This is a genomic window from Vibrio sp. 05-20-BW147 (assembly GCF_013369385.1).
Taxonomy (GTDB): Bacteria; Pseudomonadota; Gammaproteobacteria; order Enterobacterales; family Vibrionaceae; genus Vibrio; species Vibrio floridensis.
The window spans coordinates 1-57,671 of sequence record NZ_SZTO01000025.1 but is presented as its reverse complement, the minus strand read 5'-3'; the positions used below and the strand labels follow the sequence as shown (position 1 = coordinate 57,671).

General features: G+C 47.4%; 47 protein-coding genes and 4 pseudogenes. 35 read left to right on the top strand and 16 right to left on the bottom strand.

Features of this window, described 5'->3' with window-relative positions:
- Window positions 1-133 precede the first annotated feature (133 nt).
- The 8 genes from FC652_RS18135 (at window position 134) to FC652_RS18100 (ending at window position 11,111) form a co-directional block, all read left to right on the top strand.
- Complete coding sequence (locus FC652_RS18135; protein WP_017422153.1) at window positions 134-829, top strand: GntR family transcriptional regulator; 696 nt, start codon at window positions 134-136, stop codon at window positions 827-829.
- Between the two features lie 12 nt (window positions 830-841).
- On the top strand, window positions 842-1,738 hold the full coding sequence (gene prpB / locus FC652_RS18130) for a methylisocitrate lyase (RefSeq protein ID WP_176299677.1): 897 nt from the start codon (window positions 842-844) through the stop codon (window positions 1,736-1,738).
- A 170-nt stretch (window positions 1,739-1,908) separates the two neighbouring features.
- Window positions 1,909-3,051, top strand: coding sequence for a 2-methylcitrate synthase (gene prpC / locus FC652_RS18125; protein ID WP_176299676.1), 1,143 nt, complete (start codon window positions 1,909-1,911; stop codon window positions 3,049-3,051).
- Between the two features lie 68 nt (window positions 3,052-3,119).
- A complete protein-coding gene (gene acnD / locus FC652_RS18120; protein ID WP_176299675.1) occupies window positions 3,120-5,720 on the top strand; it encodes a Fe/S-dependent 2-methylisocitrate dehydratase AcnD in 2,601 nt (866 codons plus the stop codon).
- Window positions 5,721-5,722: 2 nt separating this feature from the next.
- Window positions 5,723-6,949 carry a 2-methylaconitate cis-trans isomerase PrpF gene (gene prpF / locus FC652_RS18115; RefSeq protein ID WP_176299674.1) on the top strand — a complete coding sequence of 409 codons (1,227 nt, stop codon included), beginning with the start codon at window positions 5,723-5,725 and terminating at the stop codon, window positions 6,947-6,949.
- Between the two features lie 65 nt (window positions 6,950-7,014).
- Window positions 7,015-8,892 carry a propionyl-CoA synthetase gene (locus FC652_RS18110; RefSeq protein WP_176299673.1) on the top strand — a complete coding sequence of 626 codons (1,878 nt, stop codon included), beginning with the start codon at window positions 7,015-7,017 and terminating at the stop codon, window positions 8,890-8,892.
- A gap of 105 nt (window positions 8,893-8,997) precedes the next feature.
- Window positions 8,998-9,474, top strand: coding sequence for a GNAT family N-acetyltransferase (locus FC652_RS18105; protein WP_176299672.1), 477 nt, complete (start codon window positions 8,998-9,000; stop codon window positions 9,472-9,474).
- A 203-nt stretch (window positions 9,475-9,677) separates the two neighbouring features.
- Window positions 9,678-11,111: a bifunctional NUDIX hydrolase/phosphatase PAP2 family protein gene (locus tag FC652_RS18100; protein WP_176299671.1), complete on the top strand. Its 1,434-nt coding sequence runs from the start codon at window positions 9,678-9,680 to the stop codon at window positions 11,109-11,111.
- A gap of 48 nt (window positions 11,112-11,159) precedes the next feature.
- Here FC652_RS18100 and FC652_RS18095 read toward each other — a convergent pair whose 3' ends face one another.
- Both FC652_RS18095 and FC652_RS18090 read right to left on the bottom strand, forming a co-directional pair.
- Window positions 11,160-12,797 (bottom strand): methyl-accepting chemotaxis protein, encoded by a 1,638-nt coding sequence (locus tag FC652_RS18095; RefSeq protein WP_176299670.1) that lies wholly within the window; start codon window positions 12,795-12,797, stop codon window positions 11,160-11,162.
- A gap of 155 nt (window positions 12,798-12,952) precedes the next feature.
- Window positions 12,953-13,762 (bottom strand): Cof-type HAD-IIB family hydrolase, encoded by an 810-nt coding sequence (locus tag FC652_RS18090; protein ID WP_176299669.1) that lies wholly within the window; start codon window positions 13,760-13,762, stop codon window positions 12,953-12,955.
- Between the two features lie 191 nt (window positions 13,763-13,953).
- Between FC652_RS18090 and queE the strand changes: the two genes are divergently transcribed.
- A complete protein-coding gene (gene queE, locus FC652_RS18085; RefSeq protein WP_176299668.1) occupies window positions 13,954-14,604 on the top strand; it encodes a 7-carboxy-7-deazaguanine synthase QueE in 651 nt (216 codons plus the stop codon).
- Window positions 14,605-14,616: 12 nt separating this feature from the next.
- Window positions 14,617-15,312: a 7-cyano-7-deazaguanine synthase QueC gene (gene queC, locus FC652_RS18080; protein ID WP_017422141.1), complete on the top strand. Its 696-nt coding sequence runs from the start codon at window positions 14,617-14,619 to the stop codon at window positions 15,310-15,312.
- A 109-nt stretch (window positions 15,313-15,421) separates the two neighbouring features.
- Here the strand turns inward: queC and FC652_RS18075 are convergent, their stop codons facing one another.
- The 4 genes from FC652_RS18075 to FC652_RS18060 all read right to left on the bottom strand — a co-directional run bounded on the left by FC652_RS18075 (window position 15,422) and on the right by FC652_RS18060 (window position 19,936).
- On the bottom strand, window positions 15,422-17,356 hold the full coding sequence (locus FC652_RS18075; RefSeq protein WP_176299667.1) for a diguanylate cyclase: 1,935 nt from the start codon (window positions 17,354-17,356) through the stop codon (window positions 15,422-15,424).
- A gap of 184 nt (window positions 17,357-17,540) precedes the next feature.
- Window positions 17,541-17,891, bottom strand: a complete 351-nt coding sequence (locus FC652_RS18070) for a DUF2750 domain-containing protein (protein ID WP_176299666.1) — start codon at window positions 17,889-17,891, stop codon at window positions 17,541-17,543.
- A gap of 112 nt (window positions 17,892-18,003) precedes the next feature.
- Entirely contained in the window at window positions 18,004-18,630 is a 627-nt protein-coding gene (locus FC652_RS18065; protein WP_176299665.1) for an OmpA family protein, read from the bottom strand.
- Between the two features lies 1 nt (window position 18,631).
- Entirely contained in the window at window positions 18,632-19,936 is a 1,305-nt protein-coding gene (locus tag FC652_RS18060; RefSeq protein ID WP_176299664.1) for a TolC family outer membrane protein, read from the bottom strand.
- Window positions 19,937-20,356: 420 nt separating this feature from the next.
- Between FC652_RS18060 and FC652_RS20600 the strand changes: the two are divergent.
- The 6 genes and pseudogenes from FC652_RS20600 to FC652_RS18030 form a co-directional block, all read left to right on the top strand.
- Window positions 20,357-21,019: pseudogene (locus tag FC652_RS20600) on the top strand (hypothetical protein); the annotation flags it as partial.
- 757 nt (window positions 21,020-21,776) lie between these two features.
- A complete protein-coding gene (locus FC652_RS18050; RefSeq protein ID WP_176299663.1) occupies window positions 21,777-22,205 on the top strand; it encodes a hypothetical protein in 429 nt (142 codons plus the stop codon).
- 154 nt (window positions 22,206-22,359) lie between these two features.
- Window positions 22,360-22,869, top strand: coding sequence for a hypothetical protein (locus FC652_RS18045; RefSeq protein ID WP_176299662.1), 510 nt, complete (start codon window positions 22,360-22,362; stop codon window positions 22,867-22,869).
- A gap of 240 nt (window positions 22,870-23,109) precedes the next feature.
- The gene (locus tag FC652_RS18040) at window positions 23,110-23,937 is read left to right on the top strand and encodes an ankyrin repeat domain-containing protein (RefSeq protein ID WP_176299661.1); all 828 of its coding nucleotides are present in this window, start codon (window positions 23,110-23,112) and stop codon (window positions 23,935-23,937) included.
- Between the two features lie 78 nt (window positions 23,938-24,015).
- A pseudogene (locus FC652_RS18035) lies at window positions 24,016-24,935 on the top strand (IS5 family transposase).
- Between the two features lie 132 nt (window positions 24,936-25,067).
- On the top strand, window positions 25,068-25,895 hold the full coding sequence (locus FC652_RS18030) for an ankyrin repeat domain-containing protein (protein ID WP_176299660.1): 828 nt from the start codon (window positions 25,068-25,070) through the stop codon (window positions 25,893-25,895).
- A 21-nt stretch (window positions 25,896-25,916) separates the two neighbouring features.
- Here FC652_RS18030 and FC652_RS18025 read toward each other — a convergent pair whose 3' ends face one another.
- A complete protein-coding gene (locus tag FC652_RS18025; protein WP_176299659.1) occupies window positions 25,917-26,474 on the bottom strand; it encodes a MarR family winged helix-turn-helix transcriptional regulator in 558 nt (185 codons plus the stop codon).
- Between the two features lie 119 nt (window positions 26,475-26,593).
- On the opposite strand from FC652_RS18025, the gene FC652_RS18020 reads away from it, so the two are divergent.
- Together FC652_RS18020 and FC652_RS18015 are read left to right on the top strand one after the other, a co-directional pair.
- Entirely contained in the window at window positions 26,594-27,109 is a 516-nt protein-coding gene (locus FC652_RS18020) for a hypothetical protein (RefSeq protein ID WP_255199187.1), read from the top strand.
- A gap of 297 nt (window positions 27,110-27,406) precedes the next feature.
- Entirely contained in the window at window positions 27,407-27,667 is a 261-nt protein-coding gene (locus FC652_RS18015; protein ID WP_176299658.1) for a DUF2024 family protein, read from the top strand.
- A gap of 122 nt (window positions 27,668-27,789) precedes the next feature.
- Here the strand turns inward: FC652_RS18015 and FC652_RS18010 are convergent, their stop codons facing one another.
- Together FC652_RS18010 and FC652_RS18005 are read right to left on the bottom strand one after the other, a co-directional pair.
- The gene (locus tag FC652_RS18010) at window positions 27,790-28,932 is read right to left on the bottom strand and encodes a lipase family protein (RefSeq protein WP_103199545.1); all 1,143 of its coding nucleotides are present in this window, start codon (window positions 28,930-28,932) and stop codon (window positions 27,790-27,792) included.
- Complete coding sequence (locus FC652_RS18005; RefSeq protein ID WP_038964684.1) at window positions 28,933-29,457, bottom strand: DUF6795 domain-containing protein; 525 nt, start codon at window positions 29,455-29,457, stop codon at window positions 28,933-28,935.
- A 311-nt stretch (window positions 29,458-29,768) separates the two neighbouring features.
- Here FC652_RS18005 and FC652_RS18000 point away from each other — a divergent pair, with 311 nt between their 5' ends.
- The gene (locus tag FC652_RS18000; protein WP_176299657.1) at window positions 29,769-30,887 is read left to right on the top strand and encodes a Fic family protein; all 1,119 of its coding nucleotides are present in this window, start codon (window positions 29,769-29,771) and stop codon (window positions 30,885-30,887) included.
- Window positions 30,888-30,932: 45 nt separating this feature from the next.
- Here FC652_RS18000 and FC652_RS17995 read toward each other — a convergent pair whose 3' ends face one another.
- The gene (locus FC652_RS17995; RefSeq protein WP_130247203.1) at window positions 30,933-31,850 is read right to left on the bottom strand and encodes a LysR family transcriptional regulator; all 918 of its coding nucleotides are present in this window, start codon (window positions 31,848-31,850) and stop codon (window positions 30,933-30,935) included.
- 126 nt (window positions 31,851-31,976) lie between these two features.
- On the opposite strand from FC652_RS17995, the gene FC652_RS17990 reads away from it, so the two are divergent.
- From FC652_RS17990 to FC652_RS17980, 3 genes are all read left to right on the top strand, one after another.
- Window positions 31,977-32,414 (top strand): carboxymuconolactone decarboxylase family protein, encoded by a 438-nt coding sequence (locus FC652_RS17990; RefSeq protein ID WP_080539129.1) that lies wholly within the window; start codon window positions 31,977-31,979, stop codon window positions 32,412-32,414.
- A gap of 209 nt (window positions 32,415-32,623) precedes the next feature.
- Window positions 32,624-32,884, top strand: coding sequence for a DUF5062 family protein (locus tag FC652_RS17985; protein WP_011081156.1), 261 nt, complete (start codon window positions 32,624-32,626; stop codon window positions 32,882-32,884).
- 122 nt (window positions 32,885-33,006) lie between these two features.
- Window positions 33,007-33,465, top strand: a complete 459-nt coding sequence (locus FC652_RS17980; RefSeq protein WP_176299656.1) for an exoribonuclease R — start codon at window positions 33,007-33,009, stop codon at window positions 33,463-33,465.
- Window positions 33,466-33,527: 62 nt separating this feature from the next.
- Here the strand turns inward: FC652_RS17980 and FC652_RS17975 are convergent, their stop codons facing one another.
- From FC652_RS17975 to FC652_RS17960, 4 genes are all read right to left on the bottom strand, one after another.
- Window positions 33,528-35,288, bottom strand: a complete 1,761-nt coding sequence (locus FC652_RS17975; RefSeq protein WP_176299655.1) for an ABC transporter ATP-binding protein/permease — start codon at window positions 35,286-35,288, stop codon at window positions 33,528-33,530.
- A gap of 151 nt (window positions 35,289-35,439) precedes the next feature.
- Window positions 35,440-37,053, bottom strand: coding sequence for a M48 family metallopeptidase (locus FC652_RS17970; protein ID WP_176299654.1), 1,614 nt, complete (start codon window positions 37,051-37,053; stop codon window positions 35,440-35,442).
- Complete coding sequence (locus FC652_RS17965; RefSeq protein WP_176299653.1) at window positions 37,053-37,430, bottom strand: hypothetical protein; 378 nt, start codon at window positions 37,428-37,430, stop codon at window positions 37,053-37,055. Before FC652_RS17965 ends, FC652_RS17970 begins: the two co-directional genes overlap by 1 nt.
- Before the next feature lie 23 nt (window positions 37,431-37,453).
- The gene (locus FC652_RS17960) at window positions 37,454-38,860 is read right to left on the bottom strand and encodes a CHASE2 domain-containing protein (RefSeq protein WP_176299652.1); all 1,407 of its coding nucleotides are present in this window, start codon (window positions 38,858-38,860) and stop codon (window positions 37,454-37,456) included.
- A 468-nt stretch (window positions 38,861-39,328) separates the two neighbouring features.
- On the opposite strand from FC652_RS17960, the gene FC652_RS17955 reads away from it, so the two are divergent.
- Entirely contained in the window at window positions 39,329-41,218 is a 1,890-nt protein-coding gene (locus FC652_RS17955) for a methyl-accepting chemotaxis protein (RefSeq protein WP_176299651.1), read from the top strand.
- 89 nt (window positions 41,219-41,307) lie between these two features.
- Here FC652_RS17955 and FC652_RS17950 read toward each other — a convergent pair whose 3' ends face one another.
- The gene (locus FC652_RS17950; RefSeq protein WP_011081357.1) at window positions 41,308-42,708 is read right to left on the bottom strand and encodes an alpha-amylase family protein; all 1,401 of its coding nucleotides are present in this window, start codon (window positions 42,706-42,708) and stop codon (window positions 41,308-41,310) included.
- A 368-nt stretch (window positions 42,709-43,076) separates the two neighbouring features.
- Between FC652_RS17950 and FC652_RS17945 the strand changes: the two genes are divergently transcribed.
- From FC652_RS17945 to FC652_RS17890, 12 genes and pseudogenes are all read left to right on the top strand, one after another.
- Window positions 43,077-43,547, top strand: a complete 471-nt coding sequence (locus FC652_RS17945; RefSeq protein ID WP_176299650.1) for an N-acetyltransferase — start codon at window positions 43,077-43,079, stop codon at window positions 43,545-43,547.
- A 223-nt stretch (window positions 43,548-43,770) separates the two neighbouring features.
- Window positions 43,771-46,416, top strand: coding sequence for a nitrate reductase (locus FC652_RS17940; protein ID WP_176299649.1), 2,646 nt, complete (start codon window positions 43,771-43,773; stop codon window positions 46,414-46,416).
- Between the two features lie 26 nt (window positions 46,417-46,442).
- Window positions 46,443-47,336 carry a uroporphyrinogen-III C-methyltransferase gene (cobA, locus tag FC652_RS17935; RefSeq protein WP_176299648.1) on the top strand — a complete coding sequence of 298 codons (894 nt, stop codon included), beginning with the start codon at window positions 46,443-46,445 and terminating at the stop codon, window positions 47,334-47,336.
- 64 nt (window positions 47,337-47,400) lie between these two features.
- Window positions 47,401-48,369 (top strand): annotated as a pseudogene (locus FC652_RS17930) (glycosyl transferase family protein); the annotation flags it as partial.
- A gap of 129 nt (window positions 48,370-48,498) precedes the next feature.
- Entirely contained in the window at window positions 48,499-49,407 is a 909-nt protein-coding gene (locus tag FC652_RS17925; RefSeq protein WP_176299646.1) for a dienelactone hydrolase family protein, read from the top strand.
- Window positions 49,408-49,565: 158 nt separating this feature from the next.
- Complete coding sequence (locus FC652_RS17920; protein WP_255199186.1) at window positions 49,566-50,144, top strand: ANTAR domain-containing response regulator; 579 nt, start codon at window positions 49,566-49,568, stop codon at window positions 50,142-50,144.
- A 264-nt stretch (window positions 50,145-50,408) separates the two neighbouring features.
- Window positions 50,409-51,770 (top strand): CmpA/NrtA family ABC transporter substrate-binding protein, encoded by a 1,362-nt coding sequence (locus tag FC652_RS17915; RefSeq protein ID WP_255199185.1) that lies wholly within the window; start codon window positions 50,409-50,411, stop codon window positions 51,768-51,770.
- A gap of 27 nt (window positions 51,771-51,797) precedes the next feature.
- A complete protein-coding gene (locus tag FC652_RS17910; RefSeq protein WP_011081349.1) occupies window positions 51,798-52,766 on the top strand; it encodes an ABC transporter permease in 969 nt (322 codons plus the stop codon).
- Between the two features lie 11 nt (window positions 52,767-52,777).
- A complete protein-coding gene (locus tag FC652_RS17905) occupies window positions 52,778-53,620 on the top strand; it encodes an ABC transporter ATP-binding protein (protein ID WP_011081348.1) in 843 nt (280 codons plus the stop codon).
- A 10-nt stretch (window positions 53,621-53,630) separates the two neighbouring features.
- On the top strand, window positions 53,631-56,114 hold the full coding sequence (gene nirB, locus FC652_RS17900; protein ID WP_176299644.1) for a nitrite reductase large subunit NirB: 2,484 nt from the start codon (window positions 53,631-53,633) through the stop codon (window positions 56,112-56,114).
- A gap of 3 nt (window positions 56,115-56,117) precedes the next feature.
- Window positions 56,118-56,441, top strand: coding sequence for a nitrite reductase small subunit NirD (gene nirD / locus FC652_RS17895; RefSeq protein ID WP_176299643.1), 324 nt, complete (start codon window positions 56,118-56,120; stop codon window positions 56,439-56,441).
- 430 nt (window positions 56,442-56,871) lie between these two features.
- Window positions 56,872-57,534, top strand: a complete 663-nt coding sequence (locus FC652_RS17890; RefSeq protein ID WP_176299642.1) for a zeta toxin family protein — start codon at window positions 56,872-56,874, stop codon at window positions 57,532-57,534.
- On the opposite strand, the pseudogene FC652_RS17885 reads toward FC652_RS17890, so the two are convergent.
- Window positions 57,529-57,671 (bottom strand): annotated as a pseudogene (locus tag FC652_RS17885) (ISAs1 family transposase); the annotation flags it as partial. The gene FC652_RS17890 and the pseudogene FC652_RS17885 sit on opposite strands and share 6 nt — an antisense overlap.

Here is a 57,671-nt window from a genome sequence, read left to right as displayed (position 1 = left end):
TAAGGGGGCACAAGGAAGGTATACCTTAGTCTAAATTGTCGACAATTCACTTGATTGTCGACAATTTGATCGACTATTTTATATTCAGAGACAGACATTGTTGACAGATTGCAGTCAGGAAACGTATTTGAATATGAATGTAGACACCAAAGCCATTGGCAAACTTGCGGGCAGCGACAAGGAAAATACCAAATCCGAATCGCTGACCGAATCCTTGGTTGAAGCGATTGTGAATGGGCAGATCGCACCGGGAAGCAAAATCTCGGAACCCGAGTTAGCCAAGCATTATCACGTGAGCCGAGGCCCACTGCGTGAGGCGATGATGCGACTAGAAGGGCTTGGCTTGATCGAACGTGTTCCTCATGTTGGGGCGCGTGTGATTACTCTTTCACCTGAAAAATTGGTGGAGCTGTATGCGGTGCGTGAAGCACTAGAAGGCATGGCTGCGAGGCTTGCCGCTCGCCACATCAGCCAAGAAGAGCTGTTGAGCCTTGAACTGCTATTGTCGACACATTCGAAACACATCGATGAAGTAGAAGGTTCCTCTTACTTCCATCAACACGGTGATTTCGACTTTCACTACCGCATTATCAAAGCCAGTCGCAACCGTGAATTGATCGCGCTGCTGTGTGACGAGCTGTACCACTTACTGCGCATGTATCGCTATCAATCACCGCGCGCCCAATCACGGCCCAAAGAAGCATTGGAAGAGCACAAATTCATTCTGCAAGCGATTCGCAATCGAGATGAAGAGTTGTCGGAAATGTTGATGAGAAGACACATCTCCGGCAGCCGTAAATTAATCGAACAACAGATCCTAAAGGATTAGAGGAAACGTGTTATGAGCTTAACTCCGGGGGCGAAGTTCAGACTCGCCGTACAACAAAACGATCCGCTGCAAATCGTCGGCACCATCAACCCTTATTGCGCCATGATGGCCAAATGCCTCGGCCATCAAGCCATTTACCTTTCTGGCGGCGGTATCGCTAATGCGTCTTACGGCTTGCCGGACTTAGGCATCACCACACTCAACGACGTGCTGGTGGACGTAGAGCGCATCACCAACGCTTGTGATTTGCCTTTGCTGGTGGACATTGATACCGGTTTTGGCGGCGCATTCAACATCGCGCGCACCATAAAATCGATGGAAAAAGCCGGCGCAGCCGCGGTTCACATGGAAGATCAAGTGGCGCAAAAACGTTGTGGTCACCGTCCAAATAAAGCGATTGTTTCTCAGCAAGAAATGGTCGATCGCGTCAAAGCAGCGGTGGATGCACGAGTCGATGACAACTTTGTGATCATGGCGCGTACCGATGCGCTGGCGGTGGAAGGGATTGATAGCGCAATTGAGCGTGCGATTGCCTGTGTAGAAGCGGGTGCAGACATGATTTTCCCCGAAGCAATGAACAAACTTGAGCAGTATCAGCAATTTTCCGCTGCTTTGGCGCAAGCCACGGGCAAACACGTGCCGATATTGGCCAACATCACCGAATTTGGTCAAACGCCTTTGTATGGTTGTGAAGAATTGGCCAAATCCAACGTGGATATGGTGCTGTATCCGTTGAGTGCCTTCCGCGCGATGAACAAAGCGGCGGAAATGGTCTATCGCCACTTGTTGGAAGTGGGCAATCAAGAGGCGTTAATCGACTCCATGCAGACGCGTAAAGAGCTCTATGACTATCTCAACTATCACGCGTACGAAGACAAGCTCGATCAGCTGTTTTCAGAAGGAAAATAATCCCAACGCGCTTTTTAGATGAGAGCAAAGTAGGGAAGCCCAAGATAAGAAAAACAAAAAACGGAAGTTCAAGAAGAATACCGTCGGAATTAACTTAATCCAATAACGTGAAACCGTCTGATGATAAACGTTCCGCTAGAGAGCAAAGTCAGACAGAAAAGGAGTTCAAAATGCCTAGTTCTTTAACGAAGAAAGGTGAGTTAGGTGGCGCAGGCCTACGTGGTCAAAGCGCTGGAAGCACCGCTTTATGTACTGTCGGTAAAACGGGGACAGGGTTAACCTATCGTGGCTATGACATCACTGACTTAGCCAACCATGCGCAATTTGAAGAAGTGGCGCACTTGCTGTTACGCGGTCACTTGCCAACACAGCAAGAGTTGGATGCTTACAAAACTCGCCTGATCGGCCTGCGTGGCTTACCGGCAGAGTTGAAGCAAGCGCTGGAGCTGATCCCGGCGTCTGCGCATCCCATGGACGTGATGCGTACAGGTTGCTCTGTGTTGGGAAATTTAGAACAAGAAACCGATTTTTCGCAGCAGCTTGACGCGACAGAGCGCATGTTGGCGCTGTTCCCTGCGATCATTTGTTACTGGTATCGCTTTAGCCACGATGGCGTGCGCATCGATACGCAAGACCAATCGCAAGATTGCATCGGTGGTTACTTCCTCAAAATGCTCACGGGCAAAGAGCCGAGTGAACTGCATAAGCAGGTGATGCATTGTTCGCTGATTTTGTATGCAGAGCACGAGTTTAATGCCTCTACCTTTGCCGCTCGTGTGTGCGCCTCAACGCTGTCTGATATTCATTCTTGTGTGACTGCGGCGATTGGCACTTTGCGTGGTCCTTTGCATGGTGGCGCTAATGAGGCCGCGATGGAGATGATCGAAAACTGGCAAACACCAGAAGAGGCCGAAAACAACATCCTGCGCATGTTGGCCAACAAAGAGAAAATCATGGGCTTTGGTCATGCGATTTATCGCGAAAGCGACCCACGTAATGCTCTGATCAAACGTTGGTCAAAAGCCTTGTCAGAAGCGGTGGGCGATACCCATCTTTACGCCGTCTCAGAACGTGTGGAAGCGGTGATGAAACGCGAGAAAGATCTGTTTTGTAACGCCGATTTCTTCCATGCCTCGGCCTATCACTTCATGGACATTCCCACCAAGCTGTTTACGCCGATTTTCGTCATGAGTCGCTTAACGGGCTGGACGGCGCATGTGTTTGAACAGCGAGCCAATAACCGAATCATCCGCCCAAGTGCTGACTATATTGGCCCAGATCACCAAGATTGGGTGCCGATTGAACAGCGCTAGCGCCTAGAGATTGACCTCTCTTCAATCACGAGGGGAGGTTTCCGACCTTTTGCATGGGAAGCAAGTCCATGAGCAATAAAAACAATACCTTATATCGCAAACCTCTACCGGGCAGTTCGCTGGATTACTTCGATGCGCGTGAAGCGGTCGAGGCGATATCTCCAGGCGCGTATGCGCGTTTGCCATACACTTCGCGCGTATTGGCAGAACAACTGGTGCGCCGCTGTGAACCTAGCACGCTCACCGACAGCCTGAAACAGTTGATTGAACGACGTCGCGATCTTGATTTTCCTTGGTATCCAGCACGCGTGGTTTGCCACGATATTTTGGGGCAAACCGCATTAGTCGACCTTGCTGGTCTGCGTGACGCGATCGCCGAGCAAGGTGGTAATCCAGCGAACGTCAATCCTGTGGTGGAAACCCAACTGATTGTCGATCACTCGTTGGCGGTGGAATATGGCGGTTTTGACCCAGAGGCGTTTGAGAAAAATCGCGCCATCGAAGAGCGTCGTAACGAAGACCGATTCCACTTCATCGAGTGGTGTAAAACCGCGTTTGAAAACGTCAGTGTGATTCCGGCGGGCAACGGCATCATGCACCAAATCAATTTGGAAAAAATGTCGCCAGTGGTGCAGGTAAAAGAGGGCATCGCCTTTCCTGATACTTGTGTTGGTACCGACAGCCATACGCCACATGTCGATGCCCTTGGCGTGATTGCCATTGGCGTCGGTGGTTTAGAAGCGGAAACCGTGATGCTCGGCCGCCCGTCAATGATGCGTTTGCCCGATATCGTTGGTGTGAAGCTGGTAGGTCAGCGTCAACCGGGCATTACCGCCACCGATATTGTGTTAGCCATTACTGAATTTCTGCGTCAAGAACGGGTGGTTTCCGCTTATCTTGAATTTTTTGGCGAAGGGGCGAAAGCACTAACGATTGGCGATCGCGCGACCATTTCTAACATGACGCCGGAATATGGCGCGACCGCGGGCATGTTCTACATCGACGAGCAGACAATCAACTATCTACGCTTAACAGGGCGCGAGCCAGAGCAAGTGGCTTTGGTGGAAAACTACGCTAAACACACCGGATTGTGGGCCGACGATTTGCATCAGGTCGACTATGAGCGTGTGCTGGAGTTTGATTTGTCTCAGGTCACGCGCAATCTTGCTGGGCCGTCTAACCCTCATCGCCGTTTGCCCACCTCTGAGTTGGCCAGCCGTGGCATTGCCGGGCAATATCAAGAAAAAGAAGGCCAACTGCCAGATGGCGCAGTGATCATCGCCGCCATTACCTCGTGCACCAACACCAGTAACCCTCGCAATGTTGTCGCGGCAGGGTTGTTGGCGAAGAAAGCCAACCAGTTGGGGCTCATCCGTAAACCTTGGGTGAAATCCTCCTTTGCACCCGGCTCAAAAGTGGCCAAGCTTTATCTTGAAGAAGCGGGGTTATTGCCCGAGCTCGAAAAGCTCGGATTTGGCATCGTCGCGTATGCTTGTACCACCTGTAATGGCATGAGTGGCGCGCTTGACCCTAAGATTCAGCAAGAGATCATCGACCGCGATCTCTACGCGACTGCGGTGTTGTCGGGTAACCGCAACTTTGACGGCCGTATTCACCCCTATGCCAAACAAGCGTTTCTCGCCTCTCCGCCTTTGGTGGTGGCGTATGCAATTGCTGGCACGATGCGTTTTGATATTGAGCGTGATGTTCTGGGGATGGATAGCAGCGGCAAAGCGATTTATCTGCGCGATATTTGGCCAAGCGACGAAGAGATCGACGCGGTCGTGGGCAGCTCAGTGAAGCCTGAACAGTTCCGCCAAGTCTACATTCAAATGTTCAAACTGGATGAAAGTGAACGTAGTGAATCGCCGCTTTACGATTGGCGTCCGATGAGCACTTATATTCGCCGGCCACCTTATTGGGAGGGCGCACTCGCTGGTGAGCGTACGCTTTCAGGCATGCGGCCTTTGGCCATTTTGGGGGACAACATCACCACCGATCACCTTTCGCCATCGAATGCGATTTTGGCCAGCTCTGCGGCGGGCGAATACTTGGCAAAAATGGGCGTGCCAGAGGAGGATTTTAACTCTTACGCGACCCATCGCGGCGATCACTTAACCGCGCAGCGTGCAACGTTTGCTAACCCGAAACTGTTTAATGAAATGGTGAAAGAAAAGGGCCAAGTGGTGCAAGGATCGCTCGCTCGAGTGGAGCCAGAGGGGAAAGTTACTCGCATGTGGGAAGCGATTGAAACCTACATGCAGCGCAAGCAGCCATTGATCATTGTCGCAGGGGCGGATTACGGACAAGGCTCCTCTCGCGATTGGGCGGCAAAAGGGGTTCGTCTTGCTGGGGTAGAAGCAATCGTTGCGGAAGGCTTTGAGCGCATTCACCGCACCAACCTTGTCGGCATGGGTGTGTTGCCGCTGCAATTTAAAGCGGGTGTGAATCGTAACAGCCTGCAACTGGATGGCACCGAGCTCTATGATGTGATGGGGGAAATCAAACCCGGAGCCGACCTCGCACTGGTCATCACTCGTACCAATGGGGAAAAACTTGATGTCGCGGTGACGTGTCGTCTTGATACCGAAGATGAAGTGCATGTCTATCAAGCTGGCGGCGTGTTGCAGCGATTCGCGCAAGATTTTCTCTCCCAGCAAGGAGCGTAACGATGAAATCTTCTAGACAATCCTCTACGCGTAACTCTGCACAGCGCGATACGCGGATGAGCCAAATGAAAGTGCCTGCCACGTATATACGAGGCGGCACCAGCAAGGGGGTGTTTTTCAACCTTGCGGATTTACCGCCAGAGGCACAAATTGCGGGGGAAAAACGTGACCAACTGCTTCTGCGCGTGATTGGTAGCCCAGATCCTTACGGCAAGCAGATTGACGGCATGGGCGGGGCGACATCCAGCACCAGCAAAACGGTGATTGTGAGCAAAAGTAGCCGCGCCGATCACGATGTCGATTACCTGTTTGGTCAAGTCTCTATCGACAAACCGTTTGTCGATTGGAGCGGTAACTGTGGCAACTTGTCTGCTGCGGTTGGCCCATTTGCCATCCATGCTGGCTTGATTGATGAACAACGCATCCCTCAAAACGGCGTGGTGACGGTGAAAGTGTGGCAAGCCAATATCGGCAAAACCATTGAAGTGCACGTGCCCATTCAACATGGTTTGGTGCAGGAAACGGGCGAGTTTTCTCTTGATGGCGTGACATTTCCTGCTGCAGAGATCCAAGTGGATTTCGTTGAGCCAGCCGACGGTGAAGGGAGCATGTTTCCCACTGGTAATTTGATGGATGACCTTGTCGTTCCGGGTGTTGGTACCTTTAATTCCACGCTCATTAATGCGGGCATTCCCACCATTTTCCTTGATGCTGAGGCGTTGGGGTATTCGGGCACGGAACTGCAGGAGCAGATCAATAACGATGAGCAAGCGTTAGCCAAGTTTGAAACCATTCGCGCTTATGGCGCGCTGAAAATGGGTTTGATTAGTTCGATTGAAGAAGCAGAAGGTCGCCAGCACACCCCTAAAGTGGCGTTTGTCGCGAAGCCGAAAAGTTACCAAGCCTCAAGTGGCAAAGTGGTAGAGGCAGGCGACGTTGATCTGCTGGTTCGCGCCCTTTCAATGGGCAAGTTGCACCACGCCATGATGGGAACTGCAGCGGTCGCGATTGGCGCAGCCGCTTGCGTGCCGGGCACTTTAGTGAACTTGGCTGCCGGTGGTGGTGAGAAACAAGCCGTCACCTTTGGTCACCCGTCTGGGACGCTCAAAGTCGGCGCTCAAGCAAAAGCCACTGAACAAGGTTGGGTGGTAGAAAAAGCCATTATGAGCCGCAGCGCTCGCATACTGATGGAGGGCTTTGTGCGTGTTCCCTCCGATCTCTTTGAATAAATTTTAGCTTACTTGTTCAAAGAGCAAGGTGAAAAGGACCGTTAAGACATACTGGAGGAAGCACTATGTCTGCTTATCAGAAAGAATATCAATGGGCGAAGCAGCAACCGGAAAGCTTTTGGCAAGCCCAAGCAAAGAATATCGATTGGTTTGAGTTCCCTAAAACCATTCTTGCCAATGATCCCAATGGCATTGAGCGTTGGTACCCCGATGGACTGCTCAATACTTCATGGTTGGCACTCGATTACCACTGTGAACAAGGCCGAGGCGATAAAGCGGCGCTGATCTATGATTCACCTGTAACCGACACTAAGCAGGTTTACAGCTATTTCGAAATGCGAGATCGCGTGGCTCGTATCGCTGGCATGTTGGCTGACCAAGGCGTGACGAAAGGCGATCGCGTGGTGATTTACATGCCGATGATCCCAGAAGCGGCGATGGCGATGCTTGCCTGTGCACGATTAGGGGCGATTCACTCCGTGGTGTTTGGTGGCTTTGCCCCAAATGAGCTGGCGGTGCGCATTGAAGATGCCGAGCCCAAAGTGGTGCTGACAGCGTCATGTGGTATCGAAATCAACAAAGTCATCGCCTATAAGCCTTTGGTGGATAAAGCGATCATGGATAGCCGCTGGAAACCGGAAAAAGTGGTGGTACTGCAACGTCCTCAGTGTGATGCCCAGCTCAACAGCGAACGCGATCTTGATTGGCATCAAGCGGTTGAAAACGCGCTACCACATGCTTGTGTTCCGGTATTGGCAACGGACCCTCTGTATATCCTCTACACCTCAGGCACGACGGGCAAACCGAAAGGGGTGGTGCGTGACAACGGTGGCCATGCCGTGGCCATGAAGTATTCAATGAATGCCATTTACAATATGCCGCAGGATGGCGTGTTTTGGGCCGCCTCTGACGTGGGTTGGGTTGTCGGGCACTCTTATATCGTCTATGCCCCTTTAATTCATGGTTGCACCACGATCTTGTTTGAAGGGAAGCCAGTGCGCACGCCGGATCCTGGCGCCTTTTGGCGCGTATGCGAAGAGTATGGAGTGAATGTTCTTTTCTCTGCGCCAACGGCGTTCCGAGCGATTAAAAAAGAAGATCCACAAGGCGAGCATCTAAAGAACTATGATCTTTCCAAGCTTGATACGATTTTTATGGCGGGAGAAAGGCTTGATCCGCCAACCTTGGAATGGGTTCAAAGCCAAACGGCCAAGCCCGTGATTGACCACTGGTGGCAAACAGAAACCGGCTGGGCGATTGCAGGCAACATGGTGGGTATTGAGTTAATGCCCGTCAAAGCGGGTTCGGCCACCATGCCTATTCCGGGTTATCAAGTGGACATTCTCGATGAAATGGGGTTAAGAGCTGGGCCGATGCAGCAAGGTTTTGTCGCATTGAAAAGACCTTTGCCGCCAAGCTGCTTGCCAACCGTGTGGCGCAATCATGATCGATTTGAATCGGGTTATCTGAGCCAGTTCCCAGGTTACTATGTGTCGGGTGATGGCGGTTATCTGGATGAAGAGGGTTATCTCTTTATCATGGGTCGCATTGATGATGTGATTAACGTGGCTGGGCATCGTCTCTCTACCGGAGAAATGGAAGAGATTGTTGGCGCGCATCCTGCCGTTGCGGAATGTGCGGTTGTCGGCGTGCACGATGAGCTCAAAGGGCAGTTGCCACTGGGGTTTGTGGTGCTTAAAGATGGGGTGAAAATCGACCCAACCGAGCTGGAGCAAGAACTCGTCGGCAAAGTGCGCAATGAAATAGGCGCCGTTGCCTGCTTTAAACAAGCCTTGGTGGTGGAGCGTTTACCTAAGACGCGCTCAGGTAAGATCTTGCGCCGTACCATCCGTCAAATTGCCGATGGTGAACAATACGCTGTGCCATCCACCATTGACGATCCGACCAGTCTTAATGAAATCGAAAAAGTACTGAGTCGCTAACGCTATCGCCAATCCATCATCAATAGTGATGGATTGGCAAATTCACTTGCTTTATGCACTGTCGCACCACACACTTAGGTCATTATTTCTCGTAAGTTGCTCTCTATGACCGCGTTTATTCTCTCTTCTGCACGTCCTTCAGACCTTGAAGCCCTTAACGATTTGATGTTCGATTTGCATGATGAGCATCATCTACAGTGCCCTGAATTTTTTAAAAGCGCAGAAGAGATCGAGCAAGAGAAAAGCATTGCTCGCTATCTCGATGACCCTGAATGTTTGGTGTTTGTCGCTAAAGTAGATGAGGAAGTGGTGGGGTTTGTGTCAGGGCATTTTTGCGAGCTGATTTCGACAGTGAGCCGCCCTTTACCTATGGGCAGTGTCGATGAGTTATACGTTGGTAAGCCGTTTCGCCAACAAGGGATTGCTGAGGCGCTATTAGCCAAAATCGAACAAACTTTCCGTGATTATGGTGTTGAACAAGTGTTTGTTGAAGTGTGGGATTTCAACCAAACCGCGATTGCCTTGTACGAGAAGAATGGCTTTCAGCCGCATATCCACTGGTTGAGAAAATCGTTACGTTAAATTTTGGAAGTGGCTTTAAGTCGCCATGTGGACAATAAGGCGAACAAATAGTGGCTATCGCAAACATTTACTTAATTTCAGTCGAAAAAAATCTATTTTCCTGCCATTATTGCCTCCAACTCATCGAGCACGGAGGCGGTGAAGCATATTGCTAGTTGTCACTGAGTTCGAGCAACAAATAACAAAAGTAAAGGTTGTCACCCGTGCATAAGCGATCATTTCTAATCGTATTAAGCTTCATTTTTTCACTGTTCTATTCTTCTTTTTCTGTCGCCAATAGTTCGACTGCTCTTCCTGAAGGGATCAAAGGCGCGCTTTGTTTGGTACGAGCGGACAACAAACTGGTGTTGGTCAACGAAATACTTACACATCAAATCTCTTTGCCAGGTGGCACCATCATCGAAGGGGAAGACCCAGCAATAACTGCGCAAAGAGAAACATGGGAAGAAACGGGGTTGGTTGTCACGGTTGGTCAAGCACTTGGCTTTAGTGAACAAGCGGTTTTCTACGATTGTGTTTCGGATTCTTCTATTGTTGCATTTAACTTTCACAATGCATTGGATGGTAATGAGCTGCCAGTTTGGTTTGCTCCTCACTACGGCGTTGAAGTTTCCTCTGCGATGTTGATTGCGCCAAACACCTTGCCTGCTAGCCAATATCGTTATCCTGAACAGTGGGAGATGGTGAAAGGGATGTTTGATAAAGCCAGTGAGCAGCCAGTGACCTATGTAAATGATCTTGTTAATGCTGCTCCGGCTTATCACCAAGTTGAATTGGGTTGGCTAATGCAGTTGCAAGCATGGGTTGCTTCATCGTCGTTTAATACCCTCGCAGCCCTGTTACTGGGACAGTTAGCGCTTTACTTAACATCACCTGAGTTGTTACTTGTGGTCTTACCGCTGGTCATGTGGCGCATGGGGCGTGATTTCACCTTTCAGTTGTTTTTTGCGCTCGCGACGACCTCGTTGTTGGTTTTGGTCGCACAGCAAGGCTTCTCGATGCCAAGGCCTCATGTTTATTGGCCAATGCTTGAAATGACGCAAAGTTATGGTTACGGCTTTCCAAGCTTACCAATTGCAGTTTGGGCTTGCTGTTCAGCATTGCTTTTAAGGCGCTCTGGATTATTACGAAATGGGCGCGCTTTGCGAATCGTTTCACTGGTGATTTCTTTAATAATGTTCGGCAAGTTCTATACGGGAGCCGCTTTTATTGCAGATATGTTGGTCGGTGGCATTGTTGGTGGGTTAGTCGCATGGCATATCATCCGATTGGAAGGTAAGCCAAATTTGAATGTTGCGCAGTTGCTTGCGTCGAAAAGTGTCTGGATTGCGCTTGCTGTGGCTGCGGCATTATTGACAGCGATGTGGCCTTTGCCGGTCTTTTCCGCATGGCTGGCAACACTGATTGTGGTTTCCGTTTTGGTGATGTTTTTCAAAACGACCCAAGTGGTGCTATCTCAATCGCACGCACTGATGGTGGTCGTCGCACTGCTTACGTTGAACTTGATTGTCACCTTGCTGCAAGGCGCTGTTTCTTACAGTGGCCTTTACTCATTTATCGTTGAAACCCTTCGTTATCCGATGTTAGCGCTGTCTATGGCCTTACTGATAAAACAGTTTGGTGCCCAAAACGCATAATCAAAACGCCTCGGATTGTCCGAGGCGTTTTGTTTTGCTCTTAGCAAATTAGCATTTGAATTGCGACACAAGGCGATCCAACTGGCCACATTGCTGTGATAGACGTTGGATAGCGGTCTCGGCATTTTGAACCACGCTCACGATCGCGCTGCTGTTGTCTGCAATGCGTTGAACGTTGGCGTTGACTTCTTCACTTACGCTGCTTTGCTGATTCGCTGCGGTGGCGATTTGTGTGTTCATCTCACTCATATTGGCGATAGCGCGCAGAATCTCTTGCAGAGAATGGGTTGCAGATTGCGCTGACTCAATCGTGGAGTCACTGCTGCGTTTGCTTGATTCCATTACCGATACCGCTTGGCGAGCGCCGCCTTGTAAGCGTTCAATCATGGTTTGGATTTCCCCCGTACTTTGCTGAGTGCGGCTCGCGAGTGAGCGCACTTCATCTGCGACGACGGCAAATCCACGGCCTTGCTCACCAGCACGCGCCGCTTCGATGGCTGCGTTGAGCGCCAGAAGGTTGGTTTGTTCTGCGATGCCACGAATCACGTCCAAAATAGAAGCGATGTTACTCACATCATCGTCAAGTGTGTGGATCACATGACTTGCGTTGTTGATATCGTCAGCAAGGCGGCGGATCGCGTCCACAGTGCTATCAACAATTTGGCTTGTCGTTTGAACTTCGTGATCCGCATTGTGGCTTTCAGTTGCTGCATCCGTAGCGTTATCACTCACGCTTTGACTGGTTGCTTGCATTTCATGCACGGCAGCGGCCACCACTTCACTTTCTTGCTGTTGGCGATAGGTCGAATCGGCAACAGAACGAGTGATTTCCGTTAGCTGGTTCATTTCACTACGTACATTATTGGTCGTGTTCACCACCTGCTCAATGGTCGCTTGGATTTTGCTGACAAACAGGTTAAACGCGCTAGCAAGCTGGCCGATTTCGTCTTGGCTTTCCACCTTGATGCGTTGACGCAAATCACCATCGCCAGAAGCGATTTCGTCCATGGCGGTACGAATGTGTTCGATCGGTGTGACGATGACTCTGATTAAGAACCAGCACATAACGGTGGCAAGCATAATGACAAGCAGAGTACCGAGTTCCAAAGTGCGTTCGGCTTGTGCGGAGGCATCATTAACTTGCTTTTGTAACTCTTGTTGTGATGCTTCAATCAGCTCTTTCACGACATTGAGTTGTTTACGAGTCGCTGAAAACTTCTTATCGAATGTGCCCTTGTTTTCATCGTAATACGTAAACCACTGATCCTCAGGTAGGCTGAGTAGCGTTTCGTAATCCTTTAGCCAGCTATTGGCCAGTGTGACTAACACGTCGAGCTCACGTTGCGCGCTGGAAGGCAAAAGCCCTGAATCAATTAACTTTTGCGCCGCTTTCATACGAGGAATAGCTTTGTGCGCATTATCGCTATACTCAAACTTTTCACGTTCAATTTCTTGTTTGGTATCAGAGAGAACAAGCCCCTGAATCGCAGATGTTGCTTGATACATATCACGATAAGCATCTTCTATCTTGAACAGAGTAGGTATGACTTGATCACGTAGTGTGATGGTTAATTCGGTTTGTTTTTGGGAGGCCAAAATGTTCAGCACAGAGCTGACGGCGAATAGAGAAATAATGAGAAAAACAGGGAAAATAATTTTTTGTTTTACGGATAAATTGACAAACATTTTCTGCTCACACTGTTGCTATTAAATTAATTGCACCAATGCTACCACCAGTAATGGCTATATGTACTGTAAAACAGAGCTAAAGAGGATAAAGTATTAACCCGCTCCCAGTTTGAAAGTGTTAGAGAGGGAGGAGAATCCCTCTCTAATCGTCATCAGGCTTGCAGAACAAATTTTTCAATCGCCGTTGCGACGCCATGGTCATTATTGCTGTCAGTGATGTAATCCGCGATTTGCTTGGTCTCTTCCATCGCGTTAGCCATGGCAATGCCAAGACCTGCGTATTTCAACATATGGTGATCGTTTTCTGCGTCTCCCATACAAATCACTTCTTCCGCGCGAATACCCAGATATTCCGCAATCGCAGCCACGCCAATTCCTTTATTACTGGCTGGGTTTAAAAACTCGAGGAAGAATGGTGCGCTTTGAACAATGGTGAACTCATCATGCAATGTGGCGGGTAGGGCGGCGATGGCTTTGGTGAGCTCTGAGGGCTCAGCCACAATCATGGTTTTGATGATTGGGTGGTCATCCGCTAAGGCATCAAAACTCATTTCGGTAATATTGAGACCATTGATGTTGGCTTCAATATCGGTGTAAGGATTGTTTTGCGGAGTAATCAGGCCAAATTCTTTGCTGAACGCGTGTACAAATACCCCCAGTTTATCAGCCAAACGAGCGATTTTTTTCGCCGCTTTGCCATCGATGATCTGCTCATGGATGATCTCACCCGTTGCCACGTTCTTAACCATCGAACCGTTGTAAAAAAGAACAAAGTCTTTGTCTGAATCGATCTGTAATTCTTCCAGTTTGCTTTGCATCCCCTCTAACGGGCGGCCTGAAGCAAGTACCACGGTCACGCCTGCAGCGCGAGCTTGGCGAATCGCTTCCTTATTGGGTTCAGAGATCTGTTTGTCACTATTGAGTAATGTGCCGTCCATATCCAGCGCAATCAACTTGTACATGCTTACCTACACTTAATGAAAATGAAAAAGAGAAAAGAATAATGAGGCGTATGAAACTATAAAATGAGTCAAATTAACAATGAATTTTTTCGTTGAGAAGAGATTCATTTGACCTCGGGGCGAGTCTCATTTAAGGTCTGCGCCTTGCAAAAATTTTTAGGGTTGTAGTGACGTTGTACAAAGTTAACGAGATGTTTGAAACCATTCAGGGCGAAGGTGTGTTTACTGGTGTTCCAGCGGTTTTCGTGCGCTTGCAGATTTGTCCTGTAGGGTGCTCTTGGTGTGATACCAAGCAAACGTGGGAAGCAGCAGAGCAAGATGAACAAAGCTTTGCGGAGATCATCGTTAAAACAGGGGACAGTCCGACTTGGTGTCAAGCGGATGCCGCAGCTATTGTTGAGCAGTACCAACGTCAAGGCTACAGCGCCAAGCACATCGTCATTACTGGTGGTGAACCTTGTTTTTACGATCTCACTGAGCTGACACAAGCATTTGAAGCCATTGGCTGCCAATGTCAGATAGAGACCAGTGGTACTTACGAAGTCAAAGCAAGCGAAAACACTTGGGTGACGGTATCGCCTAAAGTCGCGATGAAAGGTAAGTTGCCGATCTTAGACAGTGCATTACAACGAGCCAACGAGATCAAACATCCGGTCGGTACCCAGAAAGACATCGACCAGTTAGACGCTTTACTGCTTCGCGCTCAAGTGCCTACAACAACGGTGATCGCACTACAACCTATTAGTCAAAAAGAGAGAGCCACTCAGTTGTGTATCGACACCTGTATTAAGCGCAATTGGCGTTTGTCGATTCAAACACATAAGTATCTGAGTATCGCGTAAGAGGGATTGTTTATGAACAAAGCCGTTGTGGTTTTTAGTGGTGGTCAGGATTCGACGACCTGTTTAGTCAAAGCTCTCAATGAATTTGATGAAGTGCATGCCATCACGTTTGATTATGGCCAACGTCACCGTCTTGAAATCGAAGTGGCACAAAATCTAGCGAAAGAACTGGGTGTGGCTGCACACAAAGTGATGGATGTGACGCTGCTCAATGAGTTGGCCATCAGTTCACTGACTCGCGACGATATTCCTGTATCTCATGAACTGCAGGAGAATGGTTTACCTAACTCGTTCGTTCCCGGTCGTAACATTCTTTTTCTCACGCTGGCGGGTATTTACGCTTATCAAATTGGCGCAGAGACGATCATTACTGGGGTGTGTGAAACCGATTTTTCTGGCTATCCAGATTGTCGTGATGACTTTGTCAAAGCGATGAATAGTGCGCTTGTGAAGGGCATGGATAAGCCATTAGTGATCCAAACACCACTCATGTGGCTCAACAAAGCAGAGACGTGGGCGCTTGCGGATCAAAATAACGCTTTGCAATTGGTCAGAGAAAAAACCTTAACGTGTTACAACGGCATCATTGGTGATGGTTGTGGTGATTGTCCTTCTTGCCACTTACGTAAAGTGGGTCTCAATGACTATTTAGACAACCGTGAGGCGATCATGGCTTCTCTAGTTGAAAAGCAGCACGCCGAATCTTAATAAACGAAACAGAAGATGACGGCATTGCTGTTGAGTCGCGATAATTCTCTGGCACCTTTAGCGCACAGGAATTATCGCTTTTTCATTTTCTGTTCGGTCAAATATGGGTTTAAATCGCGGCGTTGTAGGCATCAATGATAGTGTTACGGCCGTTTTTCTTCGCCTGATAAAGAGCTTGATCCAAGATAGAGTAGAGCTCATCGAAATCTGAAAGCGCTCTAGGAGTAGCGAGAAAAGAGAAACTAGCGCTAGTAGACACCGCGGTATTTGATGGAGAAGCGACACGACACTCGCTAATCAGGTCATGTAACTTTTCAACGCGAAATTGCACATCGATATCTTCGACTTCTCGCAGCAACAAGATAAATTCCTCACCACCTAATCTGCCAAGAATATCGCCTCGTTGCAGCTCTCCAAGCAAAGTTTTGCAAATAGTGATTAACAGCTTATCTCCCGTTGGATGGCCAAACTGATCATTGACCCATTTGAAGTTATCGAGATCAAACAGAATCAAAACGTTTTTGCTGTGTGGACGCTTTGCTGAGCTGGCTTGCTTAATTGCTTTGATCGCTGAGCCACGATTCAATGCTCCCGTCATCATATCGAGCTGAGATTGCTTTCTTTTTTGCTGACTCGTGAGAAAAAATAACCCAACAACGATAAGCGCTGCCGCGATCAATAAGCTATACAGTGATTTTTTCTGTTGGTAGTTTTGTAGCTCAATCAGTTTTTTGTCGTTGTCACTTTGCAACTGTGCAATGCGCAGCTGGTACTCAAACTGCTGCTGAGCAAGATCCAACGCTTCAAGTGCACTGGTCGTGTCTTTGTCTCTTAATCGAAACTCGATCTCGGCATATCGATGGTAACACTCGTAGGCTCGGGGAAAATCAGCCAGTGCCTTATAAGTCTCAGAAAGTTGTAGTGATGCTTTTGCTTGAAGCGAAAGAAAATCCATTGAAACCGCAGATTGATATGCTTGGTCGGCATGAGAAAGTGACGCCTGAAGTTCCCCTACCTTTAAGTAGGCAAGGCTAAAGCGATAATGAATTTCCGCGCTTAAACGGTGATTTTGACCTAAGTTGGCTTCATTTAGCGCTTGATTAAGCAGTTCCTTCCCTTTAGCGAATTCCTCTTGTTCAATATACAGAGAGCCAAGTCCGGAGTAGGTCATCGCGAGACCGAAGGTATGCTGGTCTTTACGTAATAGGGCAAGTGCTTGTTGATAATAACTCTCCGCTTGCTCGTGTTTATGCCAATCAGCATAGAGTTGCGCGAGGCTGTGTAACACTTGAGCGAGCTCTGTTGGCGTGCTTGCATTTCGTCTAATTGCCAAAGCATCGAGAAGGTAGTTTTCTGATTGTTGAAATTGGCTGACTTCACGCAACTGGTTGCCAATATCATTAAAAGCGCCTGAACGATCGGCGTTATCGGGTAGGGTGCGCAGCATCTTCTGGTAGTTTGCTAGCGCAAGATGGGGCTCGCCTCGGTAGCTGAAATTGTTGGCGATGATACGATAGCTCAGGTATTTCGGCAGTAATGTACTGTCATTGTTATCTATCTGCTGTTGTAGCTTTGAACAGAAGTGTTTCGCTTTGTGGAGTTCACCTTGCTCATTCAGCGTGTAGCAAAGTTGGTAGAGAAAAAGCTCTTTTTTTTCAATGTAATTATTCGTGTTTTTGTCGCGCAGTAGCGTTGTGAACTTATCGATGGCTAAGTCATATTCACTGTTTTTTCTATTGAGAAGCGCATCGATATAAAGAGCCTCTTGCTGTGCAAATTCACTATCACTGCGTTGGCTTCCACCGTAATAAGGTTGGTTTCTTTGGGATAAGTATCCGAACAACAACCCACTGACATACAGTTTTTCACCACTCGGTGAAAGCGCAGAATAACGTTGATTCAAGAGATGCAATGCAGCTTCTTGATCAGTTTTGAGTTTTTGCTGATAAAACTCGTACCATTGATGTAAGCTACTGTTTTCTGCATATGAATCTGTCGAGAACGACAGCAATGCAATGAGTAAAAGAGACGAAATTCTTAGCATTGTGATCGTGAGAATGAGATGGTGTTCTAGCTTAACACTAGACGTTTTAGTGGTAATGTGATCAGTTCGATGATCAAGAAGGCCCGAGATGAGACAGCGTTGAATTTATATTTTTTATAAATGAGTTAGACAGTAAAAACAGACCAGCGCGCTGGTCTGTTTTATGAGAGATAGGGGCTGAAGGTTACAAATACAACTTAGCCAGTTCAGACGGTTCGATTTCTTTACCTTCAAGTTGAGCATTCCAGTTAATACCAACCAGCACACCGTCTTCATCTAAGGTGATCAACCAATCTTCGACAAAAATATCAAGGGGTATTTCCAGTACTTCAAAATCAGCCCATTCTTCAACGTTGTGGGCGAGAGCATCTTCTTTTGCAGACCAGAAAGGCATTACTTCACTGTTTTCAAACTCAGTAGAGTCACAAGCTAGCCATCCTTCTTCGTTGCGTAATCCCCAAACTAACTTAGTATTTTGAGTTTCTTCAATGAAAAGGTCTAAATTCGCTTGGATATCGGCAGTCAATTTGCTCATGATAAAATCTCGTTAAGAATAACTGGCGCCAAGAGTACCATTTAATAGGAAATTTACCAATGTGAGATTAAATGGCGACAAAAGAAAAGGGGCCAGTGGCCCCTTAAAGTGTTTATTTCTTCGCCTTGGGTAAGCGAGTGAATATATTCCACTCTTCTTTTACGTCACCTTTGTATCCGACAACGGATGCAACCACTCGGCGGTTAAGTGCATGACTAACTTCATCTGTCCCTTCATTGGCGACTGCACTGTCACCAAACCCGACGATACGGACTCGGTTTTGAGCGATACCGTACCCAATCAACATGTCACGTACATTATTTGCACGTCGCTTGGACAAATCTAAGTTGTGCTCGGCATTCCCTGTACGGCTTGCATAACCCTGGAGCTCGATCGAGGTTGATGGATAGAGCTTCAAAAACTCAGACATTTCCTTAATCTGCTTACGGAAAACAGGGTTGATTTTATCTGAGTCGTTCGCAAACAAAACTCGAATTTGCATTTGCTGAGAGGTCTTCACATAAGTACCACAACCATCATTATCGATTTCAGCAGTACTTGGCGTATCTGGGCACAAATCACGCGCATTAATCACACCATCTCGATCTTGATCTTGAAGGTCGGCGATTTGGTTAGCTCTTGGAGTCTGAATATATTCGTACTCATCTGATTTGTCAGACGCGTACGTTGCTTGAGACATGAGCATCAATAACGTTAGAGCTATCATTAACTTATTCATATTAATACTCCACCTTCTCTAACCACTCCTGTGGAATATCGACACGCAATGCAGTAAGCAGTTGACCAGTGGCGTTCATTACACGGAACTTTGCGTACTGTTCAGCATATTTTGCATCCAAATAGCCTTTGCGAGCTTCAAATAGTTCATTTTCGGTGTTCAGCAAGTCAAGTAATGTTCGCTTACCAATACGATACTGCTTTTCATACGCAATCACCGTATCTGAAGCAGAATCGACGTGATCAGATAAAAACTCTTTTTGTTGCAATGTTAAATCAAGCGCACTCCATGCTAGGCGAAGACCTTCCTCAACGCTGCGAAAAGTCCGTTCACGAAGATCTTTTGCTTTATTAAGCTGGTGTGCTGAACTTTCTGAGTTTGCTGAATCACTACCGCCGTTGTATAGGTTGTAACGCATTCTCAACATTGCTGTTAACTCATCGCTACTTCCTTCAATGCCACCTGCATCTTCACGCCATGTTTGTGCTGCTTCAAAAGAGAACGTAGGGTAGTTACGTCCTTTTGTTTGCTTGTATTGATAGCGCGCCGAATCCACATCGACTTGAGACACCTTAATTACAGGATGCTGTTCAAAAGCCTTGCTAATTGCTTCGTCGACGGTGTAGGGAATTTGTGTTTGATCTGCACGAGGAAATATCAAAGACTGGGGAGTTTGTCCGACCAAACGTGTAAACGTAGTATGAGAATCAAACAAGTTGTTTTGAGCCGCAGCGAGGTTGCCATGCGCTTTAGCAAGACGTGCTTCCACCTGAGATAAATCAGCCGTAGAACCAATCCCGGAGTTCACTCGTTTCTTAATGTCGCTGTAGATGCGCTTATGCGTGGCAAGATTACTCTCAGATAAGGTCAAAATTTCATAGGCTTTGACGGAGTCTAGATAAACTTTCGTTACTTCAAGCGCTTTGTCTTGAGCGTCTGCAAGTAGTTGATAACGCAATGACTCTGCTTCAGCGGCAGTACGGTCCATATCGTTTAAGGTTGATGAACCGTCCCAGATAAGTTGGGTAAATGTCAGAGACGCTTCTTTACGTGTGAGATCGGTCTCTTCACCAATTGCGGGGTCAATCGACTCGTATCCTATTCCAGCGTCTAGATCTATTCTGGGTAAGTAAGCACCAGAAGACGCCTCATTAGCATAACGCTTACTCACAAATTCATTAAATGCACTTTTGAGTTCAGGGTTAGTAGCTAGCGTTATTGATATCGCTTGCTCCAGCGTCTGTCCTGTAGCAGGAAGTGCCAACACTGCGCCTAAGGCGAATGTATTGATCGGTGTCCACTTCACTGTGTTTCTCCTACTAATCTGTTCGAAGTTTTGAGTCTAAGGTATAAGCCGTCTTAATTTTGAGATTGTTAAAAGAAAACGTCAATATTTTAACACTAACATCACCTTTGTGAATGGTAAGAATTCAAGAAGAGCTTGTACATTTGAGACATTGTAGTCGCTTGTTTGCCCAAATTCTAACTTATTGAAATTAAATTATATAGCAGTTTTATTTTTTTAATGACGCAAATTGCAGTGTGATTTTGGTTCAAAAATGAGACCGCGTGATCAAAGTCGCCATTAAGTGAAGTAAATGTTAGTTCATTAAGATTTGAAGGTGCTCATTCTATCGGTGTTTGGTATATTATTTGTTAGCAAAATAGAACTAGTCCGTCAGTCAAAAAATTGGCGAAAGTACTACAGTCATCTCAGAGGTTATTTATGGATTTCACAGCCTTCCTTGCCGGCGCGTCGCTTACTGCTGGACGTATCGTTGTTCTGGGTTTAGATGGTCAAATTAAAATTTTGGCGCCTGGACAAAAAATTGCGCCTGGAGAATTAGTTATTGAAACGTTGGAAGATACTGATGTCACTCAGATTCGCATCGCAACTGAAAGTGGTGAAAACAACATAACTGATGATATTCAACAAATCTTTGCTGCGTTAGAGCAAGGGCAAGATCCTACCCAACTTGGTGATGAGTTTGCAGCGGCAGCTGGTGAAGCTGGTGGTTCAAGCTTGGTCGCTGGTGTTTCGGTATCTCGCACTGGTGCAGAGTTGTTGGCAAGCACAGATTTTTCCACGCAAGGCTTGCAGGCACTGGGGTTAAGTAAAACGCAAAGTCTAACGTTGCTCGAGCTATATAAGAATCGCTTTAGCAGTACTGACGGTAGTACGGATAGTATAGAAACTCCAGATGCTAGTATCCCAGCGGTATCGAGCATCAGCAGCCCAATCGTGTCTGAAGGGGAGAGCGCTACGTTTGAGGTCAACTTGAGCAACGCCAGCACCACGGCGACCACGGTGACGTTGACCTTAGCGGGCGACAGCGCCACCGCAGGCACGGACTTCACTGACAGCGAAGTGACCGTGACCTACAAAGACGGCAGTACCCAAACGGTGGCGGTCAATGGCGATGGCACCTTCGTGGTCACTGTCCCAGCGGGTGACACCCACTTTAGCGTCTCCGTCCAAACCACCGACGATGGCGTGTACGAAGGCGACGAAACCTTCACGCTCAGCGGTTACACCGAGTCACAAACCAGCGCGAATGAAGTGACTGGCACAGCGACGATGTTGGCGGGCGACAGCGCGACGGCGGGCACGGACTTCACCAACACGAGTGTGACGATTACTTATGAAAACGGTACGACAGAGACAGTAGCGGTCAATGCCGATGGAACCTTCGAGGTGGATGTTCCAGCAGACGACACGACGTTCCGCGTCTCGGTGTCGACAACCGACGATGGCGTGTACGAAGGCGATGAAACCTTCACGCTCAGCGGTTACACCGAGTCACAAACCAGCGCTAATAACAAGGAACATAACATCGATAAGGTCGTGTTTTTGGTTGATGTCCGAGCGAGTATCTTCTACAACAGATAAGTGTTCAATAAGGTTCAAAATGACTGTGCTGCTGAGGGTTTGGCACAATTAGATCATATTTGTTAACAAAGTGCGATCCCGCCCTGGGTAAAAGTACGCAAACAATCGAAACAATGACAACGCCAGAACAGTTTTTCCAAAGAGCCGGAATTAGAGCTGGGGGAGACTTGAAAGCCGGTCAGCCGTATACTCCTTCGGGGTCAATAACAATAGATCCCGATGGAAAAATTATTATCTTACCTCCAGGAGGTTAAAAATGATTTCGCTTAAAGAAAATAAAAATAACATAGATTCTAATGCGATGACTTTTTGCCAGTTAAGCTTTGGAAAAGGGCAAGGCTTACAGACTTTATCCTACGAAATAAAAATAGTTAAAAGCGAATTATTAGAAAAATTGACCCCTTTGTACGATGACGGTGTTGAAGATCTTAAAGAAGATGACCAAATCACTGGTGAATTCGATCCTCCGTATCCTAGAGCAACAAATTATCCATCATTACTGGAGTTCATCGATATCGAGGGCTCATATCTCTATGACTATCTTTATGCTTACCATAAGTTCGATATTCTTGGTATTGTTTTTGATGAAGATAATGACGTAGCTAGTTATGTCGTCGACTCTTTAGAATCAATTGAGCAAATAGATGAGGAGATCATCATTAAAGGAACTGCTATAAAAAGGTAGATTACGTGGGTAACGGCTTGACGAAAGACCTTAACCCTAATAGTGCGAATAATTTCGGCGCAGTAGAAACGCTGAATTTCGAGCGTAAGACTATTAACTTAAAAGAATTACACGACGCTGGTGCTATTGTCATCATTAAGGATCTTAAACCGTTATGAGCTATTCCATACAAAAATACCCGGTACAAGCTGCTTTACCAACGATCACTCAGCATGATCAGTTGCCAACGGGCGCAATTGAAATAGGTCGTCTATTGGATACTACTGAGGCGGAAGACTTATATGTGCTTGTGAAACGGGATAATTATTTATCAATTTTGAAAGCGTATAGGAATTTAAAAACGGATCAATATTATTGCAAACAATTCGACTTCCCTCTCAGGGTTCTTAGCTGGTTCCCTAAAGCGCTAGAGGAGTTCCGCAAGCCGCCGGCGGCCGGCGGCTTACACGCGGGAGCGATGACCAGTGCCGATGAGAATGTCGACGGAGAAATGCTTTGTGTACAAGCGGCGACACAAGGTTATCATCTTGTTAATCGTTCACGTCAAAGTTCATTGGATGTTGGCAACTCTTATATGCCCACACGAATTTCGTTTAGTTACCATTTTCTTTATGATCTCGGTTTTTTGGACTTGTTGAAAAAACTGGGTGAGCAATATAAGTGAGATGAGCAGTAAAATTAGTTTGAGTTCGTTGCTTGAAGTAATTAACGAGCTAATGGGTGTTGGAAATACCTTCGTGCTAAGTCTGTCAAGCTAGGTTAAAAGGTTCAACTTTATTTTTCTATCCATTCAAATAATAGCTTAATGCTTATCTTTGCCTATGGTAGTTCAACAATAACACACGGGACAGCGCACATTACGACGAAGAGTGTTTGTAGCTACCTACATTTTCAAAGGCATATCATGGTTAATTGGAAACGATTATTTTCAACAATAAGCAAAGTATCTGCCGTATTAATGATTGTGCTTCTTAGCCTGTTAAGCGGCTGCAAGTTTGAAGGAAAAGATATGAAAGCGGATTTATTTTTTGATGCGAAGATGGTCATTTTATTACGTGCGATTCAACGGCATGATGCCGCAGCAGCTAAATCAATGTTAGCGCAAGGCGTTGAGCTGAACGTACGCGGAAAAGAAGGCATTACGCCATTACTGTGGCTTATCATGCAAAAAGACCTCAGTGCCGTTGAACTAGCATTGCAACTGGGGGCGGACCCTAATTTCCCCGCCATGATTGAGATCAACCGCACAGGGCCCAAGCCTGCGCAGCCGTTGGCAATTATTGCAGGTGATGGTGACAATAAGTTGTTTCGTTTGTTATTGGAGTATGGGGCTAGTCCCGATTCTCGCGATAATTCTACCGGGCATCCCGCGTTATTTCGTTGTATCGGGCATGACAATTGGCAACAGTTTAGTTGGTTACTGGAAAACGGTGTCGATATCAATGCTACGGATAATTCGAATAGGAATGCAGCGTTGTATGCCACAGGATTATTAAAATACGATTTTGTCGTTAAATTACTTGAACTTGGTATCGATTATACGAAACCAAATAATGCAGGGGTGACACTTGCTCACGCTATAGAGACTGTTTTCGCAAATAATCGCAAGAATCCTAGTTTTAGGTTGAGTGAAGATATGCATAAGGCGAAGGTCATGCTAGAAGAGAGAGGCGTTGTGTTTCCGCCACCCACTCCCCAAGAAGTACGAGAGGCGTTAAAGCAAGGGCAATAGGCTTTGTTGCGTAATTCGATGGAACTAAATCAGAAAGTTACGATCTGAACGGCTAAATCAGCTAATCCTCGTAGCCTTATGCCTAAACCTCGTTACAAAACAACCAACTGGAAACAGTACAATAAAGCCTTAATCAATCGTGGCTCACTTACCTTCTGGATTGATGAAGAAGCGATAAGAGAGTGGAAACAAAGCAAACAAAAAAGCGGGGAAGACCTCGTTTCTTTAGCAACCTGGCGATCACAACTGCGTTAATGATGAAGCGTATCTTCTCAATGCCGTTACGAACTCTGCAAGGATTCATTAACTCAGTATTTATGCTTGCTCGTGTTCCATTGCAGTGTCCACATTACACCTGTATCAGTCGCCGAGCTAAACAGGTTGAAGTATCATTCAAACCTCAAACGTCTGGTGTGATAAGACATTTGGCCATCGATGCTACTGGTCTCAAGGTTTACGGCGAAGGGGAATGGAAAGTCAAAAAGCATGACACAGACGGTAAACGCAGAGTTTGGCGAAAGCTCTATCTTGCCGTTGATACGAATACCCACGAAATTATCGCTGCGGAACTGAGTTTATCGAACGTGACTGATACTGAAGTGCTGCCAAATCTACTTAAGCAAACACGCAGAAAGATCGCTGAGATATCTGGTGACGGAGCTTATGACACCAAGGACTGCTACGAAGCTATCCGTATAAAACGAGCAGTCGCACTCATTCCTCCACGAGACGGAGCCGCATTCTGGGAGCGCGGTCACCCCCGAAATCTTAGTGTGGCCTGTCAGAAGTTGTATGGTTCAAATAAACACTGGAAACAGAAGTATGGTTACCACAAGCGTTCTCTCTCAGAAACGGCAATGTATAGAGTGAAGCAGTTACTAGGTTGAAAATTAAGCCTGAGAGACTACAACGCTCAGGTTGGTGAGACTTACGCCATGATCAAAGCGTTAAACAAGCTCACTGGGTTAGCTATGCCTAAAACTTGTCGTATTGGCTAACAATTAGCCGAAATGGGTCTAATCTACTTCGAAAATGAATTACGCAACAAAGCCGCGCTCTACGACACATACGGATGTGCGCACATTACGACGAAGTGTGTTTGTAGCTACCTACATTTTCAAAGGCATATCATGGTTAATTGGAAACAACTATTTTCAGCATCAAGCAAAGTATTGTCAGTGTTAATGATTGCGCTTCTTAGCTTGTTAAGCGGCTGCAAGTTTGAAGGAAACGATATGAAAGCGGATCTGTTTTTTGATGCGAAGATGGTCAGCCTGTTACGCGCTATACAGCGGAAGGATTCCGCAGCGGCAAAGGCAATGTTAGCACAAGGGGTTGAGCTGAACGTGCGTGGTGAAGAGGGCATTACACCATTACTGTGGCTGATTATGCAAAAAGACCTCAGTGCCGTTGAATTGGCATTGCAACTGGGGGCGAATCCTAATTTCCCTGCCATGATTGAGATTAACCGCACTGGGCCTAAACCCGCGCAGCCTTTGGCAATTATTGCGGGTGATGGAGACAATCAACTATTTAGTTTATTACTAAAATACGGCGCTAGCCCGGACTCCCGAGACGAATCTACTGGCAGACCCGCTATCTTTGGCACCATTGGACATGATAATTGGCAGCAATTCAGCCTACTTTTAGAGTACGGTGTCGATATCAATGCGAAAGATAGAAGCAACAGTAATAGCGCCCTGTATGCTGCCGATTTAGGTAAGTATGACTTTGTTTACAAACTTATTAACGAAGGTGCATTAGCAACAGAACCATCGACAACAGGCGCTTCAGTGGCATGGCGTGTACATTTAGCACTCGAAAAGAACGCTAAAAATCCAGCTTTTAGGGTGAATGAAGATACCCACAAAACGAAAGCCTTGCTCGAAGAGAGAGGCGTTGTGTTTCCGCCACCCACTCCCCAAGAAGTACGAGAGGCGTTAAAGCAAGGGCAGTAAAGAACAACCTCACCTCCACAATCATTGATACTGATGCTCCCAGCAGATCAACTCGCCGAACTTCTTATCGAGCTCCAGTTCGGTTAGGCGACAATAAAAGGTACTGCCCGGGCGATCTTCGTGGTGTCGGCAAGTACGGCAAATACCAAAGCTTTGTGTTTCATTTTTGGCCTGCATCTGAGCCAGCATTTTCTTCAAATAACCGACGCTGTCCGGAGAGGCAGCTTCCAATTCACTAAGTGGCTCCAAGTAACGCGCTGGCGGTGTCAGCTTTTCGATTAAGCGCTTTCCGACAAGCGTTAAGCCAAGATGAGACACCCGTTTGTCTACTGCATCCTTGGTTTTGGTCAGCATCCCTTTGTTCTCGAGCAAGGTAATGGATTGTGAGAGTGTGCCTTTGGTGATGCCAAGGAACTCTTTAAGTGCTGCTGGCGTATCGCTGAATTGATTGCATCTTGATAAGTAGCTCAAGATATCAAGATGGACAGGGTGCAATCCGTGTTCCGCCCCCAGTTGCCTGACTTCGGTTCTCAATAGATTGCTGATTCGATCAAGCAACTCATACACATCTTTACTCATGCGCGCTCCACATAAAGATAAAAGTTTTTAGTCGAAACTATATTGACAAAAAGAAATCCGTCTGTAAATTAATATTTAGTTTCGCATCGAAACTAAATATTAATACAATGGAGCTCAACATGAACAAACACAGACAGGTACTCACTCTAGCCACAGTGGCTTCCATTTTTGCACTGCAAGCATCTACGGTGTATGCGCATACCAAGGAGCACATACAAGCAAAACAAGACAAAAACATTCCCGCGAGTTTTGATTTGACTCATAGCAAAGTTGTTGACCAAAACGACCACTACATTTTTCAAGCACAAGTTCGTGGTCAACTTGGTGAATTAAAACCTGAGGCGAATGGCGCACTCGCTGGGGCAGAGGTCTACAGCTATGTGTGGCCAACCTCATTAGACTCTTCCGCTATTGGGTTTGACAAAGAAAAAGGCATCGTTGCGCTAGCTGTCACATCGCATCCAGATTTCGATGACACTCCGCTATACGATGAAAATAGCGATGGAAACAAAACAAACGATGGCGATCTTTGGCATGCGCACTGGGTAGTGCTCACGAAAGATGAAGCGTGTCCGGCGGGGTTAAAAGTACGTGACATTCCAGAAGGTGAAGCGCCAACCGTTCCGGTGACTTGACCAAACCTACCAATCTATATCGACAGTCCAGACTTCTCGCCTAAATTCACTAAAGAAGAGTTGCTCGTTAAAGTGCCCAAATCGGCGCTCGATACTCATGAGGGGTTCAACTTTGATGCCGTGACATCGGTACTAAAAGTGAACGCTAGCGTCCATTCGCCGCTACTTTGTGTCACCAATGTGTTTGATATTGCCTCTGGAGATCTCTCGTTACCGGGCCGAATTGGCCATAAATAGTGCGTCACGTATTGAACAAACGTATTTAAGAAATCAGATAGTAATAGTGGAGAAAGGGAAATGAGTTTACATGTTTTCGATACACATACCGTGACGCGTCAAGGTAAAAAACTGCACTTTGATGTGCTACTCAATGAACGAGATGGAGAGAAAGCGATAGCGGCGGCAAAAGCCTTCTTGGCAGAGCAGCAGATCGAAGTTGAAAGCCTGAGCTCGCAAGATTGCCGATTCTGTCATACCAGTGAACGGTTTTCTGAGTTAGACGTGCAAGTTGCAGAAAAGGGTTATGCGATCATCACCTTAGAGGGCTTTGAGCAATAAGTGGTCAGCCCAAGCATCATCCACCCTTCATTCGATAAGTGCAGGGTGGATGATATGAATGGATAACTAGGACGGTTTCATATTTAAGAGTTAAAAATGCCTATAATTTTTAATTCACTTTGCTACTTAAGAGCTTGTATTGCTGCGCGGTATAATCTTCCTACAGTTACATCGAAAACCCACTTTATGAATTTATAGGATAGGTCGGTAATTTCATGAACAGCTTTCCCTGCAAATACGAGCATATGTCCAAGTAACCCTTTGGTTTGTTTTTCCAATTTTTGCGATGACTTCGCTATTTTTTCTATTGATTTAGCTAGTAGATCATAGAAAGTTAAACCGGATACTATTAGTCCTTGTGCCGTAACTAGCGCACCATATCTTGCGTCTTTTAGAAGTGTGGCTATACCAGAAGCGATTTTGTCTGCCCAACGTTGTGTAAAAGTAACTTGATGTCTATTGTGGAAATTGAATCGTTCTGGTTTATTTAAATTGTGAATGGCAGCTCTATTTAAATGAGACCAACTATCAGAAGTTAATGTGTTTGCATAGCCTGTCTGTGAATACAGTTTGTGGCTTTCACCTTTTACTCCACTGGATGAGTCCAGTCGATATTCTGGCTTGTTTAAAGGAGCATGGATAAAAGGCCAAAGAGGGAGCATTGGTACCGGATCAGCTCCATTTGTACAACGATAGATTTTTACGTTTGCGTGAGAAGATTTTGCCGCATACGTATTCAAGCCTACTCTAGGTGCCCCAAATGTGTACAAATAGACTTGAATTTTGTAATTGGCTTTAATCCAGTCTGCACAAATTGATGCAACAGCACCCCCTAAGCTATGGCCGACACAATGAATAATCTTCGTCTTACCAACAGAGTTGCTTAGATAATTCGCTAGTTGAGTTTTTATGCTATTAAACACGTTTACAAATCCGGCATGTGCTAGCGAGCCATTAGGGCTTCCCTTTAATGCTGCATGCAAATCCGTAAGAATGTCAGCAGCAAAACCGAAATTAGTACCTCGAAAAGCTAGCACGAGGCTTCCATTATGCTTGCCATTACTTTTTCCTTCCGCAGTCAAAACGAAGTTAGAATTTCTCTTTTTTAAATGAACGCCTGTTTGACCTTGTAAAGGAGAATTCTTTCCATCGAAGTTGAAGTACTGTGTAAGTCTACTACTCGGTGTGAACATATGACTGGTAAACTCTATGTTATATGCCTCGCTTGCAAAATCTAACGCACATTTAGGTGATAATGGCTTCATTTAATATTCCCCCTTAAATTCAAGCAATTCTAGATCGCAAATAGTGTAGAGCTCTTGAGTTATAGAGTTATTCTCTCCGTGTTTTACATTGAAAGTTTTTAATGGTGCATTGACATCGCACACGAGATTTGAGAACGAATGAGTGACTTTTTCTATCGGAGATGTAGTACTTATTGGTGAGTAAAATATCTTAATGATTTGATCATTTAAGCTTGCCGATAGGTATCTAACTACACGAGTTTCTGTCAGTGGGTTGACTGGTTTTCTACTTTCATATTCGCTAGCAGCAAAGAAAAAATAGCCTTCATCGTCTGTTACCGTTGAATCCAGAAGTAGCTCTCCATAAGCTACGCCTCTTTCTAAAGTAACGCCTTGCAGTGGTGTTGCTCCGTCTAAAAGCCGACCTTTAATTTCGGGGCACAAGTGAATAAGTTTTTTTTCAAACATATTGTCAGAATCCGCTTTAGATAAACTAGATAGGAACACGCAAGCCAGTATGATTAATTTATACAATAACTTATGCATTCATATTTCTCTTTCTGAGATTAAATGCTGAATACGATAAAGGTCATTTTCTCAACAAAAAAGAGAAATTAAGACGTGGTTGATTAACCGTGGAGCGAGTTCAAAATATGGTGTAATTGATAAGTTTGTTATGTTTTTTGTTTGTTTTAGGGCAGTAAGAAATGACGAAATCATCCACCCTTCATTCGATAAGCGCAGGGTGGTTGATGTGAATGCAACACTTAATCTCATCACCATATGATTTGAAAAAAAGCACTAATCGAATCATAATGTGATTCGAATGTGTTGGATTTTCGAATCAAGGAGCCGTTATGTGGATCTGGCAACAGGCGTCATGGTCTGAATTTGAGTGGGACAGAAGTGTGATTGAGCCGCTTGTGAGAACCACTCGCCTTAATCAAGGTATCTTGTTAGGGAAAATGCTTTGTCAGCCACTTGATCAAACCCAAAATATGCTGGATACCTTGCTCGCCAACATTGTGCACTCTAGCGCGATAGAAGGGGAAAAACTCAACGCCTTTTCTGTGCGCTCTTCACTTGCCAACAAATTGGGCATCAGTGAAGAGAATCCGTTCCCAACAACGAAACAGACCGATGGTCTGGCAGAGATCATGCTCGATGCGGTCGATAACCTCGAGGTTCCACTCACTTTAGAGCGCGTCTTGCATTGGCATGCCTTGTTATTCCCCCAAGGCTACACGCTGTTCAATCCTGTTATTGGTGGGCAGTTAAGAAGCGAAACGCCCATGCAAGTGGTATCTGGACGGATAGACAAACCCGTTGTCCATTTTGAAGCACCAGGTAGAGCGTGCTTAGACGCAGAACTGAGCACGTTTATACAGTGGTTTAATGATTCAAAGACGGATACCTCACTCGATCCTCTATTAAGAGCGGCCATCACTCACCTTTGGTTTGTCACACTACACCCATTGGATGATGGCAATGGTCGCATTACTCGAGTGCTGACCGATCTCGCACTGGCACAAGCAGAGCACCAATCCGTGCGCTTTTACGCCATGTCGGTAGCGATTCTTGCTAATCGAAAAAGCTATTACGAGATCTTAGAGCAAACGCAAAAGGGGGATTTGGACATCACCGCGTGGCTACGTTGGTTTTTAGACACGCTGAATGAAACCTTTGATGTTGCATTAAAAGAGATTGAACAAACGGTAATTAAAACCAATTACTGGCGACACATCGACCAAACGCGGTTGTTGACTGAACAAACCAAAGTGCTTAATCGAATGCTCGATGGTGATTTCCCTGAGGGGATCAACACATCGCAATACCACAAGGTTGCGAAAGTGAGTAAACCCACCGCCACAAGGCATTTGGCCACGCTTGTTGAGCTTGGCTGCCTGATTAAATCTGACGCTGGTGGCCGGAGCACACGTTATCACTTGCCAAAGATTGGCGACCAAACGGCGTGATTCACGAAGAGATCGACCATAGCCGAAAAATCGTTCACACAGGGGTTAGCTTGAACTGAATGTTTCTTGCATCGGTTTAAGCTTCTCAAGCAAAAAGTCCAAAAACACACGCAGGTGAGGTTTGGGGTATTGTGTGTTTTTGTAGATAGCGAAGATCTCACCACTGCCTAACTCACCGTGTGTTGCCGTCCAGGATGGCAGCAATTCCACTAACTGCCCACTTTCCAGATAGGGTTTGAGCATCCACTTCGACAACAGAAGTACGCCAGTACCTTGCAGCGCTGCACATAAAAGAGGAGAGCCGCCTTTTGAAATCAAATTGCCAGCGACCATGACTTTTCTAGTGGTCGATTTTTGGCGGAAGTACCAATAATTCCGCTGCCGTTCGTGACTTATCAATAGACAATTGTGCTGCTGTAAATCTTCTGGTTGTGTTATGGGGGAGTGCGTATTTATATATGCAGGCGAAGCAACCAACGCGGTGTAATTGGTTAGCAAGTGCCGAGCTTTCAGTCGGCTGTCTTGTGGGGTGCCAATACGGATCGCCATATCGACATTGTCGCTGTTTAAATCCACAAGCTTATTATCCAGCTCAAGTTCAATTTGTATCTTGGGGTAGCGCTCGAGGAACTCTGGAATTAATGGAGTGAGGCATAAATTGCCGAAGCTTTCGAATACCGAGATTCTCAGTATGCCTTCAGGCACACCATGATTTCCTCTCATTTCCGCCAATAAGTTATCGCTGTCGCGCAGGATCTTGCTCGATTGCTGATAAAAATATTGCCCTTCCTCGGTCAAAATCAACTGACGCGTGCTGCGTTTAAACAGTGTCGTTTTGATTCTGTTTTCGAGGCTATCAATATTTCTTGCCACCGACGAGGGGGCCATATTTAGCGCTCTTCCTGCCTGAGAAAAACTGCCAGACTCGACCACCTGATCAAACACTTTGAGTAACTCTAGCACGTGTTTACCTTTGCGTTTTATGCATAACTGATTGAGATTTTATACTCATTCCACCGCAATATCGAATTCTGCACAATAACCCCATCGCACTAAGGCGGTATTTATCACTGAAATAAGGATGGGAAAATGGCCAAACGTATCAATCTTGCTCAAGTACAACCTCAAGCGTTAACGGCAATGTTAGGAATAGAAAACTACCTTGCGGATACCACATTATCTACTGAGCTTAAAGAGCTCATCAAAATTCGAGCGTCAATGATCAACGGGTGTGCTTACTGTATTCAGATGCACACCACCGAGGCTCTGAAAAACGGGATCGCTCAGCAAAAGCTGTTTGCATTGTCTGCATGGAAAGAGTCGCCACTGTTTGATGAGGCAGAGCGAGCAGTGCTTCACCTAACAGATGACATGACAAAAATTGCCGATGCTGGCGTATCAGATAGCGTCTATCAGACCTGCCTTGAGTTACTTGGAGAAGAGCGCTTAGCTCAAGCAATGATGCAGATCATCATGATCAACGCGTGGAATCGATTTGCGCTTGCCACCGCGATGATGCATGAATAACCCGTAAGTGCTTCATGGCCCAATGTATCAGCAACATTGGGCCGCTTTACCCTGTTACCTGCTGCTCTTATCTTGTACAAACCTACGAGCGATAAATCGAAAAACAACCTTTATTCTGTCGTGCTGCGCTCAATTTTAACGCCGAATAAAACCGTGTGTTTTCAGCGCTGATATACTCCTTGCAGGATGAAAAAGAATAGGTGAAAAGCATGTCCAAAACCGCGAAGCTGAATAACGAAGAAAAGTTAGTGAAAAAGGCCTTAGAGATAGGCGGTAAGATGGCCAAAATGCAGGGCTTCGATTTACCTCAATCACCTCAACCCGTGCGTGTAAAAGCCGTCTACCTATTCTTGGTGGATGCCAAGCAAATCGCTCCGTTACCAGACAGCAAGCTCGATGGCGCAAACATCAAGCACCGCCTAGCACTCTGGATTCACGCCGCGTTGCCGGATAACGATCCGCTGAAGTAACTCGTTACTAAAATCGCTGAGTATTGGCCATTTTTGGGGTCAATAGTAATAAACAGTGGTAATTGAAATTTGAGCACTTAGAATGCGCACACTAAAAGTGATAACTGATGTAGAGTGATTTTATGCTTCGTGATTACACCTTCGATTGTCTTGTCTCCATGCCTCGTCATGAACTGGAAGAGTTCAGCGTGCGCATGATCAGTAAAATGGTACCTGAAGACGTGATGAGCGAACTGTTTACTTTTGATCAAGAAGAAGTAGATAGTGAAGACCGCATGTTGTCGGCGCGCCTTGATGCCATGTTGCGTATGACGGCAATCGCACTGAGTGAAATTCAGCAAGCGTTTGATGATTCAGAAAACGCCAAACAAAACAGTGAGCGTATGACTCGCCTTGTGCTTTGGCATTTCTACGCCATCTCATTTCGTTTGGAAGAAGCGATCACGCTTGAAGCGCACTGCGAACAAGTGGAAAAACTGCTCGAAAACACACCCAACGATGTATTTGCTTGGGTGAAAACACTGACCGATCTGCTGCACACCTATGCGGACATCAACGCCAAAGAGAACCCAGAAGCGTAATAATGATTCGGTGTTAATTGGGTATAAAACAAAAGGCGAGCCATTGGGTTCGCCTTTTGTCTTTAATCCAGATGCTTAAACTGCAATGCGACCAAGCGCTGGTATAGCTCACAGCTTTGCATCAAGGCGTGATGATTACCGATATCGACCAACTCGCCATTGTCCAGCACGGCGATTTTATCGGCGTGTTGAATGGTGGAAAGGCGATGCGCGATGATCAACGTTGTGCGGCCTTTCATTAACGCTTCGAGTGCTTGCTGAACGTGGTGTTCACTTTCGCTGTCCAGTGCGCTGGTGGCTTCATCCAACAAGAGAATTTTGGGGTCTTTTAAAATCGCGCGAGCAATGGCAATGCGCTGTTTTTGCCCGCCAGAGAGCCTGACTCCGCGCTCACCCAAAAAGCTGCGATAACCTTCTGGCAGCTTTTCAATAAATTCGTGTGCGTGCGCTTTTTTCGCCGCCTCAATCACTTGCTCGTCAGTCGCGTCTGGGTTGCCGTAGCGAATGTTATGGAACACATCGTGGCTAAATAACGCTGGTTGCTGCGGCACGAGCGCCATTTGTTGGCGCAGCTCGTTAGGATCAAATTGGCGAATATCGATGCCACCCAACAGCACGTGCCCTTGTTGCGGGTCGTAAAAGCGTTGCAGTAGTTCAAACAACGTGGTTTTTCCCGCACCCGATGGACCGACTAAGGCCAACACTTTGCCTTGTTCCGCGGTGAGATTTAAGCCTTTGATCGCAGGCTGATTGGGGCGAGATGGGTAGTTGAAATTCACCGAATCAAAGCTTACTTCGGCAGGGATGTCTGCGGGGATAGATTGATGATGGCTAGGCGCTCGAATGTCGCTTTCCACTTGCAGAATTTCAATCAGCCTTTCGGTTGCGCCCGCCGCTCTTTGCAGCTCGCCCAGCACTTCAGAAATGGTGGCGGTGGAAGAGGCGACCATAATGGCATAAAAGACAAAAGCGCCGAGATCGCCTGCCGACATCTTTCCGTGGATCACATCACTACCACCAACCCAAAGCATGCCTGCAATGGCGCTAAAGACAATCACGATCACGCCAGAGATCAAAATCGCCCGCTGTTTTACGCGCTGTCTGCCGATTTCGTACGCCTTTTCAACTTCAACCGCGAAGGCGGCTTTTTCATGTTGTTCGGAACTAAAGCTTTGCACGGTTTTAATGTGTTCTATCGCTTCTCCGGCGTAGCTGCCCACATCGGCCATTGAATCTTGGCTTTGGCGAGAGAGGGCACGCACACGTCGGCCATAAAACAAAATAGGAACCAACACAAATGGCACGGAAGCCAGCACAATCAGCGTGAGTTTAAAGTTGGTGGCAAACAACATGATGATCGCCCCGACGCACATCAGCGCGCTACGCATCGCCATGGAAAACGACGAGCCAATGATGCTTTGCAGCAAAGTGGTGTCTGTGGTGAGCCGCGACATAATATCGCCGCTGCTGTTAGTCTCGAAGTAGCTCGGGTGCAAGGTTATCACATGGTTAAACACTGCAAGGCGAATGTCGGCGCTGACACGCTCCCCAACCGATGAGACCAAATAAAAGCGAAAGAAGGTGCCAATCGCAATGCACAGAGTCACGCCAACAATAAATTGAATCGCATTGGTGAGCTCATGCAACGATTGCTGGGCAAACCCTTGGTCGATAAGCATACGCACCCCATACCCAACAGAAAGGGTCAGGCTCGCCGTGGCCACAAGTGCCACCAAAGCGGCAGCAACCCGCCATCTATAAGGTGAAACAAAGGTACTGAGTTTAAGAAGAATGCCGAGATTTTTGTTGTTTTTGCTGCTCATGAATGACTCACAAAGCTATTGGGTACTTGGCATAGTAAGCGAGTTTGTGGAGTGAGGCTAGGGCTTAGATAGGATGAGGAGTGGCTTCATGTCTTAGATTGGAGCGATAGGAGAACACCAACAAGAGTTGAATCTTGTTGGTGTCTGAGGGTTAAAGATCCACCAAGCTGGTCAGAGAGTCAAAGTAGCTCATGATCCCATTGCTCGACCCACTATTCTGAGGAATTGGGAGACCGGCGCTATTATGGCACTGAGCAACAATATTGCTTTCCTTGACGCTTTTACATTGCGTGAGCAGCTCAGCAACTTGGGCGTCATTACCTAGAGCTTTGTGTGCGGCAATGTACTCCGGTAAGAAGGGGACTTGTGTTCCAATAACGCTTTCTCCCTTGGCTAATAATTTTAGTGAACTATTGGGTTTTTTCTGCTCTCGATAAGACTGTGCGGCTAACGTAAAGGTTTGTATCGAGGCATAGTCCCAGTTCTTAATCATTGAAAGATTTTGCAGTGCTTTCGAGTCCAAGTTTTGTGCTTTACGCACCCCATAAAAAGCTAATCTTGGGTATGCGTGGTATTGAGTAGGGCCGGAGACTGATTTTCTTGCGAGTTTTTCTGCCGTTTTGATATCACCAAACTCTAATGCTCTAAAGGCTTCGGAAGCGTACCAATAGTTTTGTTGAATTTGGTTGCCCTTGCCGTTTTTTACGATTTTTTCAAATGTGCTGGAAGAGAGCTGTCTTCCTCGCTCTTTGCGATACTCGCGTTTTATGTAAGCAGACAAATCCTTTTTACGTTCAATCGGCGAAGAATGTCGTGCAGAAAAGCTCTGTAGCAGACGGGTTCCCGCTTCATTTGCTGCTAAGTATCCCAAATTACTCAAGGTATTGTCGCTCGATAAGTGTTTGCCCGCATCGCTGGCTATGCTAACAAATTTTTGAACTTCAAGTTTTTTTTCCTTGAGCTGTTCTTCGGTGAACTTTTGACTGCTTTCTAGACGCTCCAATACGGGGGAGAAGGCTCGTGGGCTATATCCAGCCTTAACTAACAGATCCATACCAAGAAGGTCCGCCTCATCTTCGTCACTGCGGCTCATCGAAGAACTGATGACATCACGGCTTAAACGGTTGATCGTCAAACCGGTTCGATAGGAGTCTTCAATGACGTTACGCGTCGACGCCTTGTTTTGGCTCGTGACCTTATAGCCATTCGCGGTTTTTACTGTTTTCATATCAGTCAGTACGGCAGTGCTCATTGCGATGTTCGCCGTTTTACTCACTAGGGCACTTTGTTTGGCAAAGTACTCATTAGTCTCACTGTGTTTGAGCAAAATATGAGAGAGCTCATGAGCAATGATAAAGGCGAGTTCATCTTCAGATTCAGCATCTGCCAACACGCCTTGAGTAATCACAATCGTATCAGGTGTAGCGTAAGCAGAATAATTACGGTCAGATGCGACGACAATGGAAATGTTTTTCTCAGTGGAGTGAGGCCACTCCTTAAGTATTTTAGCTAAGATATTTTCAAGATACTTGTTGATGTATGGATTTGCGATCAGGTCTTTATCCGCCGCCGCACGAGTATTAATGATATTGGCAAACTCTTGGCTTGTTGAAGCATTTGTTTCAGGAGCATTCGTTTCAACCAAATTTTGGTCGATGAACTTTCCTTCGAAAGATTGATATTTGCTACCAACCAAGCTAGTGATACTGTCTATTGCACATCCGGTGATGATAAAGGGTACCGCCATCCAAAGCAGATTCTTCATTAATTGCACCCCTCACCTAGACCTAAGGTCGCATAAGTGCCGCTGTCACTCTTAGTACTGATTTTCTGAGTGCTGCACACTACACTAGCGACTGCTGTTTTATTTAACTGGACTTCAATCTGATCAAACCATTTCTCTTGACCGTCAATTTTCACCATCACCATCTGCTCTTTTGAGTCATAGTTTTCAACCACCAAAGCGCTTTTTTTGGGATCGGGAAGGGAACTACGTGGTACGTCGTTGCAGTCATTACTTTGGTCACAAACCCAAACGGTGTCGACAAGAAAATCGATAATTTTGACTTGTTCTTGTGCCATCGTCAGAGTAGAGGTACCACTCAAAACTAAGCTAAATAATAAAGTTAATGACGGTCTCATAAATGTTCCTTATTTTCTGAATGTTATGTGTTTCTTAATTTATTCTTAGAGTGTTTTACGAATAGACAGACCTTCTCCTTGTATCCCTGAAGTCTTGGTCTAACCGCTTCGAAAATGAAGAAGAAAAAGACAGGTAAGTCGATGAATATGATCAGTACTAACCCGTACCAGTTTGGGGCTCCGACGTGGAGTACAAAATGGGAAATGACGACTGAAACGAAGATCACCGCAATGATAATGACCATTGGAACAAACGCGGCCCATACCTTTTGTCTGGCATCAAATTGCTCGGACTGCCGTTGTTCGAGAAAGTTAAAGCGGAACCAAATAACAAGAAAGAGCACGATGGTTTGCACTGATATTTCGACGATATCTGCGATACTCAAATTGAAGAGCCCTATATCATCGGGAGATCGCCAATACTCCCCTTGCAAAGTAACTAGGTTATCGAGCGCCATCGCATGGAAGTAAACACCGGGTAGGGTTCCATGGACAGGGGATACGACAACATCCACACCACCAGTTAGGTGGTATCCAACCAGTACGATTTTCCCTTGAATGGCTTGCTTTAAATCCGCTGAACCTGCAGCCCCTGGTGCCCTTAGAGTGGAAGCGGCAATGGTCAGAAAGGGTGGGCAACGCTTTCTAAGCGTTTCATCAACATCATTTTTGTCTCTGATACCTTGAGTCAAACTGATGGCCAGTAACTCTTTAAACTGCTGCCATTGGCTTAAGCTTTCTTTGCCACAGCTGACGTCCAATGGAAAAAACTTGTCTTGATCCGGAGCATGCTTGTTACTCCACTGAACGATCAAGGCGTCATCCATATTGGCTAAATAATGGGATTTACATTGAGAAGATTGCTCGCACCAATTTTGATACATGGCGGCAGCTACTGTGGTCATGCCTGTGCCATTCCATGGCACAGATAATGGGTAGTAACGCCCTTCGTCACTCCAAGAAACGGCCGCGAGTTGAGCAACATTGGCAATTTTGTGTCTTAGCGAGTTGGGGTCACTTAATCGCTCTGGTGTATCGTAGGCAGCATTACTAGCCATAAAAATGGGAAACGGTTGACTAGCGAGTGTTGAAAGCCAGCGCTCAAGGCCATCAGAATGCTCATGATGCTGGAGGATGTCGTAGAAAACCGATTGAGGCTCAAATCGAGATATAGTCTTAAGCAAACGTGCTAGGTTGTTATAGCTCACAGGAAAGGTATTCGTTGATTCAATGTATTGGTCATCAATAAGCACTACAACGATTTGATCCGACACGCGATCACTGAAAAAGGGCGACCATAATCTAAGAATGTGGTCTTCATAATGGTTTGATGCTGAGTTTCGAATACCCAGTGGATCAACGATAAACACCAGTAAGATCAGACTTGTTGTGATCAATGCTTTAAGAAATATTTCTAAACTAAATGACATAACAAACGAATATCGATAGCCAATAAGAAAATGGTGGATAACCAATGGGTTGTATTATTTATGATCCAAAGTAACATTGTGAACAAATCATTTGTGTGAAGAATATCACGTGGTGTGGTGCTATTTTGAGCAGGTCCAATAAGTGAATAATCTGTCCCATTTTGAACAATAAATTATTGACTCATCTGTTAGTTAAAGAGTTTTGGATCGAAGTAGACAGTACTCACAATGACAGTGAATTTAGGCTAAAAAAGAGTGCGATAATGGGGGGGCCGGAAGGTAAATAGCACATTGCCAACCTTCACGATTGCTCGCTGTTTGAATGCTGGTGTTTTGAAGCAAGATCACATCGTTATGATTCATTAAACTGGTTGAGTATAAATTTAGAGTTAAAACTCAGAAATTTGTAAAGCGAAACGTATATTCTCAGTTATTCAACAATGTTTATAACTACAATGAGAGTCAACTATGCAATTTAGTTTGAAGAGGAAGATGGTTTCCTCGGTTGTTTTGGCTATTGCAATCACATCTGCCACTTTACTGTTCGTCGGATACAAAACGTTTAACACTCACAGCTGGCGTGCGATTGAAAGTGAGAGTCGCAACACGCTTGAAGCGCATGCCAAAGGCATTGCCGATTGGTTTCACGACAAGCAATTGGCGGTGAAAGGTTTAAGAGAAGAGATTGAACGTAACCCAAATCTGGATATTGTGCCTCACCTGCGCCAAACCCTTATCGCTGGCGGCTTTGGCTTAAGCTACTACGGTAACGAACAAGGTGAAATGTTCCGTCATGATCCTTCGCTAAACAAACCCGGTTACGACCCGCGTGCTCGTGGTTGGTACAAAGAAGCAAAAGCGGAAGATCGCGCCATTACCACTGCGCCTTATGTCAGTGTGACCATGCAAACCTTGGTGGTGACTCTAACGGATCCTGTGCGTCAAAACGGCAAGTTAATTGGTGTAGCGGCATCCAACCTTGCGTTGGATAAATTGATCAAAGACGTGCTAGCGATTCAAGTACCAGGGAATGGTCAGGCTATTCTGGTCAACCGTAAAGGGGCGATCGTGGCACACCCAAATAAAGATGTTCTGCTTAAACCCATCCATGAGATCGCTTCTGAGCTGAATATTACCCAACTGATTCAAGCTGCAGACAGCGATACCACCATCTACGCGACAGTGAATGGTGCTGAGAAAGTGATCATGGCGCAGCCGATCGAGTACACAGACTGGTTACTTGTGATGGAGATGGACAAAGCCACACTTGAAGAGCCGATTACGGACATGCTGTTTAGTCAGGCGTTAATCGGTTTGTTGGTCTTGGTGATCATGGCCGCTGCAACCTCTTGGTTTGTTGCAAGACAGTTGATTGAACTGGGGCGTGTTAGCGAAGCGTTGGCGGATATTGCCGAAGGTGATGGCGACTTAACCCGTCGCTTGCAAGTGACCAGCCAAGACGAAGTGGGCCAACTGGCTGAGAAGTTCAACAAGTTCGTCGACCGCTTGCATGTGATGGTGAAAAACGTGCGCGACGTTTCTGGCGCATTGAACCTCGGAGCTGACGAAGCAGCGCGTACCGCAACCCAGCGCAGCAACAGCATTCGCCAGCAGCAAGATGAAATTACGATGGTGGCCACAGCGGTAACGGAAATGGCGTCAGCGACGGCGGAAATTGCAGGCAACGCAGACAACACCGCGAAGAATGCCAACCAGTCGGTGGAACTGAGTCAGCATGGTTTTCAACAAATGACCAAGAGCCAAGATTCTATCCACTCATTGGCGAGTGAGCTCAATAGCGCAGTCGAAATTATTGGTGAGCTGGAAGCTCATGGTCAGCAAATCTCGACCATTCTTGCAACGATTAGAGACATTGCAGAACAGACCAACTTGTTGGCGTTGAATGCGGCGATTGAAGCGGCGCGTGCTGGTGAACAAGGCCGCGGTTTTGCGGTGGTTGCTGATGAAGTTCGTGTTCTGTCTCAACGTACTCATGCCTCAACAGAAGAGATCCAAAGCAAGATTCAAGGGCTGCAAAAAGCTACAAACGATGCGGTGTCTGTGATGAAGCAAAGCCATCAATTAGCCGAGACCAGTGTTGCGGATGTGAATCTAACGGGCGAGAGTTTGACTGCGATTGGTGAAGCAATTCAAACCATCAGCGATATGGCAACGCAAATTGCGTCGGCGGCTGAAGAGCAATCGCTGGTGACCGCCGATATCAATGGCAACACGGAGTCGGTGCGTGAGGTGAGTGATCGACTCGCACACGACGCCGTCGATGCGGTTGAACAAGCCAAACGTCTGCATGCGCTTGCCGGCGACTTGGATAGAGAGATTTCTCGCTTTAAGCTGTAACGTCGAGCTTCTAGAACCATTGATTGGAATAATAATCATAAAATCGGCACCTCAGGTGCCGATTTTTTGGTGTCATACTTGCTCTACGTTTAGAGCATGTACATGCGCGCGCTGCGAGCTGGAATTCGGAAGGTGTGGTAACGCGAACTCACGGTTTCAGTCACGCCAGTGAGTGTATCTGTGTAAGGCTGATACCAGTTGAACTCATGCTGATAGGTGTCAACAGTATGAGAGCGCTCTTCACCGCATTTATTAATGCCGACCACCCCTTGTTTACCGCGCTTAAACATCAGTAGACACTGGTCGCTGTACAGCATCGTCATCTCTTGCCCTTGCATTTGGTTATGGAAGCGCAACATGTTCTTCATTAGGTCACGGTTCCAAACACCTTCCCAACGGCGATTATCGCGATCTTCGTTATCAGGTAAGTTGTCGCTGTAAATCAGAGGTGTGCCGCCATCTTTACCGAGGATATAAGCGTAAGCCAGCTCTTCATCTTTCGGATCCATGATTTGATAACGGAAACCGTCGTTCGTTGGGATGTCGTGCGTGATGGTAAAGGTAATTGAACGTGCGTTTTCAAGCCCTTGACCATAGGCTTGTGGATCATGAAGCATGTTCATGCCACCGCTGTAGGAGAAGGCATTGCGAATAGAGGCGAACAGTGGGAAATCGTAAGCCGAATGGTTGGTGGCGTTGAGATAAGGCGCTAAGAAATTCTCATAGCTGGAGTCGCCTTTGCCACCACTAGTGATCACTTCACCAAATACGTGCATTCCGGCGGTAATCTCTGCAGTGAAAATCTGGTCGATTTGATATTGGCTCATGTGTTTAACCGCATCAATGCGGAAGCCTTTCACACCTAAACCTTTTAGCGCATTCAAATACAAACGTTGCTGTGACACCACCCAGTTGTTCGGATCTAAGTCTGGCAGCCCTCGGTCACCTGCGCCGCCACAAAGACGCCAGTACTGAACATTGCCGGCATCATTCCAATCGCTAATACAGCCTTCTGGGTGGAAGTCAAAGCCAGAGAATAGGTTTTCCGTTAAATTGCCAAAAAGCGTTTGGTCCGCATAATAACTGGTGTTAGCTGCGTATTGTTGCAGCACTTCACTGCCAGGGTAATTTAAGTCTTCACGCTTCCATGTTTCATTGGCCATATGGTTAAGCACCACATCGGCATACACATCAACGCCGACCGCCTTCAGAGCATCAATCATGGATTTTAAGTCACTTTTGTTGCCAAGTGGGGAATCGATTACGCGCAGATCTTGCGGTTGATAACGTGCCCACCATTCATTGCCACTCGATTTCAGTGCTGGCGAAATCAGCACTTTTTTATAACCCGCCGCCGCGATTTGCGAGGCGTTTTGCGTGACGTCGGAGTACTTCCAGTTAAATGCATGCAAAATGGCGTCAGCATTGGCGGTACTGGAGAGGCTGCAAGCGATGGCAGCAGAGAGAAAAACGAATTTTGACGGTTTCATAGGGTATGTCTCTTATTATCGGTATGACTTCAAAAGGGCTTGCCTGCGTGAAGTGTGGTCGCTTTAACGGAGTGACTTTAAGCAACAACGCTTAGTAGCTCGGCGTCATTAATGATAAAAAATCCATCAATAATATGAATGTCATTAATGGGGGGGCGGAAGCCAAATCACACTGTGCAGAGGTGGGATTTATAAAATTGTGCACTTGCATTTATTTTGCACACTTTGCCAAATGTACAATTTGTGTTAATGCAAGTTGTTGTATTTAAACGAATTGATCAGCATCACTTTTTGTATGCATCTAGAGCTAGTCATCACTTGCGCTCTCGGTTAAGGTTACGGCCATTAACCCTTTTTTGGCGAACGAGATGAGTCTTTCTTTTTCAAATATCCAACGTTCACAATTGCCCGATATTGAGGCGATGGAAAAACAGTTATTCGCTCAACACGGTTATCCTGCGTTCTTTTTACGCCAAGCTTATGATTGCTGGCGCAGTGGTTTTATGGTGGCTGAGTGTGGGCATCAGATTGCGGGGTATGTGCTGATTGTGCCTAAGGCAGACAACAGCAATGAAGCTTGGATGCTGTCGTTGGCAGTATCGCCCGCATACCAAGGGCAAGGAATTGCTAAACAATTGGTGAAGTATGCGCTAGCGCGTCAGTCGCATTACCAAAAAATCTATTTGACGGTTGCGCCAGACAATTTGCCAGCGCGCGCCATCTATCAATCCTGTGGCTTTGAAATCCTCACCGAGGAAGAGAACTATTTTGATGATGGTGAAAGCCGTTTGGTGATGTGTCGTACAGCGTTTAACCCTGTCTCTACAGATGCACAATAAGGCAACATTGTGCACCGCCATTGTGCATTATCAATATGAGTATCGCGATAACTGTGAGCTAATTGATTGAAATGATTACACTGTTTGGTTTGGCACTTGCTTTGCTATTACTTTTTACAGTCACGCGTCGCGCGCTGAACAATAAAACAAACTAAGCAACGTCACGGCAACGAAGCCTCTTCTGGAAACGGAAGGGGCTTTTTTCATTTTAAAGGAGTTATCTATGCATGGATGCAGCAAAACAACGTGTCCTTACTGTGGGGTAGGTTGTGGTGTGGAGGTGAAGCCAGATGAGCTGGTGGGAGACAAAGAACATCCTGCCAATCATGGCGCATTGTGCGTAAAAGGCGCGGCGTTGGCGGAGAGTTTAAACATGCCGAGCCGTTTGCTTTATCCCAAGCTCGCTGATGAGCAAATCAGTTGGGAGCAGGCGAGCGATTGGATTGCGCAGCGATTTCATCAGGCGATGGAAGAATACGGTCCGGATTCTGTGGCCATGTACGTATCAGGGCAATTGCTGACCGAAGATTACTACGTTGCCAATAAGTTGATGAAGGGTTATGTGGGCAGTGCAAACATCGACACCAACTCGCGCTTATGTATGTCCTCGGCGGTCGCCGCTCATGTGCGAGCGTTTGGTGAAGATGTCGTCCCCGTGAGTTATGACGATCTCGAACATGCGGAGCTGATCGTGATCAGTGGTGCCAACACAGCGTGGACCCATCCCGTGTTGTTTCGCCGTATTCAGCAGATCCGTGAGAGCAATCCAAGCGTCATGTTGGTGGTGATTGACCCACGTAAAACCGTCACCGCCGAGCAAGCGGACCTGCATTTGCCCATCGCCAATGACAGCGATGTCACCTTGTTTCATGGTTTGCTTGCTTATTTGCTTGAGCAGCAAGGCAGTGACAAAGGCATCGATACCGAGTTCATTGAGTTACATACCCAAGGGTTTGCCGCGCTACAGGCTTTGGTTTCGAGCGGGGCATATCAATTGGAGCAAGTGGCGTTTAACTGTGGCATCGAAGTTCAAGCGCTGCGCACTTTCTATCAATGGTTTTCACGCAGCAACGCGACGATGACGCTGTTTTGCCAAGGGGTCAATCAAGCGCAAAACGGGGTGGATAAAGCCAATGCCATCATCAATGCACATCTCGCCACGGGGCAAATTGGTAAGCGCGGCGCTGGGCCCTTTTCGTTGACGGGTCAGCCCAATGCCATGGGGGGAAGAGAAGTGGGTGGGCTCGCGAATCAGTTGGCGGCTCACCGAGGTTTTGATCCTGATTCCATCCGTGCTGTGCAGCAGTTTTGGCAATCGCCGCGCATTGCAGAACAACCCGGTTTAAAAGCGCTGGATCTGTTTAAGGCTGTCGAACGAGGGGAAATCAAAGTGTTGTGGATCATGGCCACCAATCCGGTGGTTTCAATGCCTGATAACCGATGGATACGCCAAGCGCTTGAACGATGCCCGTGTGTGATTGTGTCAGACATTACTGCCGATTCAGACGTTGCACACTACGCTGATTTACTGCTTCCCGCCGCTGGATGGGGAGAAAAGCAAGGCATGGTCACCAATTCTGAGCGGCGAATGTCGCGTCAGCGTCGATTTATCTCCCCTCCAGGAGAAGCCAAACCCGATTGGCAAGCCATCTGTGAAGTGGGCGCGCGTTTATCGCAAAAGTTGCAGGTGAAGAATGGCTTTGCGTTTGAATCTGAAGCGGCGATTTTCCGTGAGTTTGCAGGGCTTACTTCCATCAATAGTGGCAGTCATTACAAGTTGGATCTCGCTCAATATCGGAATCTCAGTGACGAAGCCTACGAGCAGTGGCGACCAACCCAATGGGGAGGAGAGTCACCCTACGCGGATGGTCGCTTCTCTCATCCCGATGGTAAAGCCAGATTCGTCGCCGTGACGGAGTTGGCAAACAGCAGCGATGAGTCAACTGGCCGTGGACTCTGGCGCTTAAATAGCGGACGTCAGCGTGATCAATGGCATACCATGACACGCACGGGCCACATTGAGAAACTGGCCGCAAGTGAGCTTGAGCCTTCCGTCTATCTAAATAGCCTGTCGGCTGAAAAGCTTGAATTGCAAGCAGGAGAGCTGGCAAACATTACCAATCCCGACACTCTGCAATCCCTGTTGGCTAAGGTGGTCATTGATGAGTCGATGGCCTTTGGTGAGCTGTTTATGTCCATGCATTGGGCTGGGCGCTATGGCGGTCAGAGCCAAGTCAACGCTGTGGTCAGTGCCACGGGCGACCCTATCTCGGGCCAGCCAGCGTTTAAATCCAGCCTTGTTGAGGTAGAAAAAGCACCGGTCGTCAGCTTTGGTGTGATGATCAGCGATTTCTCGCCTCCGATAGCAACAGACTATTGCGCATACCAACATCAGGACCAATCCGGAGTATGGCGCGTTGCAAGCTTAACGCTGCCACCACAGCAACTGGCGGAGATAAATCTGCCGGCGGTCAGTCAGGTTCGCCGCGTGAGTTGGCAGCATGAACTCGGTTGGATCACGCTACAACTGCAAAGTGACACAGACGAAGGAAACCAAGCCAAGTTACAAGCGATCTTCATCGCCTCGTCACAGCCACTCAACGCGGACTATCAACAGTTACAAAAGCTCATTGGTGAACCCATCAACTGGCAAGCACTCATGCAAGCGGGCTTCGCCACACGAGTTAGCCAGCTTGTGTGCAGTTGTCTGCGCGTGACGGACAGGCAAATAGAACAAGCGATTGAACAAGAGGGCGTGACCACGCTGACGCAATTGCAAAACCAGCTCCAGTGTGGCACCAATTGCGGGTCGTGCATTCCGCAGCTCAAACAATATTTTGCCCCTGCCATCGTGCAGCCAAGCCGTTAATCCACTCGGCAACGAAGGAAAGCATTATGGATACAAGTATCAGCACTCAATTACGCGATCGCAGCTACAGTGAGCATGCGATTTGTTACCACTCATCACGCGGTTTGCAAGCCAAGAGTCACCCAACGTCAACTGGGGCGGCGGCATCGGGTTTTGTCTACTTAGTCGGCGCAGGGCCGGGCGATCCTGAACTGCTGACGGTGAAGGCGGTCAATGCGCTGCAACAGTGCGATCTGTTGGTTTATGACCGCTTGGTCAGTAAAGAAATTCTGGCATTGGTACCAGAGCACGTGGACAAAATTTATGTGGGTAAACGCTGTGGCGAGCCGAGTCTAAAGCAAGATGAGATCAATCAGATCCTCGTCAGCTTTGCGCAACTTGGACGCAAAATCGTTCGGCTCAAAGGGGGTGACCCCTTCATCTTTGGCCGTGGCGGCGAAGAGGCGTTAGCGCTGGTAGAGCACAACATTCGTTACTGTGTGGTTCCCGGCATCACAGCCGCCATAGGCTGTGCGGCGAGCTGCGCCATTCCGCTCACGCACCGAGAAGTTGCTCGCAGTGTCACGCTAGTGACTGGCACTGTGGTGACGGGGTCACTTCCTGTTTGGTCTGCTATTGTTGAAGCGGGTCAAACATTGGTGTTTTACATGGGATTGGAATCAGCACGCGCGATCGAACAAGGTTTGCGTGGGCAGGGGGTTCGTGGAGATTTCCCGGTCGCTATCGTGACGCAAGGTTCGACACCTGAGCAGAAAACGTACGTGACAACCTTGGCCACGTTGGAAAAAACAGCAGTGGCGCTAAAAGGAGTGAGTCCGGCATTGATCATTATGGGGGAAGTCGTCAAACTGCGGGAAAGATTAAAGACCACCCTTGCGGCAGTCGCGCCCATGGCTAACGCCTCATTTGTTGATGAGTGATTGATGAATGAGTGTTAGCAGCCAGAAGGACGACCGCCGCTAAGCAGCAAAAGAACAACGAGGAAGTATGAGCACAATTTTGGAATGTATCCGCACGGTTGGACGCGGTGAGCGTGGGCGCAAACCCCTAACGTTTGAACAAGCCTATCAAGTCATGGATGAGTATCTCGATGGTCAAGTGGGGGATGACCAGATGGCGATGCTGCTGATGCTGATCCGCGTACAAAATGAGACTCGCCAAGAGATCGCGGGATTTGTTAAAGCTTTCCAAAGTCGAGTGCCTAACCTTGGTGCAGACGTAGACTGGCCTTGTTATGCGGGAAAACGCGCCTCGGCGGGTAAGCCTTGGCATCTTCTTGCGGCAAAAATTTTTGCCAATAATGGCTACAAAGTTCTGCTCCACGGATACAACGACAAACCCGCAGGGCGTGAACATGCAGAGCATTATTTAGAGGCGGTAGGTGTGCGTGAGGCGGGCTCTACGCAAGAAGCGAAAACAGTGCTTGAGCAAGATGGCATCGTTTATCTGCCGCTGCGCAATTTTGCGCCGATGGCGGAGAAAATGATTGGTTGGAAAAGCCGTTATGGTCTGAGAACTCCGATCAACACCGTGGTTCGGGCGCTTAACCCAGGCGGGGCGAAAATCGGCCTGCGTGGTAGTTTCCACCCCGGGTTCCAGCAGTTGCACGCGGAAGTGGAAGATGAAATTGGCTATACCGAGCACGGCGTGATCTCATTTAAAGGCCAGTCGGGAGAGTCGGAGTTTAATCCCAAAGTGAGCCAAACCGTGTGGTTCAGTGGTCCGGAAGGGGTCACCTCCCATTATTGGACTGAGCAAATGTGCTCAGACATCGCGATTGTGCAGAACTGTCCGTTTGCAACGCCGGACGACGAGAAGAACCTGATGGCCAACACCATCGTGGCAACCTTAGCCGCGCTGCTGTTTACCGAACTGCAAGATCGAGAAGCGGCATTGGAAAAGGCGCATGATTTTTGGCGTCAATACTGCGCGGCGGTCAATATCTCGGCTTAGTATTGCAGCCTAGTTCGCGGCAACTTACCGCGCGGGGATATTTGTCGAATACAAGGGTGTTAACTATCTTTAAAGCCAAACGGTGCCTATTTGCCCCGTTTGGCTTTTCTATTTTTAGGAGTGAACAGCATGGTTGGCAAAACATCGAATTCAGCAACAAAGCAACCCATCCCACAAGAAGCCTTTGATTGGTATGACGAGTATGCGCATGGCAAGATTGACCGCCGTGAGTTTTTAAATCGCCTAGCCGGGTTGGCGGTGCTTGGCTTTAGCGTTGCGACATTAACCGAGGCACTGCTGCCGGATTACGCAAAGGCGGAGCAAGTGTCGTTTAATGACCCCGATATCAAAGCCAGTTATCAAACGTTCCCCTCACCAAAAGGCCATGGCGAAGGCAAAGGCTATTTAGTGGTGCCAACGCAACTGACCACGCCGCTACCAGTGGTGCTCGTGGTGCATGAAAATCGTGGCCTCAACCCCTACATCCAAGATGTCGCACGTCGTTTAGCCAAGCAGGGGTTTGTCGCTTTTGCACCGGATGCATTAGCGCCTGTCGGCGGTTATCCCGGTAATGATGACCAAGGCCGTGAGCTGCAAAAGAACCTCGATAGAGCAAAAATAGAGCAAGATTTCATCGCCGCGGCGCAATACCTCAAAACGCATACTCTGAGCAATGGCAAGCTAGGAGCGGTTGGTTTTTGTTTTGGCGGCTATGTGGTGAACATGTTGGCGGCCGTTATGGGTGAGCAGTTAAATGCTGGGGCACCGTTTTATGGCACACCAGCAGACAAATCGTTACGGGTTGACATCAAAGCGCCCCTTCAACTCCATTTCGCCGAACTCGACCAACGAGTAAATGCCACTTGGCCTGATTATGAGCAAGATTTAAAAGCCATGAATGCTCGCTACAACGCCTTCATCTATCCGAAGGTCAATCATGGCTTTCATAACGACTCGACCGCCCGTTATGCGCCAGAAGAGGCAGAGTTGGCTTGGCAAAGAACCGTGGAGTTTTTCCGTCGCGAGCTCAAATCCTAGTGGCGCATTGCCACGAATCCCATAATCATTACAGCCAAGGTCAGTCTGCCTTGGCTGTTCTTTTTGCGCTATTTGTGCGCTATCGATGGACCCGTTCCCCAAGGTGGCACATTCCTTGTTATGTCATAGTGAAATAACGAAAACGACAAGGAATGTCTATGACGAAAAAGTCTTATCAAAGGACGATGATTGTTTGCTGCGATTCATTAACACAACAAGCGCATTTAGCCGAGCGATTGGCGAAAGAATATGACCAAGTGCTGGGGTGTCAGCTTGGGCAATTGGAACATATCCTGCGGCGAGAAACTGAAAGCTGCGTCGTCGTCGGATGGTCCGCCCCTTGTGCTGAAGTGCGGTTGATCATTGAGTATTGTCGTCAACAAAAGCGGCCGGTTCTGGTCTTGTTTCGTCAAGTATTTTTCCAACAATTCAATCAGTTAAAAGATTGTCACGACTGTGTGTTTTTACCAGAAGAAAACACTTTGCCCTTAGCGCCTTGGATCGACTACGCCGCGCAACTAAGAGAAAGTTACTTGCTGGTGGAGGAGAAAGTGGCGCTTTTAAATGACAAATTGCAAGAGCGAAAAGTGATTGAAAAAGCCAAAGGTCTACTGATGAAGTTTCAACAAGTGGACGAAGAAACCGCCTATCAAGCGATGCGTCGTTCCGCGATGCAAACCAGTCAACCCATGCTGCAAGTTGCGAAAAACGTGATTGCGACGTTAACCACACTGTAAGGCTGTTCTACTACTTTGGGGGTAAGAGAAAAAAGTGCAATTGGTGCGACGTGCACTAAATCAAAGCAGTGATGCAGGAAGCAGCAAAGAACGTGGCGATAACATACTGATTTTATTTAAATATATCGTTGGCACACTAATTGAATAGTTTTAGTTAGACACATTGTTGAATGGCGAATCTCAATTATCAACGGCGGTAATTGCAGAGAAAGCAACGGCGCTACGACTCCTCGGAGTCGTGGCGCTTTTTTTTGGAGAAAATCGATGAAAAAGAGATGGACAGTTGGCGTATTAACAAGTTGGTTGGCGTTTGCTCCACCGGTTGTACTCGCAGACGTTGGCGAGGCTGAAAAAGAGGACTTAAAGTTTGGCTTTATCAAATTGACCGACATGGCACCGTTGGCGATCGCTTATGAAAAAGGATTTTTTGAGGATGAAGGGCTGTATGTGACGTTAGAAGCGCAGGCCAACTGGAAGGTGCTGCTCGATCGCGTGATTGATGGTGAACTGGATGGCGCGCACATGCTGGCAGGCCAACCACTGGGTGCCACCATCGGCATTGGCACGCAAGCCAAAGTGATCACCGCATTCAGTATGGATCTCAATGGTAACGCGATCACTGTGTCGAACGATGTTTGGCAGCAAATGAAGCCCAATTTGGCCAAAGACAGTGACGGTAAACCCGTTCACCCCATCAAAGCCGATGCCCTTAAACCTGTCGTAACCAGTTATCGCGACCAAGGCAAAGCGTTCAATATGGGCATGGTGTTTCCCGTTTCAACACATAACTACGAACTGCGCTACTGGCTCGCGGCTGGAGGGATTCATCCTGGCTATTATGCGCCGCATAAAGGCGACAACAGTGGCCAAATTAATGCCGACGTGCTGCTCAGCGTCACGCCGCCACCACAAATGCCAGCCACCATGGAAGCGGGCACCATCAAAGGCTATTGCGTTGGCGAACCTTGGAACCAACAAGCGGTGTTTAAGGGCATTGGCGTGCCCGTGGTGACCGACTATGAGATCTGGAAAAACAACCCAGAGAAGGTATTTGGTGTTGCACAAGATTGGGCGGAAAAGTACCCCAATACCCATATCCGCGTGGTCAAAGCCCTGATCCGTGCGGCGCATTGGTTAGATGAAAACGATAACCGCAATCGCGCCGAAGCCGTGAAGCTACTTTCACGCAGTGAGTACGTGGGCGCCGATGCGGAAGTGATCGCCAATTCCATGACTGGCACGTTTGAATACGAAAAAGGCGATAAGCGACAAGTGCCCGATTTTAATGTGTTCTTTCGCTACAACGCCACCTATCCCTACTACAGCGACGCGATTTGGTACCTCACACAAATGCGCCGTTGGGGACAGATCGAACACCAGAAACCAGACTCATGGTACATGGACATCGCCAAGCAGGTGTATCGACCAGAGATTTATCAACGCGCGGCAGAAGCGCTAATCGAAGAAGGGACATTGAGCGCCAGCGATTTTCCTGACTTTGCCAAAGAAAGTGGTTTTCGCCCACCGCAAACCCACTTCATTGATCAGATCCGCTATGACGGCCGTAGCCCCAACGCTTATCTGCAGCAGTTCTCCATTGGCCTGAAAGGCTCTGAGTCACTTTAACGCATCAATGAATAGCAAGGAGTCGTTATGTCAGGAAATGTTATTTCACTTATTCCCAGTTCACAGGCGGTGGCGGACAAGAGTCGGCTGATTCTACTGCCCCTGATTGGCTTATTGGTGTTTTTGTTGGCGTGGCACTTAAGTGCACGCCAAGTCGAAACGTCGCTTGGCACATTGCCAGGTCCGGTGGATACCTTTCAACAGTTTTCTAATTTGCTCACAGAGCACCACAATGAGCGCGAAAAGGAGCAGCGCTTTATTGAGCGGCAGGAGCAACGCAACGCAGCCAAGCTGGCAAAAGATCCTACAGCGGAAGTGAAAATTCGCCCATATACCGGCAAACCGACCTTTTTCGACCAAATCATCACCAGTTTGGTGACGGTGGCTTGCGGGTTTATGTTGGCAAGTCTCATTGCTATTCCACTTGGCATTATTCTTGGGCTAAACCAAGGGCTCTACATGGCGTTCAACCCAATTATCCAATTGTTAAAGCCGGTTTCACCTTTGGCGTGGTTGCCGATTGTCACCATGGTGGTCAGTGCAACCTACGTCAGTGATGACCCGCTTTTTGCCAAGTCTTTCGTCAACTCGCTGTTTACCGTGGCGTTATGCAGCTTGTGGCCAACCTTGATCAACACGGCGGTTGGCGTGACCAGCGTCGATAAAGATCTCCTCAACGTGAGCAAAGTACTGAGGCTTTCATGGTGGCGACACATCCGCATCATCGTGCTTCCATCGGCCATCCCAATGATGTTTACCGGATTACGCCTTTCGTTGGGCATTGCATGGATGGTGTTGATCGCCGCAGAAATGTTGGCGCAAAACCCAGGGCTAGGAAAGTTTGTTTGGGATGAGTTTCAAAACGGCAGCTCTGATTCACTTGGCCGCATCATGGTGGCCGTGATTGTGATTGGCTTGATTGGTCTTCTGCTCGATCGCGGCATGTTGCAATGCCAGCGTTGGTTGTCGTGGAACAAACAGATGTCGTTAAGATAGGAGTCGGCACTATGTCTAAATCGTTTTTAGAACTGACGCAACTTGGGATGCGCTTTCCCACCCCTCAAGGGGAGTTTATCGCGCTGAAAAACGTCGATATGCAGATCCAAAAAGGGGAGTTTATTTCACTGATTGGCCATTCAGGCTGTGGAAAATCAACCGTGCTGAACTTGGTCGCTGGGCTGCATCTGCCGACCGATGGTGGTGTGATTGTCGATGGTAGAGAAGTGAGTGGCCCGGGGCCTGAGCGCGCCGTGGTGTTCCAAAACCATTCGCTGTTGCCTTGGTTAACCGTTTATCAAAACGTTGAGTTGGCGGTTAAGCAGATTGCCCAAGGTCAGAGCAAAGCGTGGGTGAAAGAGCAAGTGCACCACTATTTGGATTTGATTCAAATGGCGCACGCCGCCGATAAAAAGCCGGATGAAATCTCAGGTGGTATGAAACAGCGGGTGGGCATTGCCCGAGCGTTGGCCTTACAACCTAAAGTGCTGCTGATGGATGAGCCGTTTGGCGCGTTGGATGCGCTGACTCGCGCGCGATTGCAAGATGCACTGATGGCCATTCAAGCCGAGCTCAACAACACGGTGATCATGATTACGCACGATGTCGATGAAGCGGTTTTGCTTTCCGACAAAATTGTCATGATGACCAATGGCCCCGCGGCGACGATTGGTGAAATTCTCCCGATTGAGTTGCCAAGACCACGTGATCGCGTCGCTTTGGCGGACGACCCGCAATACCAACACTATCGCCAAGCCGTGTTGAGATTCTTATACGAGAAGCAAAGCAAAGGCGAAGCGGCAACGGCGCGCACCGCTCAACACTCGCAAGCAAAACCGATAAAAACAGCCTGAGGACAAACGCATGGAAAGCATAGTGATCATTGGCAATGGCATGGTAGGTCATCAACTGGTAGAGCAGCTCGTCGCCAGTGGCAGCCATTTAGAAAAAAGAATTATCGTGATAGGGGAAGAGCGATTCGTCGCCTATGACCGAGTTCACCTCTCGGCGATGTTTTCAGGACAAAGCCACCAAGACTTATTACTCAGCAGTGAAGAGTGGTATCAGAAGCATGGCATTGAGCTGATACTGGGTGTTGCGGTGGTGGGCATTGACCGACAAAGCAAAAGAGTCACATTGGAAGATGAAAGCCAACTGAGTTATGACCAATTGGTGTTTGCCACCGGCTCTTACCCATTTGTGCCCCCGATGGCAGGAAGTGAGCGCAGCAAGGTGTTTGTCTACCGAACCTTGGATGATCTGTCGCAGATTAAGCAAGCGTGTCTTGGTGCGAAGAAAGGCGCCGTGATTGGAGGAGGGTTACTCGGTTTGGAGGCGGCGAATGCCCTAAGGCTGCTTGGTTTAGAAACGCATGTTGTTGAATTTGCGCCACGCTTAATGCCAGTCCAACTTGATGAGGGTGCAGGCGCGGTGCTGAAAAGCAAAATTGAGCAACTTGGCTTAACGGTGCATACCTCAACCGCCACTGAAAAAATCATTGATGGTGAAACGGCTTACCATCGCATGGTGTTTAAAGATGCCCCGCCGCTGGAAGTGGATGTGATCGTGTTCTCGGCGGGCATTCGACCGAGAGACCAACTGGCTCGCGATTGTGGCCTTGAGCTGGGCGAGCGCGGTGGCATCGTGGTCAATAACGCGTGCCAAACCAGTGATAGCGAGATTTACGCCATTGGCGAGTGTGCACTGTGGCAAGGAAAAATCTTCGGCTTGGTGGCACCTGGATATGCGATGGCGCGAGTAGTGGCGCAGCAACTGAGAGGGGGCAGCGAGGCTGAGTTTAGCGGCGCAGACATGAGCACCAAGCTCAAATTATTGGGGGTAGATGTGGCGTCGATAGGTGATGCGCATAAAGCCACACCGAAGGCGACGGAAATGGTACTGCATGATGCGGCTGCGGGCATCTACAAAAAATTGGTGGTGGATCAAAGCGGCACCACCTTGCTAGGCGCGATCTTAATCGGCGACAACCAAGATTATGATGTGCTGCTGCAAAGCTACTTGAACAAAACCCCACTGCCGCAGCCTGCGGTCAGTTTGCTGTTTGACACCAGTGCGCTAAAAGGGGATGTCAGTGACAACACGGTGATCTGTTCATGTCACAACGTTACCAAAGGCGATCTGATCAGCGCGATTCAGGCGGGAGCGCATGAGCTTGGCGAGTTAAAAGCGCAGACCAAAGCCGGCAGCGGGTGTGGCGGGTGCAGTGCCATGGTCAAATCGGTGCTTGATCAGCAACTGAGCGTGATGGGCTTAGAAGTGAATACCCAGCTTTGTGAGCACTTTAGCCAAACGCGGCAGGCGCTTTATCACATTTGCCAAGTCGATAAAATTCGCGATTTCGATAGTTTGTTGGCGAAGCACGGTAAGGGGCATGGTTGCGACATATGCAAGCCCACTGCAGGGTCGATTTTCTCGTCATTATGGAATGAGCACATCATGGAGCCGGAACATTCACCTTTGCAGGATTCCAATGATGCGTTTATGGCCAATCTGCAAAAAGACGGTTCTTACTCAATTGTGCCCCGTATCCCTGGCGGCGAGATCACCCCAGAGAAGCTCATCGTGTTAGGGGAGGTGGCTCGCCAGTACGATCTCTACACAAAAATCACCGGTGGTCAACGCGTTGACCTGTTTGGTGCTCAGGTGGAGCAGTTACCGGAGATTTGGCAAACCCTGATCGATGCTGGATTTGAAACCGGCCATGCTTACGGCAAATCCGTGCGCACGGTGAAATCTTGTGTTGGTTCTACTTGGTGTCGTTATGGCGTGGATGACTCAGTGGGTCTAGCCATTGAACTTGAGAATCGTTACAAAGGGCTGCGAGCGCCGCATAAGCTGAAGTTTGCCGTATCAGGGTGTACGCGTGAATGTGCTGAAGCGCAAAGCAAAGACATAGGCGTGATCGCGACAGAAAAAGGCTGGAATTTGTATGTGTGTGGTAACGGTGGCATGCGTCCAAGACATGCCGACCTGTTAGCGGCTGATTTGAGTAAAGCAGAGCTGATTAGGCTGATCGACCGTGTGTTGATGTTTTACGTGCGCACGGCGGATCGTTTGCAACGCACCTCCGTGTGGTTGGAGAATCTTGATGGCGGATTGGATTATCTCAAAAGCGTCGTTCTGGACGATTCGCTCCATCTGTGTGAGCAACTTGAGCAGCAAATGGCGCATGTCGTGGACACGTATCACTGTGAGTGGAAGCAAACCTTAACCAACCCTGAAAAATTGATGCGTTTCAGACCGTTCATTAACTCAACCCAGCAGAGCACGCTATTGGGCTACCAACGTACGCGTGGCCAACGTATCCCTGTCAAACTGGAGGAATAAGCGATGCAAAGTAAACAATTTATCTGCCATCTCAATGAACTGAAAAGTGACCATGGCCATCCTGTGTTATTGAATGATGAGCAAGTGGCGATGTTCTATGTGCCTAAGGAGGGGGTGTTTGCGATACAAAACTGGGACCCGATTGGCAAAGCTTTTGTATTAAGCCGCGGCATTGTCGGGGATATCCAAGGTGAGCTCTGCGTTGCCTCTCCGTTGTATAAACAGCATTTTTGCTTAAAAACAGGTAAGTGCTTTGAAGATGAATCGGTCAAATTAACGACATGGCCAGTGCTGGTGGAAAACGAGGATGTCTATGTTCTCGTTTAGCCAAGCATTAGTGATAAATGATATTGGCAGTACTCTTGCGATATAAGTATTTATGGCAATATAAAACCGCCTTCTAAGAAGGCGGTTTTAATACAAGATAATTCTATTCTGCTAGTCAATCATTAACGATGAATGGCATGCCTAAAACATCAAAGCCCTGCAACTCCCGCACTGAGCCCTTCTGTATCGTCATCATTTTGGGCTCTTCCCTTCTTGAAATACTTGCTATAAACGAATTTCTGACTTCTTGCTCGCATTAGGAGATTCGAAGATGCGCTCAAAATTGCCGAAGATACGGGTATCTAAAGATGTGATTGATATAGTGCGTTTTGAAGAAGTTGATTAGCTAAAAGCTGCAAAACGATATAACGTGAAACTTACTTGTGTCTTTTTTGGGTACAGGTGATTTCTTTCCACTGGAGTAGATGAAATGGAACTTTCACCCGGAGAATTGGCTATTAAGATAAAGGCCTTAGAATTTGCTAAGAAAAACCGCACTAGGATTTGTCGCAGGTTGACCGACACCAGTATCTACGTTCCAGATCAGCAGCCAGTTTCTGTGTTTATGAGCGGATCTCCAGGTGCAGGAAAAACTGAATCTTCTAAGGAGTTGGTCGCAGCTTTAACGGAAGATGGTGGGCATGTCTTGCGCCTAGATCCCGATGACTTAAGGGAGCAGTTTGAAGATTACAATGGGAACAATTCATACTTATTCCAAGCGGCGGTGATTACACTTGTCGAACGTGCTATGGATATGATTTTTAAGAATAACCAGAGCTTTCTTCTGGATGGAACGTTGGCGAGTTTTCATGTCGCGGATAAAAACATCGAACGCTCACTAAAAAAGGACAGGATGGTATTAATTGTTTTTGTTTATCAACGACCGGAGTTGGCGTGGAACTTTGTAAAGGCAAGAGAGAAGGTCGAAGGAAGAAGAATCTTACCAGAGCATTTTGTTGAACAGTTCTTTGGTTCTCAGCAAGTTATCGAACAGCTTAAAGAAAAATATGGCTCTCAAATTCAGGTGGATTTGCTTCTTAAAGATAACGATGGAACGACCCCAGGGCGGGAGCATACTTTGGTGGATTTATAACCCCAAGAAGACTCTTGCCCTATAATCATCGTTCCAACCCGCTTTCTTCATCTTCACTTTTTGGCTCGGAGCACCACAGTCGCATTGCTTGAGCATATTCATGACAAAACGTCTAAACAACGCGATGTTTTCAACAG

Coding starts and splice junctions, on each gene's coding strand:
- prpC (WP_176299676.1), top strand. CDS start 1,909: ATGCCTAGTTCTTTAACGAAGAAAGGTGAGTTAGGTGGCGCAGGCCTA.
- FC652_RS17965 (WP_176299653.1), bottom strand. CDS start 37,430: ATGAGACCGTCATTAACTTTATTATTTAGCTTAGTTTTGAGTGGTACC.
- FC652_RS18030 (WP_176299660.1), top strand. CDS start 25,068: ATGGTTAATTGGAAACAACTATTTTCAGCATCAAGCAAAGTATTGTCA.
- FC652_RS18020 (WP_255199187.1), top strand. CDS start 26,594: ATGAACAAACACAGACAGGTACTCACTCTAGCCACAGTGGCTTCCATT.
- FC652_RS17970 (WP_176299654.1), bottom strand. CDS start 37,053: ATGAAGAATCTGCTTTGGATGGCGGTACCCTTTATCATCACCGGATGT.
- FC652_RS17980 (WP_176299656.1), top strand. CDS start 33,007: ATGCTTCGTGATTACACCTTCGATTGTCTTGTCTCCATGCCTCGTCAT.
- FC652_RS17940 (WP_176299649.1), top strand. CDS start 43,771: ATGCATGGATGCAGCAAAACAACGTGTCCTTACTGTGGGGTAGGTTGT.
- FC652_RS18045 (WP_176299662.1), top strand. CDS start 22,360: ATGAGCTATTCCATACAAAAATACCCGGTACAAGCTGCTTTACCAACG.
- prpB (WP_176299677.1), top strand. CDS start 842: ATGAGCTTAACTCCGGGGGCGAAGTTCAGACTCGCCGTACAACAAAAC.
- FC652_RS17890 (WP_176299642.1), top strand. CDS start 56,872: ATGGAACTTTCACCCGGAGAATTGGCTATTAAGATAAAGGCCTTAGAA.
- FC652_RS18015 (WP_176299658.1), top strand. CDS start 27,407: ATGAGTTTACATGTTTTCGATACACATACCGTGACGCGTCAAGGTAAA.
- FC652_RS17975 (WP_176299655.1), bottom strand. CDS start 35,288: ATGAGCAGCAAAAACAACAAAAATCTCGGCATTCTTCTTAAACTCAGT.
- FC652_RS17950 (WP_011081357.1), bottom strand. CDS start 42,708: ATGAAACCGTCAAAATTCGTTTTTCTCTCTGCTGCCATCGCTTGCAGC.
- FC652_RS17905 (WP_011081348.1), top strand. CDS start 52,778: ATGTCTAAATCGTTTTTAGAACTGACGCAACTTGGGATGCGCTTTCCC.
- FC652_RS18065 (WP_176299665.1), bottom strand. CDS start 18,630: ATGAATAAGTTAATGATAGCTCTAACGTTATTGATGCTCATGTCTCAA.
- FC652_RS17925 (WP_176299646.1), top strand. CDS start 48,499: ATGGTTGGCAAAACATCGAATTCAGCAACAAAGCAACCCATCCCACAA.
- nirD (WP_176299643.1), top strand. CDS start 56,118: ATGCAAAGTAAACAATTTATCTGCCATCTCAATGAACTGAAAAGTGAC.
- FC652_RS18050 (WP_176299663.1), top strand. CDS start 21,777: ATGATTTCGCTTAAAGAAAATAAAAATAACATAGATTCTAATGCGATG.
- FC652_RS18105 (WP_176299672.1), top strand. CDS start 8,998: ATGACCGCGTTTATTCTCTCTTCTGCACGTCCTTCAGACCTTGAAGCC.
- FC652_RS17910 (WP_011081349.1), top strand. CDS start 51,798: ATGTCAGGAAATGTTATTTCACTTATTCCCAGTTCACAGGCGGTGGCG.
- FC652_RS18000 (WP_176299657.1), top strand. CDS start 29,769: ATGTGGATCTGGCAACAGGCGTCATGGTCTGAATTTGAGTGGGACAGA.
- FC652_RS17990 (WP_080539129.1), top strand. CDS start 31,977: ATGGCCAAACGTATCAATCTTGCTCAAGTACAACCTCAAGCGTTAACG.
- acnD (WP_176299675.1), top strand. CDS start 3,120: ATGAGCAATAAAAACAATACCTTATATCGCAAACCTCTACCGGGCAGT.
- queE (WP_176299668.1), top strand. CDS start 13,954: ATGTTTGAAACCATTCAGGGCGAAGGTGTGTTTACTGGTGTTCCAGCG.
- FC652_RS18005 (WP_038964684.1), bottom strand. CDS start 29,457: ATGCATAAGTTATTGTATAAATTAATCATACTGGCTTGCGTGTTCCTA.
- FC652_RS18090 (WP_176299669.1), bottom strand. CDS start 13,762: ATGTACAAGTTGATTGCGCTGGATATGGACGGCACATTACTCAATAGT.
- cobA (WP_176299648.1), top strand. CDS start 46,443: ATGGATACAAGTATCAGCACTCAATTACGCGATCGCAGCTACAGTGAG.
- prpF (WP_176299674.1), top strand. CDS start 5,723: ATGAAATCTTCTAGACAATCCTCTACGCGTAACTCTGCACAGCGCGAT.
- FC652_RS18075 (WP_176299667.1), bottom strand. CDS start 17,356: ATGCTAAGAATTTCGTCTCTTTTACTCATTGCATTGCTGTCGTTCTCG.
- FC652_RS17915 (WP_255199185.1), top strand. CDS start 50,409: ATGAAAAAGAGATGGACAGTTGGCGTATTAACAAGTTGGTTGGCGTTT.
- FC652_RS18110 (WP_176299673.1), top strand. CDS start 7,015: ATGTCTGCTTATCAGAAAGAATATCAATGGGCGAAGCAGCAACCGGAA.
- FC652_RS17945 (WP_176299650.1), top strand. CDS start 43,077: ATGAGTCTTTCTTTTTCAAATATCCAACGTTCACAATTGCCCGATATT.
- nirB (WP_176299644.1), top strand. CDS start 53,631: ATGGAAAGCATAGTGATCATTGGCAATGGCATGGTAGGTCATCAACTG.
- queC (WP_017422141.1), top strand. CDS start 14,617: ATGAACAAAGCCGTTGTGGTTTTTAGTGGTGGTCAGGATTCGACGACC.
- FC652_RS17960 (WP_176299652.1), bottom strand. CDS start 38,860: ATGTCATTTAGTTTAGAAATATTTCTTAAAGCATTGATCACAACAAGT.
- FC652_RS18095 (WP_176299670.1), bottom strand. CDS start 12,797: ATGTTTGTCAATTTATCCGTAAAACAAAAAATTATTTTCCCTGTTTTT.
- FC652_RS17920 (WP_255199186.1), top strand. CDS start 49,566: ATGACGAAAAAGTCTTATCAAAGGACGATGATTGTTTGCTGCGATTCA.
- FC652_RS17985 (WP_011081156.1), top strand. CDS start 32,624: ATGTCCAAAACCGCGAAGCTGAATAACGAAGAAAAGTTAGTGAAAAAG.
- FC652_RS17955 (WP_176299651.1), top strand. CDS start 39,329: ATGCAATTTAGTTTGAAGAGGAAGATGGTTTCCTCGGTTGTTTTGGCT.
- FC652_RS18010 (WP_103199545.1), bottom strand. CDS start 28,932: ATGAAGCCATTATCACCTAAATGTGCGTTAGATTTTGCAAGCGAGGCA.
- FC652_RS18135 (WP_017422153.1), top strand. CDS start 134: ATGAATGTAGACACCAAAGCCATTGGCAAACTTGCGGGCAGCGACAAG.
- FC652_RS18070 (WP_176299666.1), bottom strand. CDS start 17,891: ATGAGCAAATTGACTGCCGATATCCAAGCGAATTTAGACCTTTTCATT.
- FC652_RS18040 (WP_176299661.1), top strand. CDS start 23,110: ATGGTTAATTGGAAACGATTATTTTCAACAATAAGCAAAGTATCTGCC.
- FC652_RS18025 (WP_176299659.1), bottom strand. CDS start 26,474: ATGAGTAAAGATGTGTATGAGTTGCTTGATCGAATCAGCAATCTATTG.